Genomic DNA, 57,671 nt, shown 5'->3' on the forward strand with positions numbered 1-57,671 from the left:
TTGGCCGGTGTAACCGGCTTGACCAGCACCCCGTCGAGCCCCGCATCAAAACAACGCTCAAGGTGCTCGTTATCGCTGAAGCCCGCGACAGCTACAAGCGGACAATGGGCACGCTGCAACACCTGCTCCAACTCACGAAAGGCGCCCGCCAGCGGCTCGATTTCACTGTTTGGCAAGTCGCAATCGATCAATACCATATCGACCCGTCGCACATTGAATAGCGTCAACCCTTGGGCGCCATCAACCGCCAGCAACACCCTACAACCCAGCGCTTGCAGGTGTGCAGGCAGTGTCTGTTGGCCGGTCACAGGCGCCTGCACCACCAACACGTGTACACCGTTACCCTCCACTTGGGCCTGCGCCGCTTCAGCCTGGGGTATATCCAGGGTCTTGGCCCACTCGACAGACAGTTTGACTTCAACCTCAGTACCCACGCCTTGGGTGCTGTTGAGGGTCAGCTCACCCGACATCAGCCTCACGAGGCGACGGCAAATCACCAGGCCAAGCCCGCTACCACCGGTACGTTTGTAAGAGTGCTTGGCCCGTGCATAGGGCCGAAACAGGCTGGCCTGCGCCTGCTGTGACAAGCCAATGCCGCTGTCGATGATGCGGATCAGCACGTGCGGCACAGGAACCTCTGGCCATTCAACCACCTTGAGCTGCACCTCCACCCCGCCTACCTCAGTGAACTTGACCGCATTGGAGATCAGGTTGCGCAGCACCTGACTCAAGCGCATGCCCTCCAGCATCAAGGGGCCGCTGGGGCGTTCACCACTCAATGTCAGCAACAGGCCTTTTTCTTCGGCGCCGGCGCGATACTCCTCCACCACCTGCTGGACTAAGGCCCAGAGGTCCACAGGCTCCAGGGTCAGGGTCAGTTCCCCGGCCTCCATCCTGGAAATGTCCAGCACGTCATCCACCAGCCGCAGCAAGGTATTGGCGCCGCTGTTGGCCAATTGAGTGAAGTGGCGCTGCTGTTCGTCCAGCGGTGTGTGCTCCAACAACTCGATAGCCGCCAGCACCGCGTTCATCGGCGAACGCACTTCATGGCTGACCACCGCCAAAAACATCGCCTTTTCCCGCTCGCTCTGCACGGCCTGGCGGCGCTGACGACGGCTTTGCCAGGCGAACGCGATCAACAGCAGCACCACCGACAGCAACAGCCACAACTCACCCTGGAAATGCTCGGCGATGTCCTTGATCGTCGGAATGTCCAGGTTCATGTCATCGAACCAGGCGTCATAGATCGCTTTGCGCTCATCGTTGCTGATGGACCCCAGCACTTTTTCCAGGATCGACAACAGGATCGCGTCGCTGTCACGCACCGCCATGCTCACGCCGGTGTGCAATTGCGGCACCACCCCGGATACTTGCAACACCCCCTGATACTGCCGGGAAAGATAGGGGATCAGTAACCATTCAGAGGCGATGGCGGCATCCGCCCGACCGTCCTTGACCATCGCCATGATGTCGACAGCGTTCTGGCCGGAGATCACCGTTATGCCGGGGACTTTCTGCTGCAAAAACGCCTGATACCCCTCGCGCCCCAACATCACCAGGCGTTTGCCGGCAAGTTGTTCCAGGTCCACGAATGGCTGTTGGCCAAAGCGGCTGACGAGGATGGTGGAACTGGTGTTGTAGGGCGTCGTATAGCGCATGCCCAGGTCCTTGACCGGATCGTCGTCGCGGCGCCGGGTTGGCAAGATATCCACCTCGCCGCTGATCAGCATGTCCTTGCGGGCGCTACGATTGCCGGTGACCACCGACTGAAAATGCAGGCCCGTACGCGCCGCAATCAAACCCAGGTACTTGGCCGATAGCCCACGCAACTGGCCGTCGCTGATGTACTCGAAGGGCAGCAGGTTGTCGAACACACCGACACGCAGCACGGGGTTGGCGGCGATCCAGTCACGCTCTTGCTGGGTCAAGGTCATCGACGGCGGGTCGGCCTGCGCATCGGCCAGGCCCGCGCTTGCCAGCAGCAACCACCCCAGCAGCAGGCGCAACCGTACAACCTTCATTGTTGCGTCATCGGCGGCGGCGCGACCATGGCCAGCATGTCCAGCGGGGTCTCCTCGCTCACGGCACGCCAGTGCTGAACCAACGCCTGAAGCGTGTGCACGTAAACCGGGTTGCCCCAGCCCTCCTCTGCCCGCAACAGGTTCTCCATGTGCGCGGCCGCCTGGGCCAGGGCCGGCCATTCGATGATCAGTGCCGCGCCGTGTAACCGATGGGCAACATGGATGGCCGAAGGGCGATCACAGAGCGCCATCGCCCTGAGCAGGCTCCCCAGGTCGGCCGCCATCTCACGGTTGATAGCGGCCTGATCAAGTGTCGGGGCCATCAAGCTGGCACGCGGTGCCGCCAACGTGACGCCGCACCACTGCTCGATCACGTCACTCAACTGCCCCAGACGTATGGGCTTGCTCAACGCCCCATCCATGCCCGCCGCCAGGCAGCGTTGAAGGTGCTGCTCGCCGGTCAAGGCGGAAATGGCAATGATCGGGCAGCGCGCTCGCCCCCATTGCTGTTCGAGCGCCCGCAGTTCGCAGACCAGGCTGTAGCCGTCCTGATCCGGCAGGTCGCAGTCCATCAATACCAACGCGTAAGCGCGCTCAGCGAACCGCACGCGGGCCTGGGCCGCATCGGCGGCAATCACTGGCACACAACCAAACCCGCTGATTTGCGCCCGCAGCACTTCCTGGTTGGCCAGGGTGTCTTCCACCACCAGCAGCTGCAAACCATCGGTGACATGCAAAGGCATTGGGGCTGGGGCTCGCGTCGGTTCAGCGGCCTCAGGGGCAAGGGTTGCGGGCAAGTACAGGTTGATACACGTCCCCACTCCCGGCTCGCTGCGCAGGGTCAGCGAGCCTTGCATCAAATCGACCAATTGCCGACATATCATCAGCCCCAGGCCGCTGCCTCCCGCACGCTTGTAGGACTGACTCGCCTGGGCATAAGGCCGGAACAAAGAGGCCTGCACCGCTTCGCCCATACCGATGCCGGTGTCGCGGACTTCAACCTGCAACTGATGCTTACCGTCCAGCAAGTCTTCCAGGCGCAGGGTGATGTCAACAGCGCCGGTATCGGTGAACTTGATGGCGTTAGACAACAGGTTATGAAACACCTGCGTCAGCCGCGAACGGTCAAGCCAAAACGACGGCAGGGGTGTCTGCACGCTCACATTCAGACTCAAGTGTTTTTCCCCCGCACGCAGGCGATGCAAGCCCACTACGCCATGCACCAGCGCGATGACATCCGTCGCCTCAAGTGTCAGACGTAACGCCTTGGCCCCTGAATCCGGCCGGTGCAGCACATCATCGAGCAAGCGCACCAGCATATTGGCGCCGCTGTTGGCCAAGTGCGCGAAGTGGCGCTGCTGGTCATTGAGTCGGGTGTGCCACAGCAGCTCCATGGCCGCCAGCACGGCGTTCATTGGCGAGCGTATTTCGTGACCCATCACCGCCAGGAACATGGTTTTTTCCTGCTCGTTCCGCTCGGCCTGCCGCTGCTGGCGGTAACCGCGATAGACCAGCACACACAAGCCAATCAACGCCAACATGCCCAGGATCAAAAGATGCAAGTAATGGCTGGCGATGTCCCACAGGGTCGGCGCATCTACCTCCAGGTCCCGGTACCAATGCTCGTACATCGCATTCTGTTGTGAGGGGCTGATCGAGCCTAGGGCTTTGCCAATGATCGAGGCCAGCATGGCGTTATCGGTGCGCACCGCCATGTTCACATCCAACATGCTGCTGCCCACCACGCCAGAAATTTCCAGCACGCCCTGAAACTGTCGATACAAATAGGGCATCAAGAAGGCTTCGGAGGCCACGACTGCATCGGCACCACCGTCCCGGAGGGTGTTCAGCATGGCCAAGGCCTGGGGGCTTTTGATCAGAGTGGCTCGGGGTGCCCTTTTTCTGAGCAACTGCTCGTAATACTCCACATCGGGGATCACGACCGTTTTATCTTGTAGCTGGTCAAGGTCAAAAATATCGGCGTCGTCGACACGGGTCACGATGATCGGCACGGTAGTGTCGTAGACCAGCGCGGTAAGATCCTCGATAGGCGGCTCGTCACGAAAGCGAAAGTGCGAAGACAGCAGGTCTACCTGGCCATCCAACAGCATGCGCTCACGTGCAGCCCGGGTCTTGACCGGCACATAGGTGAATTCAAGCCCCGTGGCATCGCGCACATATTGCAGGTACTGCACCGGCCGCCCTTGCAGCACGCCATTACTCATGTACTCGAAGGGGACCAGGTTTTCCATCACCCCCACTCGAAGGACCGGATGCTGCGCTATCCACAGCCGCTCCTGCTCCGTCAGCTCAACCGGCGCCGCACAGGCAAGCGCGGCATCCAGCATCAGCAACATGAATAAGAGGGCACCCGGTCGCCATCGCCTCATGGTGAGCCGATGATTTTATTGAGCTTGAACAGTTCATTGTTCGAGGTGACCCCCAATTTGCGAAACGCTGAGGTTTTCTGGGTGCTGATGGTCTTGATGCTGCGATTGAATTTTTCTGCGATTTCACTCACGGTCATGCCCGCCAGATAGCAGCGGATCACCTCCTGCTCACGGCTGGTCAGCTCGGCCTGGACCAGGGCATCCGAGGCTTCGCTGGGGTCTTTGCGCGTCTCGCTGGTGACGGTTTCCGCCAGGCGATACGTCATGTCGGTGCTCAGGTACACCGCGCCGGAGACCACCTTGCGAATGGCCTTGACCACTTGCGTCATGTCCTCGCCCTTGCCAACAAAGCCACGGGCACCGACCCGCATGGCCAGGGCCACGGTAGCCGGGTCATGATGGGCGGACAACACCAGGATCTGGCAACTGGGAAACTTGACCCGCAAGGCGCGGATCAGCGATACGCCATCCATCTCGTCGGGGCTCAGGGAGAAATCCAGCAGCAGCAGGTCAGCCGGAGCGCTGACCAGGCCGGCGAGCAAGTCGCGGCTTTTTTCATAAATGCCAACCACGTCAAAGTTGGCCTCGGCCGCCAAGGTGTTGGCGAGCCCATGCCGAACAACAGCGTGGTCGTCCAATAGAGCAATGCGTACAGGTTTCATCGTATTCGAACCCACTTGGCCCCGCTTAGGTGGCGCGGTCAAACAACAGGGACAGCTATTACGGCACTTCAAGGAGTATATGCAACAACCGCCAAAGGGCACGCCCGCCTACCGCTGTTTTTGCGCGCGTCGGCGTGGCCTGCGTTTAGCGTTAAACACTCTCGATGATGTGCTTGATCCGAAACAGCTCGTTGTTGGACATCACGCCCAACTTGCGAAAAGCCGAGGCCTTTTGCGAACTGATGGTCTTGATACTGCGGCTGAATTTTTCAGCAATTTCGGTGATGGTCATGCCCGACAGGTAACAGCGGATCACCTCTTGCTCCCGCGCAGACAAGCTGACAAAACGCATCGCGTCATCGCGTGATTGCTCCTCACCGTCATAGTTGACCGCCGTGGCTTCGGCCACCCGATAGGCCATGTCAGCACTCAGGTAGACAGCGCCCGAGGCCACCAGCCGCACTGCGCTGATCAATTGGCTCATGTCTTCACCCTTGCCGATAAACCCACGGGCACCGACGCGCAGGGCAAGAATCACCGTGGCCGCGTCATGGTGAGTGGAAAACACCAGGATTCGGCAGCCCGGGTACTTTACCCGCAGAGCACGGATCAGCAGGATGCCATCCAGCTCATGAGGGCCGAGCACAAAATCGAGCAACAACACCTCGGCCGGGTGTGTCAGCAGGCCGGCCATCAACTCACGACTGCGAGCGTAGACCCCCACCACTTCAAAATCAGGTTCCTGTACCAACCGATTGACCAAACCATGCCGCACGATTGCATGATCATCCAGCAAAGCAATTTGTAGGCGTTTCATAAATGACGGAACACTCTGTATAGCGTGCAAAAAAATGGACAACAGCGCTGCCTCACTCTGAATAAGTTAAGGTCCTCTCAGACTCATCCATTTCATCAATTACATCCGTGCAACTGAACATCACACGCCACACGCTCACTCCCTATAACTTAACGCGCACAGGCTCACCATCGCAGTTAAAAAATGCGCCAATTCTTCACAATAACAACGGTATAAAACTTAATAGATCTGCGAAAAACTTAATATAAGAAAACTCCTAAAAACCAAGAGCTGACCTACACACATCAAGTTCCAATACTTACCTGCCCGCCAAACTTTACAGCCTCAGCCGTTCTTTTCCCGCTCAATCACAAAGTTCAAGAAGGCGTCTATTTCCATCGGGCGCGCCAGCGCATAGCCCTGCCCTACCCGGCAACCCAGGCGGTGCAGCAGGGGGATCGTGGACTCGTCCTCGATCCCCTCCGCCACCAGGCTCAGGTTAAGCAGACCTGCCCAGTTCACAATGCCTGCGATCACCTTGCGTGACGAGGCGTGCTGCTCGACACCGCGCACAAACGAGCCGTCGATTTTCATTTCATCAAACGACAGGTTCGCCAACAGCTTGAAAGTGGCTGCGCCGCTGCCGAAGTCATCCAGCGAAACCTGAAAACCCTTGGCGCGAATAGTCGTCAATGACGCCGAAAGATGCAGCTCATCCGGCTCCTGCACATCTTCGGTCAGTTCGACTTTCAGCAAGCGGCTCGGCAGATCTGCCTGGCGCATGCGCAAGGCCAGGCGCTCGGCAAAATTGGGGGTGCACAGGGTCTTGGCCGACGCATTCACCGCGATAGGGATCGTAATGTTTTCGCGCTTTAACGCTAGCATCACGCGCAGAGTCCACATCTCCACCAGGCTGAACAGCAACAGGTCCAGGCCGAGACGGTTGACCAGCGGCATCAACACCGCAGGCGGAATTTCACCAAAGCGCGGGTGCTTCCAGCGCACCAACGCCTCAGCGCCGACGATGCGCCGGCTCAGCAACTCGAACTGTGGCTGAAAGACAAAGCGCAATCCCTCGCCGGTGGTCAGGGCGTTGATGACTTCATCCTCAGCCAGCGACTCAAACGTCATGGCCTGCAGCTTGGGGTCCGGTTGAGCGAGGGTCAGCAGCACCGTGCGCAAGGCATCGCCCAGCTCCAGCGGGCCACCGTCACGCAAGATCTGCACGCTGATTCCCGCCGACTGCGCCAGGCGCGAATGGGATTCCAGTGCGCTGATGGCTACGCCGCCCATGTGCTTGACCCACAACTGCTTAGCGGGCGCTTCGCACGCCGGTGTAACTGTTGCTTCGATCAAATTTTCCTGCACATTCAGGGTGGTTTCGCCGGTCCAGAAAATACTCGGAAACTGCATTAACGTACCCGCGTCATGCAGTGCTTTGAGCACACTTGGCAACATCAAGCCATCGCCACACTCGGAGCGGATTTCGCACACGATGATGTCCACGCGGTGCGCGCTTAACCACGCCTGCAGCGCCTCCAGCGAGGCGACCGTGGCCAGCGGCGTGACCCCCATGCCACCCAACGCAGAGGCGAGGCGCAAGACACACGCAGGGTCGGTTGCCAACGTGATCACGCGCAGGGCGCTGAACTCGTTAGGCACGGCGGCATTTAAGATCATGACAAAGAATTTCCCGAGATTGTTTCAGCGAAAAAGCTTATCAGTGCCTAAAAAGAAGCAAATAGGAATGGGACTAAAAGCATAAAACTGAGGCGGTGGCGGGTCCCGCGAAAAGCGTGCAATAGCTCACATCAGGATTAATTGGATTCCAGCAACGGTCTGCCCGAGCGCTGTTTTATTTGCACATCCACCCGATCCATGACGCGCGCCAGAATCGATCGGTCCGGAACACCGGAGGCAATAAAGCCGCAGCGTTGCGCCGTGACTGGATTATCGGGAAACGCTTGCAGGGTCACGCCCTGATAAATCAATGAGTGTCTGACACACGCGTACTCCTCAAGCATTTGCTTAAACTGTGCGCCCGCCGCGTGCACGGTTTCTTCATTGATCACCAACAGATCAAATACATCCCTTGCGTTATCCAATAACGTAATCAACACCTTGAGGGAATCGACAGGCACAACGCGGTGGTATCCCAAATGGCCAAGGTCTTTTTCAATACTCATTCGCCGGGTGGCATCGCTATCTACCAACGCGATCCGCAAACGTGGATTGGACATAAAAGCCCTCCTGATTGACATCAAATATTGCTGCGCGAGTTCAACTGGGTCGCCAGCCAGGCCAACGCGCGCGCAGCGTTCATGGGACGAGCACAGAGATAGCCCTGGGCCTCGTTGCATCCCAGCTTCAGTAATCCCTGGCGCTGGTTTTCGTTCTCGACGCCCTCCACCACCACTCGCATGCCCAGTGCCTCGCCCAGTGCCAATGTGCTACTGACCACGGCACGGTTGCGCGCACTGCTTTGAAGATCGCGGGTAAATGCGGCGTCCAGTTTGATTTCGGTAAACGGCAACTGGCACAGGCGCTCCAGCGAGGAATAGCCGGTGCCGAAGTCATCAATCGACAGGCCGGCACCCATCATGCGCAGTCGTATCAGGGTGTCGAGCACGGCGGGAGAAACTTCCAGCAGGCCGCATTCAGTGATTTCAAACGTCAGACGACACGCAGCAATGGCGTGGGATTGGAGTGAATCGCAAAGACGCGGCAATAATGAGCCACGACCGAGCTGGTCGGACTCCAGGTTGAATGCCAGCGATAAGACCTGCTGCTGCTCTGCCGACTGCTGCAAGAACTCAAGGCCTTGTTGCAACAGCGCGAAGAACAGTTCATCCAATGCGCCAACTTGAGCGAGCAGCGGCAAAAAATCTGCCGGATACAACAGGCCGTACTGTGGATGTTGCCAACGCGCCAGCACTTCAAAACCGCGCACGTGCCCCGTGCTCAAATTGAACTTGGGCTGGAAGAACGCCTTGAACTCATGCCTTGAAAAACCCCCAGCCACGCAGGCCTTGCTCAAGAACCCAGACCGGCTGCTTCGGCGCGCCTGCTTTGTCGGCGCGCCAATCCTCTCCAAGTAGCGGCTGAGCATAGGCGCAATGGCGCTTGCTGGCACCGGGAAGTCCACATAACCCAATACACTGATGCCCAACAGGCCTGCCATGCGATCAATTGCATCGTGCAGGTCCGTGCCATGGGCGCTGAACATAATGAGCGCTTTAGCCAAGTGGCCACGGCCGAGCACTTCGATGGCCCTCAAGCCGTGTGCGCCCTCGTCCTTCAAGTTGCACAAGGCGATATCGACAGGCCCGGTACGCTCGAGCAACTCAACGGCCGCCACGACATCGGCAACGGCGGCCACCTCTTCACACCCGACCTCCCGGAACACCTGGGTGGCAACAAGCCGCTTGAACGGGTGTTCTTCGATGACCAGAACACGAATAGGTAGGAAGGACATGGCAGAGCACACATAAGTGGGGATGTGCGAATTATCGGCAGACCTTCAGCCGGCGTATTTAGGAACGCTCCTAGAAAGGGCCAGAAATATGTAAGGTAGAACATCTGCCCCAGCAGCCATTACCTTGCCAGTATTTACGCCAACTGATTCTGAGCTAGCCTTAACGCGCTGAGTCCTTTATGCGGTGAACTCATGGATACGCTAACGAAAGCCGAAATCGAAACGGCCCTGTCCGCTCGCCTTCCCAAGTGCGCGGTCAAGTGCGCACTCAACGCGGACGGCAGCCTTTCAGTCACTGTAACGGCGCACGGTATGGACCAATTCACCATCGCCAACATCAACCGCGCCCACTACCACGGTGTTTCGGGGATCAACCGGCTTGTGCGGGAAATACGTGAAGAAATGGTCATCGCCAGACAGTCTTTCTGGCTGTCATCGGTGGGGTAACAGATATGCCAGACGCTACTGACGCAACGCTGCAACCGGTCAACATTCAATACCTGCATGACACGCTGTTCGGTGTGAACACGCTCGCCAGCGAATGCATGGGGCAACTTGTGCGCACTGCGCCCGGCGTGCAGTTGCGGCTTGCACCGCCATGGCCAAAGCTATTGCCGAAGGCCCACTGGATTAGCTTTGAATGGAATGGTCAGGCCTATCGTGGCGTGGTGCAGGAGGCTGAATCCTTGACCAACGGCGACTTGCTGATGGACATCGAACCGCAGCCGTAAACGCGCACACTTGGCAGCATTAGGCGCGTTCACCGACCATCGCCCGTTGGTGAAAATGCGGCAGCCATTTCAATGCATGAAGAGACGCGGCCAACTGCACCTGCTCACGAGAACCCATAAAGCGTTCCTTGCGACTGAACACACTCAGTGCCCCGCCGTTTCGATAGGCCCAGGCAAAACAGACAGTGCCTGGGGGAATGCCATCAATTCCATCCGGCCCCAGCAGGCCAGTGGTGGCGACCGCCACATCAGCGGGGCTGTCGCGCAGCGCGCCTTGGGCCATTTCCTGGGCGACCTCACAGCTGGTGAGATTGAAGGTATCGATGGTATAGCGACGCACGTTCAACAGCCGCTGTTTCGCTTCTGGCGAATACACCACGTACCCGCTTTCGATCCACGAGCCACTGCCGTCGACCTGCGAAAGCAAGGTGATGATCTTGCCTGCGGTACACGACTCGGCCGTCGTGATGACCAACTGATGGTGCTTGAGGTATTCAACGATAGAAGCAGCGACCGACATGCTGAGTGCTCCTGCGCAAGAGGGATTTGCTCATTGATTTTTGTCAAAAAAAACGATTTGTAAAAAAGAATTTCGAAATTCTGCTGGGGTCTACAGAGGAACATCCCCCAGGAGACAGCACCATGAAGTTCGCGAAATTCTGCCAAAAACTCTCCAACCAGGCGGGCAGCTCAAAAACCTTTCTGACAGCCGTCAGCTTGATTGCTGTTTGGGCGCTCACCGGGCCTTACTTTCATTACAACGACACCTGGCAGTTAATCATCAATACCTCCACCACCATCATCACCTTCCTGATGGTGTTCCTGATCCAGAATACCCAGAACCGTGACAACGATATTCTTCATCTGAAACTGGACGAGCTGATTCGTGCCACTAAAGAAGCTCACAATGCGGCGTTAAGCCTGGATAAGCTTGGGTCGCGTGAGTTGCAAAAATTGCGCGAGCAATACAGCAAGCTGGGGCAACCCAATGCGGCCGATGAAATCAGGCAGGAGACAGATTCTCCAAGCGGCCCAATCTGAGCCCCACGCCGGTCAGCGTACCTTGCACCGTCTATCAGGTTGCAAGGTACTCGGCCAATGTCGCGGCACAGGCCTGCACCGCCCCATCCACAATCAATTCATAACCATGGGTATTTTCCGTTGGAATGGCCAGGCAGCCGGCGCGGGCGCAGGTCCCGTTACTCATGACCGCACTGGCATCCGAAGCGAAATCCACCAACAGCGCATATTGGGGGCTGTAGCCGCAGCGCTCTGCGGCAGCCGCCAGGTCGTTGACCACCCCCCGGGTGTAATAGCCTTTCTGGTCCCCCGTATTGATGATCGGGTCGACGGCCAGGCGCGTGCCGTATTCCTGCATGACCGGCCCCACCTCCACCGCGATGGTGGTGTCGCCGGGTAGCGTCGACGCGGCATACATTGCCCCGGCATTGCACTCCTCTTCGAGGGTGGTGAATACCAGATAGACATCCCTGGCCAACGCCTCCCGGCGCGAAGCCAGCAGCTGGGCTGTATGCAGAACGGCAGCAATCGGGGCGCGGTCATCCAGAAAATGCGCGGCAATGGCATCGCCCACTTGGAAGGGCTCACGCCAATGCCGGCTCAGCACCACACGGCTTCCTGGCCGAATGCCGTGCTCGCCTAATGCCTGGGCAGTGCATCGCGTGATCACATGAACGTCGTTCCAGTGCACATCGCCCGAGAGCACATCAGCCCCTTGTGCCGTATTACTGGTGGCGTGCATCGAGCCAAAGGACAGCACGCCAGGAAGGATGCGTGCGTCCCCCAGGATATCCACCGGGCACACGCCAAAGTTGACCGGGTTGGCCCCACCCAGCGCCGTCACCCGCAACGTGCCATCCGCCTCGACGCGTTTAACCACCATGGCGATTTCATCCATATGTGCCATGACTTTAACCGCACCGGCAGGCTCGGCATCGCTGTGCTTGCCCTTGATCAAACCCACCACATTACCCGCCTGATCGACCCAGGCCTCATCGCACAACGGCGTCAGGCTTTCCAGGCAAATGGCGCGCACCTCGTCTTCCTGACCGCCCGGCCCGCGTGCCCGGAGCAATTGGGTAAGCAGCGTCGACGCTGGATTTTCAGTCTTGTGCATGGGATGAACACCTCACTGGCAGGTAAGCAATTGCGCTGTCAGCGCCTCTATAAAAAACGACCTGATGAATGAGTGAGTGTTCAACTCAAAGCATTTTGAACGCCCCGTACGCGCGTCTTTCCAACGAGAACAGGATCAAACCTGGCTTTGATCATCGCGCATGAACACACCGGCAACAGGAGGCAGCCGACCATGACTGACAACCCCATCCATCAAGTGACCCAATCCCTGGCCGCAGCAGTGACGCTGGCCCTGCTCAGCGCCTGCGCTGGCAACAACTCACCCTCGAATGTCGAGGCCCCCGGAAAACCCACAACACCCTCGACCCGAACACTGGAAGCCGGCGCCGCCCTGCTTCAATCACGCCCGCCGATTGACGCACTGAACGCCTACCTGGACGGCTTTCACTTCTACAACGGCCATCCCGATGTACAAATGGAAGCCCATCACTACTGCGCAATCCTCAATGAAGAGGTCATCCAGTGCGTGATCTACGACGGCAACCGCAAGGATGCGAAGTTGATGGGCGTGGAGTACATCATCAGCGAGGCGCAGTTCAACACGTTGCCCGCGCCTGAAAAGGCGCTGTGGCACAGCCATGTGCATGAAGTGAAGTCAGGGCAACTGGTCGCGCCGGGAATTCCTGAGGTGGCGGAACATGCGCTGATGGAGAAGCTGGTGCACACCTACGGCAAGACCTGGCACACCTGGCATACCGATCTGGATAAACGCCTCCCGTTAGGCGTGCCTCAGCTGATGATGGGCTTTACCGCCGACGGCCAGGCTGACCCGCGCATGGTCGCCGAGCGAGATAAACGCCTGGGCATCGACAGTGCCGACAAGAAAAAGACGCGCGCCGATATCCCCGCGCCGCCCATCGCCCCTGGGGCGGACGCGTGGCGCCAGGGCACGGTTATCCAGATCGCCGACCCGACCCTGAAGGCCCATCAACATTGACACCGCCATTCAGTCATTTGGATTGAACGATCATTTGCGGGCCTTTCTCTACCCAAGACCAGCCAAAGGAGGATGTCATGATGATTGATACCGCAACCGGAATGAGGCCTGGCGAGCGATACGCCGTGGAAAACCTGGAGCGCACACCGAACTTCAGCGGTTTTTTCCTGGACGGAAAGTACTACCTGGGCCCTGAACTGATGACGGCTGTCGGATGGCTTGAGGGCCAGACGTTTATTTATGATGAGCTCGACGCCACAGGCGAACCGGTGTTTCCCAACCGCGTCGCTGGCACCGTCGAAAACCTGACCCTGATACTGACTGACGGTACCCGCCTTCAACTGCACCCGGTGCCCGTCCACGTGCCCGAGGATTCGCCTGGCGTCATGCAGGCCAAGGGGAAACTGCACGGCAAGACCGTGGTGATCACCGGCGCCTCCAGTGGCATTGGTCGCGCGGCTGCTCACGCCTTTGCCGAGCAAAGTACCCGCTTGGTGTTGGCGGCCCGAGATGAAAAAGCCTTGGAAGAGGTCGTCGAGGAATGCGCTGCGCGTGGCGCCGAGGCCATCGCCGTTAAAACCGATGTAACCCAGGGCGACCAGATGCGCGCCCTTGCCGAACAAGCGGCGGCCTTCGGCAATGGCCGCATCGATATCTGGATCAACAACGCCGGAGTAGGCGCCGTCGGCAGTTTCGAGGACACGCCCCTGGAAGCCCACGAACAGGTGCTGCAAACCGACCTGCTCGGGTACCTGCGCGGCGCCCACGTGGTGTGGCCCTATTTCAAAGCCCAGCACCGCGGCACTCTGATCAACACCTTGTCGCTGGGCAGTTGGGTAGCCCAGCCCTATGCCGTCGCCTACTCCGCCAGTAAATACGGCCTGCGCGGCCTGACTGAGGCACTGCGCGGCGAGCTGACTGACTACCCGGATATTCATGTGTGCGACATCTATCCCGCCGTGATGGACACACCGGGCTTTCGCGATGGCGGCAATTTTACCGGCCACGAGTTGACGCCACCGCCACCGGTCTACGACCCACATAAAGTCGCGCAAGCGATGGTGGCCTGTGCGCTGCAACCGAGGGACAGCACCACGGTAGGCAGCGCTGCCACCGTGGCCCGCGTCGCGCATTTTTTGCTGCCTGGCTTTTCGCGGCTATCCGGCTGGCTTACCCGCCTCGGCCTGGAGCGCAGCCAGCGCGCCGCGACCTCTACGGGCAACCTCTACGCCCCGGCAAGCGGCGAACGTCGTGTCGAAGGCGGCTGGCGGCAAACCCACCGTACGCCCTATGGGATGGTTGCAATAGGCGCAGCGCTGCTAGTGGGCGGCGTTGTCGTTGCGCGCAAATATTCAGCTCGTCACAAATGAAAACGGGGCACATCCCGAATACCAGCCAGTCAAGCACAACTCCTCTGTGGGAGCGGGCTTGCTCGCGAAAGCGGTGGATCAGTCACATCAATGTTCGACGTCTTCGCGAGCAAGCCCGCTCCCACATTTGATCTTCGTTGTTCCCATTACATGAGGTAACCCAGCATGTCTTACGATTACCAAGGTACTGCCAGTGTCATCACTGCCTCGCGCCATCTTGGAACACCCTCAGATGAACGCCTTAACGAGCCCAAAAACATCCAAATGACCAGCAGCGGCAAGCCGACCATCGCGCGCCTGGACTTTGACACGCCAATGGATTGGCCTGGCAATCCCAACTTTATCACCGTCAATTTGCCCGACGGATCCTCCGTCAGCGGTGTCATCGCCGAACTGCAACGCCCGGCCGATGGGCCTGGATGGGTCACCTTTACGGTAGATGATTAGTCTTCATCCATGCCTTGCGCCCAGTCATCGAATTGTCGGACAACTTATTTGAATTATTTTTGACGTCAAATATCTGTAGTTCATGAGTATCAAGGAGGCCTCATGAAACACAACGACCTATTCACTATCGAGTACCAGCTGCATGGCGAGCCCAAGTCCTTCATCGTGCGCGCGCCGCGCATGGACAATGCCGAGGCTTGGCATTGGGCCAGTTGTGACGCTGGTGTGGCGGTCATCCCCAAATTTGGGCAACACACGTTCAAGCGTGTGTCCAAACCGATGGCGGAGAAATACGGCATTACCCAGGTGCGCTGGAGTGGCGCGGCACAGATTCAATGGGCGGAGGGCCTCAGAGGATGAACAGTCAGACTCTTGGTTATACAACTACAAACAGGCGGGACGACGAAGTCGTGCGAAATGCCGAGATGTTTTTCGAAGCGGATCGATTGGATGCGTTGGCGTACGAGATCATTGAGTCCTACAGCGGCGATGCTCAGACGTGGGCGCGCTTTACCGAGGCGAAGAAACGTGCGGATGCGCAGCGTACGGTGGCCTATCGAGAGTGGATGCGAATTCATCGTTCCAAGCGCAAATAACGTCAGCCTGTGGGAGCTGGCTTGCCTGCGATAGCGGCCTGACAACCAATCAGGATGTCAGGCCGAGTGTATATCCCCTCGCGTTCACGCCCCTGACTCAGGGTCTGTTGAAGGCCCTCCAGGAGCGACACCGCCTTGCCTCTGTGCCTGTTGCCCGCCTGCCGGTGCCTGCGACTTATCGTTTCGCTTAGCCGCCGGCGGGCGCACCTTGCGCTCAGAAGGATTCGGTTCGTGGTGCTTCGAGGCTTCGCTCATACTGCCCTCCTCAATCACTGATCAAAGTATCGGCTTGCCACCCGTCACGCCGTAGCGTTCGCCGGAGATGTAGCTGCCTTCATCCGACGCCAGCAGCACGTAGATCGGTGCCACTTCCACTGGCTGGCCTGGGCGTCCCAATGGGGTGTTGCCGCCAAAGTTTTTCACCATGTCCGGCGTCATCGTCGAGACGATCAACGGCGTCCAGATAGGCCCGGGGGCCACGCTGTTGACGCGAATCCCGCGCTCGCCGAGCATCTGCGCCAGGCCGGCGGTGAAGTTGGCAATCGCGCCTTTGGTGGCTGCATAGGGCAACAGGCTGGGGTTGGGCATATCGGAGTTGACCGAGCTGGTGTTGATGATCGAACTGCCCTCGGCCATATGAGGCAGCGCGGCCTTGCAGATGCGAAACATCGCGGTGATGTTGACGTTGAAGGTTTTCACCCAGTCCTCGTCGGGGATGTCTTCCAGCGATTGATAGGTCATCTGGAACGCTGCGTTGTTGACCAGCACATCGATGCGGCCGAACTTCTCCACGGTGTCGTTGACGATGGCCGTGCACTGCGCCGCATCGCCCAGGTCGCCGGGCAGTAACAGGCATTGACGACCCGCCGCCTCGACCCAGCGTGCGGTCTCCTTGGCGTCTTCATGTTCATCCAGATACGACACCGCCACGTCCGCGCCTTCACGTGCGAAGGCAATGGCCACGGCCCGTCCGATGCCGCTGTCGGCCCCGGTGACCAAGGCGATTTTATTGGCGAGCCGGCCCGAGCCTTGGTATGACTGCTCACCGCAATCGGGCATCGGGTCCATCTTGCGCTGCTCACCGGGTACGGGCTGTTGCTGGGCGTTGAAGGGTGGTTTTGGGTAGCTGTTCATCAGAACGTCTCCTGGGTGGGTTTCTCTTTGCGAGGGTTCGCCAGGAAGCGAAGTTCAGACGGATTTTCAGAAAATCGGATAACCGTGCAACCGCGATGGCCACTCGTCAGTTTGATTAAACCTTCCGCAGGTTGCGTGCCTCAACCGGCAGTAAGTGGTCCGTCGAATGACCGGGGGGCTTCAAGGCTTTTTTTGTTGGCAGCAGGTTTTCAGCTATATTTCACTGTCGGTTCAGCCCTCGCCCTCGTTGTTCAAGTTCTTCCCTCTACACCCGTCTTCCTGTGCGCCGTTATCCAAGGTTGGTATTTATGAAGTCTGCCCCCCCGCGGTCCCCCAACGTTCCGCAACGCAAAGATCTGACCCCCAGCAACTTGAATTTCCCGGTGGTGGGTATTGGCGCGTCGGCGGGCGGGCTGCAAGCCGTGAAAGCGTTCTTCGAGCACATGCCCAGAGACTGCGGCATGGCCTTTGTGGTGATCCTGCATCTTTCGCCCGACCATCAAAGTGTGGCGGGCAAGATCATTCAGGAAACGACCCGCATGCCGGTGTCGCAGGTCAATGACGCCACGCCCATCGAAAAGAATCACGTGTACGTCATCTCGCCAGCACAGCTCTTGAAGATGAATGATGGCTACCTCGCGGTCTCACCTTCCGTGCGCGAAGGTGGACCGCACATTGCCATCGACCTGTTTTTTCGCGACCTGGCAGACACCCATAAAGAACGCGCGTTTTGCCTGATCCTGTCTGGTACCGGCTCAGACGGTGCGGTGGGGCTGTCGCGGATCAAAGAGCAAGGCGGTATCACCCTGGTACAGGCGCCGGAAGACGCCGAGTACGATGGCATGCCGCTGGCGGCCATCGAAACCCAGATGGTCGACCTGGTGCTGCCGGTGGTGGAAATGCCGCAAAAGCTGCTGGAACTGTGGCGCAATGCCCAGTCGATTGTGCTGCCCACCGCCAACGATCCTGAGATCAAGACCATCCCACCCAGCTCCGAACGCGATGCCGCCGTGGCCGAGCAGCTGTTGCTGGATATTCTGATCCAGTTGCGCGCCAGTACCGGGCATGACTTCAAGCATTACAAACGCGCCACGGTGTTGCGTCGTATCGAGCGGCGCTTGCAGGTCACGGCTCAACCCGACCTGGCCACCTATTACAACTTCCTCCAGGCCAACCCGGACGAAACCAAGGCGTTGCTGGGCGACATGCTGATTGGCGTGACCAACTTCTTCCGCGACCGCGAGGCCTTCGAAGCCCTTGAGCGAGACGTGATCCCCAACCTGGTGAAGTCACTGGAAGACAGCGTGCCGCACCGTGAGGAGGTGCGTATCTGGTCGGCAGGATGCTCCACCGGCGAAGAGGCCTACAGCCTGGCGATGCTGGTGGCCGAGCAACTGGCGCTGGATGCCAGCGGCGCGAAGATGCAGGTGTTTGCCACCGATATTGACGAGCGCGCCATTACCCATGGCCGCAACGGCGTGTACCCCGAAGCGATCATCACCGACGTGCCGCCTCAACGATTGCGCCAGTACTTTGCCAAGGAGAAGAACCAGCACTACCGGGTGCGCAAGGAAATTCGCGAAAAGGTACTGTTCGCCAAACACAGCCTGTTGGCCGACCCACCGTTTTCGCAGATCGACCTGATCGTGTGCCGCAACCTGTTGATCTACCTGGATCGCGAAGTGCAACGCGACATCCTGCAAATGTTCCACTTCGCGTTGCGCCCCGGAGGCTACCTGTTCCTCGGCTCCTCGGAGTCGGCCGACGGCTGCCTGGACCTGTTTGTACCGGTGGACAAGCGCAACCGCATTTTCAGAGTGCGTGCCGGCTCGTCCGCCGTGCGTCGCGCCCCGACCATGCCGCGAGGCGGCTATCTGCGCCCGAGCGCCACGACGCTGGCGATTGAAACCAAGGCGCCCAGCAAGGTCTCGTTCGCAGACATCCATCTGCGCGCCCTGGAAAAAGCCGCGCCGCCCAGCGTCATCGTGAATATGCAGGCCGATATCCTGCACATGAGCGAAGGCGCAGGTCGATTCCTGCGCTACGTGGCCGGCGAGGTGACGCACAACCTGCTGACGTTGGTACATCCCGATTTACGCCTCGATATCCGCACCACCTTGTTTCAGGTCCAGCAATCGAATAGCCCGGTGTCTTCGCGCAAGATCCGCATCCAACGCGAGCAAGGCCCCTTCCTGGTGGACATCAGCGCCCGCCCCTACCGCGATGAAGCGACCGAAAACGACTACGTGCTGGTGATCTTCCAGGAAACCGCCGTCGACCCACAGCTGCCCGACATCGACACCGTCAGCCAGGCCGAAAACGCGATCATGAGCAACCTGGAGCGCGAGCTGCAACGCACCAAGTTGCACCTGCAGGACACCATCGAACAGGCGGAAGTCTCCAGCGAGGAACTCAAGGCCTCCAACGAAGAAATGCAGGCGGTCAACGAAGAACTGCGCTCGGCCACCGAGGAGTTGGAAACCAGCAAGGAAGAGTTGCAGTCGATCAACGAAGAATTGCTGACCGTCAATTTCGAGCTCAAGACCAAGGTGGAAGAGACGGACAAGGTCAACGATTACCTGACCAACCTGATCGCGTCCACCGACATCGCCACGGTATTCGTCGACCGCAACATGCGCATTCGCTGGTTCACGCCACGGGCCACGGATATTTTCAGTATGTTGCCGGTGGACACCGGACGCTCATTGCTGGACATCACCCACCGCCTCAATTACCCGCAAATGACCGAAGACGCTACCACCGTGTTTGAGTCCCTGAGCATGATCGAGCGGGAAATCAGCAGCAACGACGACCGCTGGTACATTGCGCGGTTGCTGCCTTACCGCTCCAGTGAAGACCACATTGATGGCACCGTGCTGACCTTCATTGATATCACCAAGCGGCGTCAGGCCGAAGAGGAACTGCGCCTGGGCGAGGAGCGCATGCGTCTGGTTGCCGAGAGCACCCACGACTTTGCCATCATCATCCTCGATGACCACGGCGCCATCACCGACTGGAACACCGGTGCCGAACTGATCTTCGGCTACACCAAGGACGAGGTGCTGGGCGCTTACTACGACCTGATTTTCTCCCCGGAAGACCGCTCCGCTGGCGTGCCGGAGAGCGAACTGCGCACCGCCCGCGAACATGGGCGTGGCGAAGATGAACGCTGGCATGTGCGCAAGGATGGCAGCCGTTTCTATTGCAGTGGCGAGGTGACGCAGCTCAAGAGCGACAGCTTGCGCGGCTACGTCAAGATTGCCCGCGACCTTACCGGCCACAAACGCACCCAGGACGAACAGAATCAGCGCTTGAAGGAAACCCAGACCAAAAGCCATCTCAAGGATGAGTTCTTCGCGGTGATGTCCCACGAACTCAAGCATCCGTTGAACCTGATCCAGCTGAACGCCGAACTGTTGCGGCGCTTGCCAGCCACCAAGGTCGCGGGCCCGGCCATCAAGGCGGTCAATACCATCTGCGAAGCGGTGTCCAGCCAGGCGCGGATCATTGACGACCTGCTGGATGTCGCCCGGGTTCGCACGGGCAAACTGAAGCTGAAAAAGCAACCGATCGACCTGATTCGTACCCTCAAGGACATTCACAGCGTGGTGCTTGCCGACGGTCATCGTCGCCAGGTCAGCCTTCAGACACCTTCGGTGCCGGGCCCGTTGATCGTTGACGTAGACCCCACGCGCATCGAGCAAGTGATCTGGAACCTGGTCAACAACGCCCTGAAATTCACCCCCGAAGACGGCCAGGTGCAGTTGGTGGTCAGCCGCTCGGACGGGCGCGCGCAACTGGACGTCATCGACAGCGGCGCGGGCCTGGCCCAAGAAAGCCTGGAAGAAATCTTCGACATGTTCGGGCAAGCGGAAAACCAGCACCAGACTCACCAGCGCGAAGGCCTGGGGATTGGCTTGTCGTTGGTGCGGCAGCTGGTGGAGGCCCACGGCGGTTCGGTGAGCGTGCATTCGCGAGGGTTGGGCTTCGGTTGCACCTTTTCGATCTGGTTGCCGCTGTGCGAACAGCAGGATCATCTGCTGGATAGCGGCGCTACCCACAACGAAGATCAGCGCCTCAATGGCCTCAAGGTTTTACTGGTCGATGATTCAGCCGAAGTCCTTGAGGTGCTGAACATGCTGCTGGAAATGGAAGGCGCCCAAGTGAGCGCCTTCAGCGACCCGTTAAGCGCACTTGAAACAGCCCGGGATGCCCAGTACGACGTGATTATTTCGGACATCGGCATGCCTAAAATGAATGGCCATGAGCTGATGCAGAAGCTGCGCAAAGTAAGCCACCTTCGACAGGCTCCCGCCATCGCCTTAACGGGCTATGGCGCTGGCAATGACCAGAAAAAGGCGACTGAATCGGGCTTTAATGCGCATGTCAGCAAACCCGTGGGCCATGACTCGTTGATCTCCTTGATCGAAAAACTGTGCCGCTCACGCCGTTAGGGTTTGGGCTGACGGTCAAGGGTAGATGAACTGAGAGAAGCGCACGGACGCCCCTGTGGGTCGCGACACCTGGGTATCCACGCTGCCCACCGTGTCGCTGCGCAAGGTCAGGTGCAACACGGCCTGGCCGGCGCTGTCACTCAGCATCCAGACGCTTACACCCTCCCCGGCCGCCCTGGCCTTGAGCGGCTGCGGCTGGAGCATCTCGATATTGAAACCGCGCAGCAGCTCACCGCTCAACTCGACCTCCAGGGGTTCTTGGGCCTTGCCTTGCACATGAATCACCAGCCCATCGGAGGCGCCATTGCGCAAAAAGCGTTGGTACTCCACGCGCAACTGCCCATCGGCACTGCGCACTTCGCGGGTGCTCAGCGGCCCGCTGGAAAACAGGCCCGCCAGGCTCAGCCCCATCAGCACCAGCAGCGCGTACCAACCCACCCTTTCAAAGCGCCAGACCTTGCGCTGCAAGGCCATATCTTCCGGTACCGGGTAGTTGCGGCTCTGTAAGTCGTCGGGGTCTGGGTTGTTCATAGCGCGGCCCGGACTCAGCCCTTGCTGTGCTCGGGAGAAGACGGCCCCTTGGTGACACCCCTTGGGCCGGCAATCGCCCATATCGCGGCGCCCAGGAACGGCAGTACCACGACGACAGCACTCCAGCCTGCCTTGCTGGCCGATGCGTTATCGCTGCGCCAGATGCTGTTGATGATCCACGCGTCGAGCAGTACGAGGATCACTGCCAGGCCTATCCAGAAGTAAGTGGTTTGCATGATGCACCTCCAGGTTATGTAACTTTTGGTGCGCAGGCGCAGGCAGGGTTCATTATTTTTAAGGGCCTACCGTTGGACTCATCGACACTAAGCAAGCAACAACTGCAGTCCCTGGTGGCCATCTACGATCAAGCTTTGAATCAAGGCTTGATAGTGTTGCGCGGTACTGGGTTCTTGGAGATCGAAACATGCAGACCAAGTGATGCACGTTTGGTCTTGCCCCGTCAAAGCCACCAAACGTACCGTTGCCACATAGTTGTCCAGAGGCAGTGGCGCTTCCTCAAAGCGGTAGGACAGCGTTAAGGTGCGATCATCGACTGATAACAAGCGCTCTCTCACAACCGCTCCATCAGACAGCGTCAACGTGCGCATACTCCCAACAGCCCCATCGGACTCACCGTCCTCGAGGCTGCTTTCGACAATCGCAGGGTGCCATTGCTGGATCTCACCAAACTTCTTCACCACGCTCCAGGCGCGTTGTGCATCGCTGTTCAAAACAGCGGAGAATTCAACCATTGGCATCGTATAACCCTTTGAATAGACAGCCCGGCGATCCCGGCATCAGGCGTGCCGGGATCGGTTGATGCTTACGCGTCGAACTGGTGATACACCTTGGCAATCACCTTCCAGACACCCTCAATTTTGATCAGTGTCAGGTAGTCGTTGTAATCGGCGCCAATCGCATCGTTTTCCATATCGACACGTACTACTGCGGTGCTCGGCGTGATTGCCAATACGTCAAGGCGAGTGGTGATTTGGGGTGCACCGCCGTTCTTCGCAACGAAATCAAACAGGTTGTTGATCGGGCCGCCGAGCAACTCGCCATTGGTGAACCCATACATCACTGCGTCTTGATGGAAGGCTTGTGCAACGCTTTGAGCATTACCGGTACGCAGACCTTCCACGTACTGATTGGCTGTGGCGATGACAGCGTCGTACTCGTGGGTGGGTACTGCCTTGATATTCTTCGACATGCTTGTTTTTCCTTTTATGGGGGATGAGATGCCACACCGCTCGCCTGACATAGCCGGGGGGTCTTGCTGAATGAGTCAATGACCGCCGCCCGCTACCAATCCTGGCGCGTCGGCGAGATGATCAAGTCATTGACGGTGACGTTTTCCGGCTGGTTGAGCGCGTAAATCACTGCACGGGCGACATCGTCAGGCCCAATTGCAATCCGGTTCAGCGCCTGGGCAGCCTTGCGCCCCTGCGGATCACTGACCTTGTCCGCCCACCCTGTATTGATGACGCCAGGGCTGATCGTGTTAACGCGAATACCGTGCTGCACGCCGAGTTCTTTGCGCATGGACTCGGTCATGGCCTGGACGAAAAACTTGGTCGCACTGTAGACACCCGCAGACGGCCCTACCTGATGCCCTGCAACAGAGTCCATATTGAGAATCTGCCCGGACTTCTGTTCCAACATGAACGGCAATACTGCAGCCGTCATGTTGAGGTAACCCTTGATGTTCACATCGATCATCTTTTTCCAATCCTGCACGGCCAGATCAACCCAACGGGAAAAAAGCATCAGGCCAGCGTTGTTCACCAGAATGTCGATGGCGCCGTATGTTTCACGGGCAAACCTGGCAAGTGCCTGGGTTTGATCCGGTTGAGTCACATCAGTAGTAAACGCGACCACCTCACTTGCGGCCTCGCGCAGGTCAGCGACGAAAGACTCCAACGCCTCTTCATCAAGGGCGGCGGCAACCACACGCGCACCTTGCGCTACCAGCGCCCGGGTGGTTGCCGCGCCGATGCCTGAGGATGCGCCCGTGACGATGGCTACCTTGTTTTGCAGGTAATTCATGTTCCATACCTTTTTGCAATGAATGCTATTGCGACGCCTGCACCTTAATTAGCGCGGGACCTTGCTATTGAGGCGTCAGCGGTTGGCCAATCGATGTAACCTTTTGCCCCCCCGCCGTAGTAACTCTCGCGTGGAGCGATGGTCAGCTCAATACCGCGACGCAGACGCTCGACGAGGTCGGGGTTGGAAATGAACAAGCGACCAAATGCAACCGCATCGATCCGGCCCTGCGCGCGGCGTTCGATTGCCATCGCCAGGTCATAGTTGTTATTGCCTATGAATGGCCCTTCAAACTGGGCACTCAATGCATCCAGGTCCACACCTTCGGGCACTGTGCGGGAGGTCGCCGTGGCGCCTTCAACAAAATGCAGGTACGCCAGGTTCAATTGATTGAGCTGCTGGATCAGGTAGCCATAAGTCGCCATGACATTGCTGTCAGGAGGCGTATTACCGGCATCAGGGGTCACCGGTGAAAGGCGAATACCGACACGGTCGTTACCCCATATCGAAACCACGGCTTCAGTGACTTCCAAGGTCAGTCGCACCCGGTTCTCAATGGAGCCACCGTATTGATCGGTGCGTTTGTTAGTGGAATCCCGCAGGAATTGATCGAGCAGATAGCTGTTGGCCGAATGCACTTCTACGCCATCAAAACCGGCTCGCTTGGCGTTCTCGGCGGCCCGCTTGTATTGCTCGATGATCCCTGGGATCTCCGAGGTTTGCAGCGCACGAGGCGTCGATACCTCGACAAAGCCATTTTCGGTGTAGGTGCTACCTTCAGCCTTGATCGCCGAAGGCGCTACGGGGGCATCGCCGTTGGGTTGCAACTCGACACTGGAAAAACGTCCCACGTGCCACAACTGACTGACAATTTTGCCGCCCGCCGCGTGCACTGCATCGGTGACCTTTTTCCAGCCGTCCACCTGTTCTTGCGACCAGATTCCCGGAGTCATGGCATAGCCACGTCCTTGGGCAGAAATGTTCGTCGCTTCGGCAATGATCAAGCCGGCGCTGGCACGTTGAGCGTAGTAAGTGGCGTGCATTTCATTTGGCACACCGTCGTCGGCCATCCGGCTACGTGTGACGGGCGCCATGACTATCCGGTTAGCCAATTGCAGCGCCCCCAGATGCATGGGAGAAAAAAGGTCGGTATCCGTGGTGATATCGGTCATAAAGCCTCTTTATAAATTAGACCGGTCGTCTAGTAAAGTGGTAAAAAAAAACGCCTCTATGCCAGCAGGCGCTTACTCGTGTTCAGCGCTGTTTCGAAAGCAGCCGTTGTGTTTCGCACCTTCACTAACAGTGAAGCCCCAAGCCACAGTTGATACAACGATTCAGCCAATGTTTCGGCGTTCTGGGTCGATGTGATGGACCCATCAGCCATCCCCTGTTCAACACACCGGGTGATCCTCTGGATAATCAGTGCGGTGCCCTCTTCAAGTACGCTGCGCATGTCATCCGAAAGGTCGCACACTTCTGCGCCGAGTTTCACCACCAGGCATTTCTCCTCGGGATGATCGAACGCCTGTGTCTTCGCCCAATAATCCAGGTAGCCAATCAACCGCTCGGCGCCAGTCCCTTGCGCTGCCATGACGATGTCTACCCGACCGATATACTCTTGGAAATACTCTTCCAGTAGTGCCTGGCCGAACTCCTCCTTGGAGCGGAAGTAGTGATAAAACGAGCCCTTGGGCACGCCCGCCGTCGTCAATACTTCCATAAGACCGACGGCGGTATAGCCCTTGTGGGTCATCAGTGTCTTCGCTACATCGATGATGTGCTGTCGCATGTCCAGATTAGATTTTTTCATAATGACGAGAGCCTATCCAAAACTAGACCGGTCGTCTACAAAACATTAGCAATACCTGACGAATGACCCCCTGCGTTCTCGCCTATCGTTGCTCCTGCAAACGACTAGGCCCGTGCGGCTGGATAATCCGTTGAAGGTCTGAGCTCGACCTTTTCCCACTTGGCGATGACTAACGGCGCAATGGCATTGCCCAACACGTTCAACGTAGTGGTACCACTGTCGATGATCCTGAAAATGCCAGCGATCAACGCGACGCCTTCCAGTGGAAGACCTGCTGAGGCCAATGTCGCTGACAAGATGATGATGGCGAAACCTGGCACCCCTGCTGCGCCCTTGGAAGTCAGCACCATGGTCACCACCAACAGGATCTGCTGGGATAACGACAGGTCGATGCCATGGAGTTGCGCGACAAAGATCGTCGCCACCCCAAGAAAAATCGACGCACCATCGAGGTTGAACGCATACCCCACCGGCACCACGAAGCTGACGATCCGACGCGGCACGCCGTAACTTTCCATCTTTGTCATCAACTGCGGCATCACTGCGGCTGAGGCGGCACTTGAGAACGCGAGCATCAACTCATCGCGCAAGTACCCGATCAACTTGAAAATGTTTTCGCCTATCAAGTAACAGATACCGCCAAGTACCACCAACGCAAAAACAATCAGCGCCAGGTACACAACACCAATCAACTTGAGCAATGGCAACAAGGAAGCGAAACCAAACGTCGCCACGGTCGCGCCGATCATGCCGAACACACCCACAGGCGCATAAGCCATAACCATGGAGACAACCTTGAACATCGCATCGCAAACACTTTGAAGCAGTGCGATGACCGGTGCGTTTTTCTCTTTCGGCAAGGCGTTCAATGCCAAGCCGAACAGCACGGCAAAAAACAACACCGACAGCAATTTCCCCTCGGACATCGCAGCCAATACGTTATCGGGCACGATGTTCTGCAATATTACCAGCGCTCCTTTGGGCGGCTCCAGCGTGATGGATGCGGCACCGTGCGAAACACCGGAAATATCGGTACCTGTTCCCGGTTCGAAGAGATTTGCGAAACACAAGCCTATGACGACGGCCAGCGCGGTAATCGCAAAGAAATAACCGAGCGAGCGCACCCCCATGCGGCCAAATGACTTGCTGTCTGGGCCACCGGCAATGCCCAGAATCATGCAGCAGAACACGATTGGCACAACGACCATCTTCATCATCTTGATAAAGATGTCACCAAGCGGTTTCAGAACCTGCACGCTGACCCATGCCTGATAGTGCGGATGGGTATTGAAGTACCAACCGACAAGCACGCCAAGCAACAGCCCGGCAACGATTTGCCACATCAAGGGAATACGTTTCATGTCTAGCCTTCTTGTTGGTATGTAAGGTCTGCGTTATCAGCAGTTGCTAGAGTCATGAGCTTGCAGCTCACGTGAGCCCCCATGGCACAGCTCAGCTGTGCCATGGGTGTTCTTATTTCGCGAAGAGCTGGCCCATATCCTTGAACGCCTTGAATTCAAGGGCATTGCCGCAAGGATCAAACAGGAACATGGTGGCTTGCTCGCCAACCTGACCTTTGAAACGAATGTACGGTTCGATCACAAATTCGGTACCAAACGACTTCAGTCGCTCGGCCAGCGCTTCCCATTGCTCCCAACCCAGAATGATGCCGAAGTGCGGAACAGGAACATCGTGACCATCGACCGGATTGCTATGAACACTTTCTTGAGAGGCGGTTTTGGGATGCTCGTGAATCACCAGTTGATGACCATAGAAATTGAAATCGACCCATTGAGTGCTGGACCGCCCTTCTTCTAAACCAAAAACCTCACCGTAGAAGGTCCGTGTTGAAGCCAGGTCGTAAACAGGTATTGCGAGGTGGAATGGCGAGAGGCTCATCAGATCTCCAGTGCTTTTTTTGTGGGCTTGGCGAACATTCCCCCGTCATTGCCTCGCTTGGCTCAGCCGTTGCCGGGGATGGAAAACATCGTAGGACGGAAAACCCAACATAAAAATCAATATATATTTCTTAGAAACACAATTAATATTTATGAATGATCAAAGAACTCAAGACACTCATCGCTGTTGCACGGGAAGGCACTTTTGCCGCTGCCGGCAACAGAATCGGCCTGACCCAGGCCGCTGTGAGCGCGCAAATCCAGCGCCTCGAAGCTGAACTGGGCGTCGAAATTTTCGACAGAAAAGGACGCTCTGCGCATCTCAATAGAATGGGCCACCAAGTACTCTTGCAAGCTCAGGAGCTGCTCAATCTTTACGACAACCTGGGTTCCTCGACGATGGGACAACCCACCAACGAGCGGGTGACTATCGGCGCAATCGCGTCGGTGCAACGCTCATATTTGCCCGAATCGCTGGCCAGGTTTCACCAGCAATGCCCGCAATGTCGCACGCGAATCATTCCAGGGCTGTCGATGGAGTTGGTCAACCTCGTCGACGCTGGCGAGATCGACATGGCCACCATCATTCGCCCACCCTTCTCGCTTCAGAGTGACCTGCACTGGACGACGCTGGCGCGGGAGCCCTACCGGCTAATAGTACCGAGCGAAGTGCCGGGTGAAGACTGGTCGGCGCTCCTGTCCAGCCATCCTTTCATTCGCTATGACCGCTCATCGTTCGGCGGCCGGCAGGTTGATCGATTTGTGCGGCAAATGCATTTCGCGCTGCATGAGGTGTGCGAACTGGATGAGCTGGAAGCCATCCTCCAGTTGGTTAAAAAGGGCGTGGGCGTCGCATTGGTGCCGCAAACGTGCAGAGATCCGGAGTGGCCTATGGGTGTTCGAGCACTCGATCTGGGCATACACACCTTTCATCGTGATATCGGGCTCATACACCGTTCTCGCCAAAGCCTCACCGAACCGGTGCGGATACTGGCTGACTTGATCTCTGACCAGTTCAAGCGAGGCCTGATCTAACCAAGCGCTCGCTAGTGGTCGCCACCCGACCACGCCGATAGCTCGAGAACAGAACGTCTAGAAACGAGACGAGATGAAACGTATCAGCCTCACAAAAAACACATTTTATGCATAAATGCATTTTTATCCTTGACCGAGAGAGCCGAGTCTTTTAAATTCAAATAACTGTATATAAATACAGTATTTTGAATCCCTTCATGGACGAGGCTTACTATGAAAAGCACCCCTTCGAAATTTGGCAAAACACCCCATCAACCCAGCCTGTGGACCCGCGCCGATGCGCTCAAAGTCCATGCGGACGACCCCACCACCACCCAGCCGCTGGTCAGTGCGAACTTCCCGGTATTGAGTGACGAGGTTTTTATCTGGGACACCATGCCGCTGCGTGACATCGACGGCAACATCACCTCCGTCGACGGCTGGTCGGTGATCTTCACCCTCACTGCGGATCGCCACCCGAACGACCCTCAATACCTCGATCAGAATGGCAACTACGACGTCATCCGCGACTGGAACGATCGCCATGGCCGGGCAAAGATGTACTACTGGTTCTCCCGCACCGGCAAAGACTGGAAACTCGGCGGCCGGGTAATGGCTGAAGGGGTTTCGCCCACCGTGCGCGAATGGGCTGGCACACCGATCCTGCTGAACGAACAAGGCGAAGTGGACCTGTACTACACCGCCGTCACGCCCGGCGCGACCATCGTCAAGGTGCGTGGCCGCGTGGTGACCACCGAGCACGGCGTCAGCCTGGTGGGCTTCGAGAAGGTCAAGCCGCTGTTCGAGGCGGACGGCAAGATGTACCAGACCGAAGCGCAAAACGCCTTCTGGGGCTTTCGCGATCCATGGCCATTCCGCGACCCGAAAGACGGCAAGCTGTACATGCTGTTCGAAGGCAACGTGGCCGGCGAGCGCGGTTCGCACAAGGTCGGTAAAGCCGAAATCGGCGACGTGCCACCCGGCTATGAAGAGGTCGGCAACTCGCGCTTCCAGACCGCCTGCGTCGGGATCGCCGTGGCCCGCGACGAAGACGGCGACGACTGGGAAATGCTGCCACCGCTGCTGACCGCGATCGGCGTCAACGACCAGACCGAACGCCCGCACTTCGTGTTCCAGGACGGCAAGTACTACCTGTTCACCATCAGCCACACCTTCACCTACGCCGACGGTGTAACCGGCCCGGACGGGGTGTACGGTTTCGTCGCCGATTCGCTGTTCGGCCCGTATGTGCCGTTGAACGGCTCTGGCCTGGTACTGGGCAACCCGTCCTCCCAACCGTTCCAGACCTACTCGCACTGCGTCATGCCCAACGGCCTGGTGACCTCCTTCATCGACAGCGTACCGACCGACGACACCGGCACGCAGATCCGTATCGGCGGCACCGAGGCACCGACGGTGGGTATCAAGATCAAAGGGCTGCAAACGTTCGTAGTCGCCGAGTATGACTACGGCTACATCCCGCCGATGCTCGACGTCACGCTCAAGTAAACGGAGGCTGTAAGGCAACGGGTTTGAATTCGATGACAAACCCGTAGTGGATAGCATCGAGATATCCCGTCTGATGCAACTTACCCCACCTCACTGGCTACAAGGATGTAGCCAGTGAGGTGGGGTGCGCGCTGTGCCCGTTGAAGGCCAGCGCCTCAAAGCCAGTCGTAGACGTCGATGCCGCTGAGAATGAGCGGGTGATTCATGAGGCTTAAGTCGATCAATTTCCAACGTTTTTGAAAGTGAATTGTTCTAAAAAGAAAACAATGAATTTTAATATATGGCCTTTTTATGAACAGTCCAAAGCTTTATCGTGTGAATCCTTCCTGCAATGCACGCACCTTTGACTAGTGAGAATCAAGACATGCCATTGATCAAAATCGACCTTATAGATGGGCGTTCTGATGACCAAGTAAAAACCTTGCTCGACGCTGCCCACTGCGCAGTCGTGGAGGCATTTCAAGTACCCGAAGGGGATCGGTATCAAATCGTCAACGAACATCGCCCAAGTAGATTGATTGTCAAAGATACAGGGCTCGGTATCGATCGAACGGACAATGTAGTGGTGATCACTGTGATCAGTCGTCCTAGGACTGAGGAATCCAAAGTCTTGTTCTATCAGTTGCTAGCGAAAGGCCTGCGGGAGAAATGTGGAATTGCCGCCTCCGAACTGGTGGTTTCAATAGTAACCAATACAGATGCGGACTGGAGCTTTGGTTATGGACGGGCACAATTTCTAACCGGGGAGCTTTGAGGCACTCAGTGGAGTCTGGCTCCGAGTTGGGCCCCAAAGGAGTATCCCACACGGCAATCCCGCGGTGCCCTTGATACCGCCTTGCGGATATTTTCTGCTATGCGCTCGCGCAGGGGCGCCTATGCTTCGCCTGGAAACCACCGTGACTCAGGATTATCGGTGCCAAATGTGACATCCACCCAAAGCGCAACGAGGCGGTTTGGAAAACCGAATCAAAGGTGTAATGCGGGCGTGGACTCGCGAACGCCATGGACAGAAGGAACCCGGACACGCAGCGCAATCAGCAACGCAGCCAGCAGCATCAGCATCGCTGCCGCTATGAATACGCCAGCGCTGCCACCGAGGCTGAACACTGCTCCGCCAGCGGCGGCGCCCGTGGCGATGGCGGACTGCACAGATGCCACCACCATGCCCCCGGCGCTTTCCGCCTGATCAGGTACCGCGCTGGCGACCCAGTTCGACCACGCTACCGGCACACCGCCGAAGGCCAAGCCCCATATTGCCAGCAGTACTGCCTGCATCGGCAACGAGGGTGGCAACAGCACCAACGCCAGTGCTGCAACCCCGACCAGCGCAGGCATTAACACCAGAGTGGCCAGCGGGTGGTGCTCCAGCAGCCTGCCAGCCAACAGCGTGCCGAAGAAGTTCGCCACACCGAACCCCAGCAACATCAGCGACAGCCCTTGCGGGCCGATGCCGGTAGTGCCTTCCAGGAATGGCCGAACATAGGTGAACATCGCAAAGTGACCGCTATGCACCAGCACACAACCGAACATCCCCATGGCGATGCCCGGGCGCTGCAACACTTCGAAAACGGTGCGCAGACGTGTCGGCCGGCGCGGCGCGAGGCGCGGCAAAGTCAATGACTGAAAAGCCAGGGTCACCATGCCTACCGCCGCCGCTGCAAAGAACGCACTGCGCCAGCCGTATAGCCCACCCAGATAGCTGCCCAGCGGCACGGCAACAACCGTCCCGATAGCAATCCCGCTGAAAATGATCGAAAGCGCCCGAGGCAACAAAGCACTCGGCACCAGGCGCATCGCCACCGCCGCAGCCATGCTCCAGAACCCGCCTAGGGCAATCCCCAGCAAGATGCGCATCAACAACAGCACCGCGACGACCAGAAGATTGGAGGCAACCATCAGCGTTGAAAACCCCAGCAACACCCAACGTCGGTCGATACCGCGGGTCAGGCCTGGCGCCAACAAACCGGCGAACAGCGCTACCACTGCTGTCACCGTTACCGCCTGGCCAGCCAGTGCTTCGGACACTCCCAGATCAGTCGCCATCAGTGTTAACAAACTGGCCGGAAGGTACTCAGCGGTCAGTAATCCGAACACCCCCATTGCCAGCGAGAAGACCGCCATCCACGCGGGGGCCGCAGGCTCCGCCTCCGAGAAGGCGCCGGGATGGCGGTTGGATACGGCATTACATATACAGTCAGTCATTGCAGGGATCTCCAGTCTTCATTTCAAGCCGCAGTCTAGGCGCCGGAAACTGGATGATCTATGATCAAAAACCTCTACTTTTTGACTAAAACACCTGAACAATGTCTGCAAAACAGTTTGCTCTTTCCTCGGATCTCATCAACGAGCTGTTGCGCGGTATGCGCCTGCGTGGCGTCGAATACCGGCGTATACAAGCCAGTCCGAGTTTCGGTTTGGGCTTCGCTGAAAAACCTGGGCATGCCTGGTTCCATTTCATGGCGGTCGGCAATGCGGTGCTGCGAATGGCGGACGGCACCACCTACGCGCTGTCTGCCGGCAACGCCGTGTTCATCTCCCATGGCGCCGCCCATCAACTGTCTTCCCATGCGGACGCACCTGTTCAGGACATCGACGGTCTAGACAGCGTCCCCCTCGGTGACACCGTGAGCGCGGTGCACACCGCAACCGATGCCAGCCCAACGCCGAGCACTATTTTGTTCAGTGGTTGCATGGAGTTTGAACTGGGCAGTATCCATGGCCTTGGCAAACTGATGCCGGGCCTGATGTTGATTGATGCCGGCGGCCAGCGCTACCCTGGACTGGTGCCTATCCTGACCACCATGGAACGCGAGGTCAGCGCCGCACGTGTGGGCTTCGCCGGTATCCTCGCGCGGTTGGCCGACGTGGTGGCCGCCATGGTCGTTCGCGGCTGGGTGGAGTGCGCTTGCGGTAATGCCTCTGGCCTGGTCGCCGCCTTGCGCGATCCACGCTTGGCAGGTGCACTGCTAGCGCTCCATCAACAACCGGGCCGCGACTGGACCGTTGCGCAATTGGCAGCGCAATGCAACACCTCACGCTCGGCCTTCGCGGACCGCTTCCAGGTGACGATTGGCATGACACCGCTGCGCTATGTCACCGAACTGCGAATGCGGCTCGCAAGCCAGTGGCTGACCCTCGAAAGGCTGCCGATCGAAGAGGTAGCACAGCGCTTGGGCTATACATCCCAAGCCGCTTTCAGTCGCGCATTCAAGCGTATTACGGGCAAGACACCGGGGTTAAGTCGCAAGGTGAGGCAGCCCGCTGTTACTTGAAGCTGAGCGCACGTAGTCGACGGTCTGTGCCTCTGAATCATTTAACGCCCGTTACGTCGAGGAATGGGTCACGGCAGTGCACAACCGACTAAAGGACTGTCAAGTATGACAGTAGACGCCTGCAACGCCTCATCTGAGAATGAACGCCACGCGGCGAGAATCCCCAGCCTCTGATACTGGGCCAGCACGTTTGCCGCCAGCACTCGATGAGGGGCTCAGTCATGGAGATCACTGAATGCCGTGCCGCAGACAACGTCATCTTGACACTAAAGCAGCCGATGAACGCGCGACGCACACGCCTGCTGTGCGGTTATCTGCGCCAGATCAATCCGCCGGCCGAGTATTTGATCCTGGTCGAGGAATGGACGGCGCAAGCCCATTACGTGCAGTTCAACCAAATTACAGGGTGCGTGCGTATGACCAAAAAACTGCGGCCACGCCCGGCCTGAGCATCCGCTCATGAACGTGCGTTCACGTAGCATCAGCGTAACGCTGGTGATCGGCGTGTTCACCACCATGGGGTGGTGCAGGCGGAACGCGGCCTCATTAAACCCTCGCAGACCTCAGCTGTTGATTGACCTCCACAGCAGCGGCGTGCCCAGCATTCGGCTGGAAATCAACAGCACTTGGCTGCTTCCATCGCAGGGGGGATATCTATGCCCAACGCTTTTCCTAATTGCTGCAACGCCTCACCCGGTACATTCGAAATACAAATGACACTGTCAACGGTGCGTGTCGAGCGGGTGGCGTGTCATCGGCTCATGCGTGGCACGCGCGGGTTGGATGTGCACAATAGCTGCTGACGAAGGACGGCATGTGACGGAGCTTAGGGCGTATCAGGTGGCGCGCGTCGGCATCAGCGCGTAGTCTTTTCCCACCGCTCCCAAGGCCGCACTTGCCCCCAGGTTAACCATGGCAGGCCGGACCCAAACCGTACGCTCCTCCAACCGCCGGATATGCCCACGGCGCAAATGCGCCCGTGGCGCGGCGTGAACCCCACCGCCTGCGGTCGCTCTCCCCCCGAGGAGCCTCGATCTGCAGGACCCGGTAGCTGAAGAAAGGTTGCTTCCCCTTCGCCACGCGTTTTTTATTTAACATTTTCGGTGCAGTGATCTCGGGCACCGTCACATTTGTCAGACCACTGTCCTGATCGGTGGTGTAGAGCTGGACGCGGCTTTGACCGGGGGAGTTATCGAACTGCAGGTGTCGATAGCCCCCGCTGCCGGTGGCATTGATGGGTAGGTCTTGGGCTTCCCAGCCGTCGGGGTGATGCATCAAAAAAAATTTTCTATCATCAACAAAATGGCCAAACCACTGCAGATACCAATAACAAAGCATATCAGCGGCCATGTTTGATCCACGAACCCGAACTTGGGGTTATCGCGCCAATCGCGCGCCCATGCGTCATCTGGGTCAATCGCATTCATTGCCTCAATTTCAGGCGGCCAGCAAGGAATACGACTCGTAGTCATCGCTAGCCAGCGACCAAGTGCAATGTAACTGTATGGGAGAGAAAAGACCAAAGAGATCCAAGGCCAACGCGCACATCCCGCAAACGTTCGCAAAACCGAAAAAAAGAAGCCTTCTTTTCTGTCATGAATAGGCAAGCAAATCGACGCATCAACATACGCCTGTGCCGCACCATCGTCACATTCCATATAGCGCCGAATGAACTCCCACAACTGCAGCACATTCTCCCGCCCACCCGCCAGCACATAGCCAAGTGAAAATGTTTGCAACACAGTATTACCATCCTCAGATAAAACATGCGCCCTCAAGTCGTAGGATTTACCAGCCGGCTGCGTCGTCGCCTCCCCAACAAAAACAAAAACGCTATCCCAAGACGCCGTCAGCACACTCCCATTCTGACAAAATATATGAAGCTGCCTTGTCCTTCTATTTAAACGCATAGGATAATGAGTCCATCTAAAACACTCACTTCGGACAAGCCAGCGTATCCCAATCGCTATGACCAGTAATAGAGGAAAAAAATCAACCATAACACCCAACTGATCCAGTTCTCATCATCACCGATCGGAGGCCATAAGAAATATACCGCCCAATAAAAATAAATAGCTGTAGGAAATAATGCCAGCGCGCCCACCAAACCCAGCCAGACATTAAAGCCTTTACCTGCATACCAGCGATCCACCACCTCTAGGTAAGTAGAATTAAGTTTGATTACTGACAAAAAATTATTCGGATCTACATCTATGGAGCGTGACACATCCAACTTCTTTTTACGCTCCTCATCGTGCAACGGACGATTTACTGGATAGCGCAGCTTGCCAAATTCGAGACCTGTATAATCCATATCAACTCCTTAACGCTACTTGCAACTCAGCCATCTGCACTTCGTTACTTGAATAGCGAAAACCAACAAGCTTTCCGAATCTGCGGCTCGCGCTTCAGCGACGGCTTCGCACTCGGCGGTTTTGGCGTCGAACTGCGCCAGCACTGCGTCCGCTTCATTCATGTCAAGTTGATCAAACAGCTTAAGCGCCTGCTCACCGGCACGCTGTCTATGCAGCTCATCCAACGGGGAATGCCCTATCAAACCTCGGAGCGCTCCTGATGACCGGCAGCCGGCCGCCATCCCTTACGCTCAGGCATAGGCGTTTCGCTTCGTTCTTTCAGGGTATTGGCCCGTAGGTTGGCGCCAATAATCGGACCGAAGTCTTCCGCGGTCGTAAGCTTGGGAATGGGTTTGCCAGGTTGGCCGGCTTCTTGGATCTCTTTGGGCCAACGTGGCGCCCAACACAGCAGTAAAGAAATCCAATGACACAGGGCATGCAGCACGATCAGGGGCGAGAGTAAGGTGCCCGTGATCAACGCGGTAATCTTTCCACCGTTGCGCCAGAAACCGGACATGAAACGAAGGGTTGCTCGAATCGGCTCGATTGGGGTGGGTCTCAGAGTGAGCAACCTTTTCGGCTTGGGAACGGCTTGTGGACCCTCCTCCATATACCGGCGGATGAACTCCCAGAAACCAACCAGTTCCTGATTACCGTGCATAGGCCGCCCTAACATGAGCAATTCATCGTAACCAGCCCCGGAATGATCGGAAAGGAAGCCTAAGATCAAAAAACCGCTGGCCCCGATAAAATCAGGATCCTCTGGATTGATCACTGGGACCACTGCGCCCCACGGCAACGTGACGAGCCCTCCTGCGTAATCTGGGCGATTCACATAGACCTGCCGAGTTTTGCGATTGAAACGCGCGATTAAATGTCGCTGAGTAAACAACTCGACACGAATCCATTTCCAAGTGTGTTTCCAAAGAAGGTAATTCATCACGAACCAAAGACTGATAATTGAGACACCAAAAAACCACCCATCAAGACCTACAGATTTTTCAGTATTAAAGTCTGAAACAAGAACACCTATGACCGTCCAAACAAAGCCATAAAACATGTAAGAGTTCAGCCCAATGGATAATGCCAGGAAGGCGAATGCAATCAGCCCTCGCTTCTCCTCTTGGAAAGCTGCGCGCACATCAATGTAATTTTCACCAAACTCATATAATGAGCCCGCATCAGTAGGGACATCACTAGCTGACTCATAAACCCCCCATAGTTTTGCATTTTCATCCAAGCGCGTCGCAATCGACGAAGCTACCCCTTCGCTTGTGGCGGCGTCCTTTTTCCAATGCTCTCGCGCTTCTGGATCTTCTGTTTTTACAGACCACATCATACGCTCAAATAAAAACATCATTCACCAACCATACTAGTGAAGGCAGACTCCAAACCTACAACTTCTTCAGCCTGGCCCTTAAACCCTTTAGTTTTTTTACTTTTCCGAAATACGGACTTTTCACACCACGCTTCAATAGCCGCTGGCTCAAATAACCATATTGCCCCACCAATAATCAATGCGATCCAAGCAAGTCGAGCTAATCCCGCCCGCATCACAAGTAGCGCTCGCTCCGCCGCCAAACGCGCCGCTACCACCTCAAGGACCTTAAGGAGTTCCAAAGTAATAGCATTACCGGTTCTAGCTATTAACATTCGTAAATACGGACCACTTCCAGATATCGCAATTCCTAGAGAAAGAAATGCAACTCCGAATGTGGCAGCTCCTTTAACACCGTATGCGAACGCTAACGAAAACCGCTTTTTGTGAATTTGATCGACAGCAGTGCTCACATCTAGCGAACCACCAATCACACCACCAATCGCGCCCAAAAAACCACCGTACAACTTCAATCCACCGCCCCAACTGGCCGCTATTCTTCCCGTTGCCGTGGCAGCCCCATATTTCTTACTGGTCCACTCCGCCCCGGTATGCATCAAATCCAGCGCGACGGCGGTGGTCGCCAGTGCTGCCGCGACAAATTCCGCCTTCTGCTTGTTGCCATCCGGCATCGCCTGGGCCTTGTTGTAGAGCTGAAACGCTTCGTACAGTCCCACAATCACCCCGATCCGCAAGGCATAAAAGTTGCCCACCTTGCCGGACTCCAACTCTGCCTGAACCGAAGCGCGCACCCGCACCTGCAACTCCGCACGCACCCGGTCAATGCTCTTTGGTGTCTTGGCCTCGGCCAGTTCCTCCAGGCGCAACTGCGGTGCCAATTTGCCCAGGCGCCAACTCACGGCGGTGGTCAGTACATGGGCCATGGCCTTATCAACACTATTTGGTGAACCGTAGGTGAATACGCCTTTGGCCAACTGCGCGTACCAGCCCATCAGAACGCCCATCTGCGAACGGGCCAGCCAGTCCATGGGCGCGAGTTTTTCGCCATCGGCCAGGACTTTGTTGGCTTTTTCGAAGGTATTGATGATGCTTTTACCGCGCTTGATTTCCTTGATCGCGATGGCAGCAATGTCCTTGAGCGGCAGACTGGCGAACAGTGATTTACTTTCGGTCAAACCGACCCGTGTGTGTTCGATGAGGTCCTGCTGATTCAAGGCATAAACGCGCCAGAACAGGTTGCCTTCGGCGATTTGCGTGTCTTCCCACCACTGCGCCAGCAGGGCTTGGCCCGGTGGGCACGCTTCCATGCCCAAGGTGCACAGCGCGGCCTGGATCGCGAACGCCCAGCCACATCGCAGGTCCTGTGGGTCATAGGCGTACAAGGCGTTAAGCAGGTAGGTGCTCTGCAAGACGATTAAATGCTCTGCGGCTCGCGCTTCAGCGACGGCTTCGCACTCGGCGGTTTTGGCGTCGAACTGCGCCAGTACTGAGTCCGCCTCATTCATGTCAAGTTGATCAAACAGCTTAAGCGCCTGCTCACCGGCACGTTGTTTGCGCTGGGCGATCGTCTCCTCGCCTATTTGCTGACGAGTCATAGCCTTGCCTGTCTCGCGCATGCTTTCACGCGCCGCGACGCCAGGATCGGGGTAACGCTGTTGGGCCTCTGCGCGGACTTTTACCATCTCCGCATACAGTTCGACTTCAGTCATTCTCAGACTGGCGCGGTTGCGTGCTCGGACGATGTAGTCTTCACGCGCTTCCTTGTTGGTGTCCGGAAACAGGCCTTGCAATGTGTCTTCGGTATGACTGGTGTAGGCCCAATCATCGATGCTTTCATCGGCTTTTTTAATCCGGTGTTCACGGATTCCCTCGCGTACATCCTTGAGCCGCAACGCAACCTGAACACGCCAGTGATTGGTGGCGCCGTCCTGCTCTTCATTCAGCCAGGGCTCCGCCCCTTCGAGCGCCGCATTACGCCAGGCGTTCAGCTCCTGGGTCACACCGATCGCATCACGTAGCACCAGGGCAGCGCCTTGGTCTCGCTCCAGCGCATCCCGCAATGCTACAAGACGGATATGTGATGAGATCAGACGCCCACTGTCCAATGCATCCGATGGACACAGTGGTGGATAGGCCTGTTGACTCAGTGCATTGAGCAGGGCCGGAGAACGTGCGGCCAACTGCGTCGGCGCAGCGTCCTGAGTCGCCGCCGTAGCGGTGATGCCCAACGCTTTATATTCCAGTACCCATTGGGCCAAGGCCTGCGGCTCAAGGCTGAAGGGTTGGTGACGGTTGCCGTTAACCCAGTCCGCAGGGCTGAAGTACTGCATTTTCTCTTCGTTTGAAAATGCCGCCGCGGACTGTTCGTACTCATCCAGCTTGGCTTTGGACAAGGGGTCAGGCGTGTACAGCCAATAGGTGTTGTTGACCTCTTCCGGCTTTTCAATACTGACCGCCGAGGTCGAGGGCGCGTTAGCATCTCGGGAGCAACTGAACGTCAGGCTTGGGGCGGGTGGGTAGAGCGGGGCGAATTGATAGAGCCGCGCATCGTCAGTGACAAAATACGACTGCCAGGACTTCAGGCCGTTACGCTCGACCAGCACATACAGGTAACTCTTGCGCAGCATCCGCGCACTGAAGCGCACTTGGGGGAAGTCAAACGACTCGCCCAGCGCCACCACCGCGACCTTGTCCAACAACATCGGGCTGTCGCTACAAAAAGCCGAATGCCTCAGCGGGAAAATCAGCAACCCCTGCTTGTTGCAAAAATTGCACTTGCCAGGCCTACACGGCACCATTGAGTTTTGACTCGCGTTGATTATTGGATTGCTCATAGCAAGATCATCCAATGAGTGGCCTGACCGATACTTGGGTAATGCGCCTGTATCCGCACGCACCTGAAGTTTTTCGCCAGGAAAGTGGCCACCTTGGATTTGCTCACTATCGCCCCCTCTAATCCATTCAAAAAAGCTCGCAACTGGCACATTGAAGGGCTGGAGAAACTAGCCTGCATGAGCGTGCTCCATTTCATGTTTGAGACGTAGAAGTTCATCGCCACTCACCGACCCCATCGCCTCCCCAAAGGTAGATCCCACTTTTCGAGCGTCCTCCAGTACCTGACGAATTCGAGAGTGCTGGTCAAAACTGCGATGCAACCAAACTCCGAAAACTGCGTAAGTGGCTTGCTCCACTTGTCCCTTGAAGCCTTGTTCAACCGCGCGCCGGACTAAAAGAGTTATTTGTGTGATCCAGTCAGGCTCATAGGCACAACCCAACGTCCGGAGCATATGAACTGCCGAGTTCACCACTTCAATCTGCTTTAATGCTGACCACTGTTCGGCATTAGCCAGGAACGGTGCTCGACTTATTGGTGCAAGTGAGGGATATACCGTTTGCTGCAGCTGCGCCCCTTCATCCAAATAGATCCACTGCTCGACACCGCTCTCGAGTTGCATCAACTGCGGCTTATCGAAGACAACAGGAAGTTGTGCCATCACTCGAGGATCATAGAACCGCAGTCGGGCCGTACCGCTGCCGTGGAGCAGCTTGAGCTTTGAACTCAGCAGGCTGGCCAACGGCTGGGGGGACAGCGAGGAAGATAGCCATCCAGCCACCTGCCGTAGGCGACAGTCAGAAGTCATCGTTTGCTGTATTGCTAGGTCAACGCTAGCGTCCAACAAATCATCGTGACGCCCTTCTAATCTCACCAGTACCGGTGCTTTTTGAGGTTGCTCAGCAAAGTCGGAATGTTTCAAATACGCCATATTGTCTTGCGCCCGCTCCCGCACAACTTGATCCAATGCATGAGGACGCGCCATATCCAGCAATACGTAGGTGTTGGGGTATGAAGCCACCTTGTTAAACAGCAGGTCCTTGATCCCGCTGATCTCTGTTTCGTTCACAGAGGCCTCCCTTTCCCTAAACAACAGATGCACCCGACATGTCCGCTTCGCTATTTTTGAACTCGCAACCCGTGAACCGCCCTTTGTTCAACACTGCTGGATTAGGAGCACCATTCTTCGGGCCCGTTAAGGCGTGCCGCTGCGCCTTGAACGTCACCGTCCCCGGCGCATGAATCTCAATGTTGCCCCCCACCAGCCGAACGGTCGCGCCCTGCACACTCAACAGCACCTGCTCTTTGCCCTGTACAAGCCCGTTGCCCTGGGTGCTGACCAGGCGAATGTTCTGTTGTGCCGCCATGCGGATCTTGTCGCTCTGCGCTTGCACGCTGACCGCGCCGCTGGCGGCGTGCAGGGCGATGCCGGTGTTCGCAATGGGGCGACTGTCGCCCCCTGCGCCACGGGTAAACAGCATCAGGCCTTGAGCCGCGAGAAAGGCGGTGTGGCCTTGGGCGGTGAAGTTGATGTCCGCGCCGGCGTTGAGTAGGCATTGAGTACCCGTCGCCCAGATCTGGTGCTTGGGGGTCAAACTGAGCACGCCCGCTTGGCCATAGAGCGCGAGCAGCGGCTTGCTCCACGCCGCCACTTGCCCCTCGCCACCGCCAATGCCCGTGCCTGACGCGGTTCCCTGTTGTGTCGCCTTCAGACTTTCCTGGCTGTTCTGCAGGGCTTCACTGGTGGGCAACTGCTTGCCGTCGCTGGCTAGCCCGGCCTTCTGCTGTCTGGCGTTGTCGGCCAATTGATCCACTTGGCCTTGGGCTTTTTCCAGCTCGGCCAACAGACCCTTGGCCTGCATTTGCTGGTCAGCCGGCTCCGTCGTCAGCAATAGCCCGGTACCGGCACGCAATGCACCTTGGGCCTGGGTGTGCAGTTCGACGCCATAGCCTCGGTCAGCCAGGCGTTGGTTGTCTTTGTTCTGTTTGAGGTGCCCTAACGTCAGACCACTGTCTTGATCGGTGGTGTAGAGCTGGACGCGGCTTTGCCCTGGGGTGTCGTCGAACTGCAGGTGTCGATAGCCGCCGCTGCCGGTGGCGCTGGTGGACAGGTCCTGGGTTTTCCAGCCACTGAGTACCCCGGCGTGTTGGTTGCCGGGAAACCACGCCGGTGCGTTGCCGGTACTGCCGGAGGCACCGCCTGCGATCTGGTTATGCGCCGCTTCGGCCTGGCCCCGGCCGTTGTACAGCGAGCCGATGACCACGGGGCGGTCGATCTGCCCTTCGAGGAACTCCACCAGCACCTCCTGCCCGACCCGGGGCACCCAGGCACTCCCCCAATTGCCACCGGCCTGGGTCGCGGCCACGCGCACCCAAGTGCCAACACGGGCGTCTGCCGGCGCATTGTCGGTCGCACGAGGATGGGGGCGATGGCTGGATGAGCGTTCACCGCGCTGCCAGTGGAATTGCACCTTGATGCGTTGGTCGCGATCGGTCATCACGGGGCCTCCGTCGCCGATCACAATGGCGCTCTGCGCACCGTGGACGGTTGGGATGGGATGCAGGCGGCGTCCGTGACCGTCTTGGGTTTGCGGTCGATAAGGGTGACTGGCGGGGATGAGTGTGAAGTGGTTGCAATACACCGCCTCCGGCTGGTCGGGCACAGGCCCCAGCCCTGCCAGTACCGCCGCTTGCAGCTGAGCATCCAGGTTATTGCGGGCCTGATGGTGCACCCGTATGCACAGCATGGGTTCGTCCGCCTGCACGCTGTCGTGGTTACTCAGGCATAGAGTGGCCCCTGGTGCCAAACGTCGCCATGTCCCCAGGCTGTGCACTTGGCGACGCGCAACCTGCTGAGCATTCAGGTGCTGGCGTGCACGCTGCTCACCCTGGGCTGTGTCCGTCCAGGCATAAGGGCCGGCGGTGTCCTGGTCCACACATCCACTGATGCCGGTGTCGCCCTGAGCGTGTCCTGACAACAATGAATTGCTGCGGTAGTCCCAGCTTTGGCGCTGTACCTGCCCCACCATCCAGCGGTGCTCTTCCGCCCATTGCTGAACACTGTCCTCTGCCTCGGTGGCGTCGCTGCGATGAAAGCGCACGGATACCGGCGCATTCGGCGCCAGTTTGCGGTTGCTGTCGGTCAGCACCAAGGTATGACTGCCCAAGTTCGGGGCCTGGGCATCACCCAGATGCTCAAAGTGATAGGCAATGCCCTCCTCCGCCAGCAGCCGCTGCACAAACGCCAGGTCACTTTCCTGGTATTGAGTCGTCAGGCTGCGCTTGCGGTACACGCCCGGATCCTCCAGGGCCCAGCGCCACTGCGGCTGAATCACGCCCTTGCTATAGAAACCGAAAATTTGCTCGAAAATCTCCATCACGGTCAGGTCATGAAAGGCGTAGCTGTCTTGCCGGTGTCGCAACAGGCTCAACCATGGCTCGATCCGTAACTGATAACGGGCCAACCCACCATTGCTGCCGACGCGTGTGCATTGGCTGACATGCCCGTGAAAAGGCCGCAAGTCCGTGCGCGAGTCAGCACACTGCAACTGCACCAACACCGGTGCGCCGACCAGTTGTTCAATGGGCAAACGCCCGTCCGCGGACAAGGCACTCAGTTGCAAGCAGTACCCTTGCTGGTCTAGCGCCTCCCAGCCGTCGAGGTATTCGGCGACCAGCGTGTCTGCGCCCAAGGGGGTGTGCAGTTGCAAAAGGCGCTGCTGTTGCGTCAATGCGGTAGAGAACGTCACAGGTCATCCTTCCCGGCGGTGTTCATTTGATCTGGTAGGTAAAGCCGCGCTTATTAGCGCCGACTTTGATTCGCGACAAGGTCTGCCTATCGGCCATTCGTGCCAGGACGGCGTCGGCGATTTCAGGCAGCAGGCTGCCATTGATGATCTGGTCAACGGCACGGGCGCCGATGTCGACTTCAGTGCAACGCACCAGCAGTGACTCCACCAGCGCATCGTCGTAATGAAACTCGGCCTGGTGATTGGCTTCGACACGGCGACCAACGCGGTCCAGCTTCAAACGGATAATCGCGGCCAGCGAGTCATCATTGATCGGGTAGTAAGGCACAACGTCCATGCGGCCGAGAAAGGCCGGCTTGAAGGTCTTGTATAGCGTGGGGCGGATCAGCTCCGACAACTGTTTGACACCCGGCAGTTCATCGGGCGTTTTGTTGAGGCACGCCTGCATGATCAACGACGAGGCGGTATTGCTGGTAAGGATGATCAATGTGTTACGAAAGTCGATTTCACGCCCTTCGGCGTCGTCCAGCACACCTTTATCAAACACTTGGTAGAACAGCTCCAACACATCCGGATGGGCCTTTTCCACTTCATCCAGCAGCACCACGCTGTAGGGCGCGCGCCGCACGGCTTCAGTCAATTGCCCGCCTTCGCCGTAACCGACATAGCCAGGGGGCGAGCCTTTGAGGCCTGAGACGCTGTGGGCTTCCTGGTATTCGCTCATGTTGAAGGTGATCAGCTTGCGCTCACCGCCGTACAACGCATCGGCCAGAGCCAGGGCGGTTTCCGTCTTGCCAACGCCGGAAGGTCCGACGAACAGAAATACGCCCTTGGGCTTGTCCGGGTCCTCAAGATAAGCGCGGGCAGTGCGCACTCGCTGTGCGATAGAGGCCAAGGCATGGGGCTGACCGATGACCCGGGCCTGCAGCACATCACCCAAGGTGCGAACCGTACGAATTTCATCTTTGACCATTTTGCCCAAGGGTATGCCAGTCCACGCGGACACCACTTGGGCAATGACATTGGCGTCAACTTGCAACGGCAGTAAGGGGGTCTCCCCTTGCACCTTGGCCAAGGCGTCCATCGCTCGGGCTAATTCCAAGCGCTGCGGTGGCATGGGAGCTTTTTTACGCGCTGCCGTCAACGCATTGGCCGACGGCATTCCCTCCTCCAACTCGCCACGCAGTTGCGCAATACGTTGGACCAACACTGACTCTTGCTGCCACAGCGTAGTGGCCTCATCTAACTGTTGAGTCAGTGTCGCGGAGTGGGCTTGCAGTTCGTTCAAGTGTTTTTCGTGCTGACCGCCACTGGCGAGTTCTCGGCTCAATGCCTGCCGCTGGACCTCCAGTTGCTCTAGCTGTTTTTGAAGGTCAGCAATCATTGCGGGCCGAACACCTTGGCTCAAGGCAACTCGTGAACAGGCCGTGTCCAACACGCTGACGGCCTTGTCCGGCAGTTGCCGGGCGCTGATATAGCGGTGCGACAAGCGCACTGCCTCAGTGACCGCCTCATCCAGCACGCGGACGTTGAAGTGTTGCTCCATCAGGGGCACCAACGCCCGTAACATAGCCGCTGCTACCGACTCGGACGGCTCATCGACCTTGACCATCTGGAAACGACGGGTCAGAGCGGCGTCTTTTTCAAAGTATTTTTTGTACTCAGACCACGTGGTAGCCGCCAAGGTACGCAGCTCACCTCGCGCCAGGGCCGGCTTGAGCAAGTTGGCGGCATCGTTCTGCCCGGCGGTGCCGCCGGCGCCGATCAGCGTGTGGGCTTCATCGATAAACAGAATGATGGGGATCGGGTGCTTTTTTACTTCCTCAATCACGTTCTTCAGGCGCAGCTCAAACTCGCCTTTCACGCTGGCGCCAGCCTGTAACAAGCCCATGTCCAAGGCCAACAACTCAACACCCACCAATGCGCTGGGCACATCCTCGGAGACGATGGCGTGCGCCAATCCTTCGGCAACCGCCGTTTTGCCGACGCCAGCTTCACCGGTGAGGATCGGGTTGTTTTGCCGGCGGCGCATGAGGATGTCGATCACCTGGCGAATTTCCATCTCGCGCCCGATCACCGGATCCAGATGGCCGTCACGGGCGCGCTGCGTCAGGCTGGTAGTGAACTGATCCAGAGCGGGTGTTTTTACCTGTACAGTGACACCTTCATCGGCACCGGGTATGCAGGCCACATCGCTGACGTGATCCAACTCCTGAGAGCCTTCTGTGAAGCGGTCAAAATGAGCCTTGAGGTCCTCTGGCGACAACTTCGCCAGAATGGTAGAGCTGCGGGTCGCCCTTTGCGCCAAGGCCGGTTGGGTCAGCAATGCCAACAGCAGATGACCGCTGCGAATAGCGCCGTCCTGTGCCTCAAGAGAAGCAATCAGCCATGCACTCTCCAGCCATACCGGCAGTTGTGTCGAGAACACTGGGGTGCGCGTACTGCCGTCGCGTAACGTGTCCAACTCCTTGCTGAGTTCCGATTCCAGTGTCTCCTGGCTCAAGCCACTGCGCTTCATGATGACTGAGACGTCACTGTGGCGCTGCTCCAGCAAGGCCAACAGCAGGTGTTCAACCTCCACCTCAAAATGCCCACGCGCCCGGCAACGGCTGACGGCCTGTTCGGCGGCTTGACGGCACGTGGAGTTCAGTTTGGAGATCAGTGTTTTCAGTGAAGTGCTCATCCTGCGTCCTTGAGAAAAGTCGTGGTCAAACCGCCAGCGTTGATCCAGGGGTTAATGCAATGTGGTGATGCGGTAACGGACGTCGGTCCGATTCATGGATTGGTGCTCGGTAACCAGAAAAGCATCCCAGCCCAGTCGCCTGCTGCCCGATGGCGACAGGGCTACCCCACCCACCTGGTCAGCCTGCAATATCAGGCGAACCTCAAACTCCAGGCTGCTGCCCGCCATCAACGTCAGCCATGTTGCCAGCGCCTTCGCGCCGTTCGCACCGGGCAAAAAGTCATCAAACGTTTCGCGCAGCAGCGGCCCGATCCATAAGCGCACGCGTAAATCACGCTGCCAGACCCGGCCACCGACCAACGCATTACGCCCCAACGTCAAGCCAGGGGCGCCGAGGTGGGAACGCTGACTCACCGGCACCGAATGCCAGCCGCCGACAAACTGTTCGATTAGTACAGGCACCTGAAAATATTCGCTGAGCACGCGCTGTAAATAAGCCGCCGACAACGGACGATGACCTATGGCACCGCTGTAGAACCCGAACGCCTGGTCGCAGACACCGCCCGACGCCGGATCATTGGAAAGGGAGCGTTGAGTCAACCCGGACAGCGCTTGGGTCAGCGGCAAAAAACGCCCCTGACGGTCCAATTCGTATTGCAAGGCGAGCCGATACTTCTTCCAGGCGCCGTAGAACAACGCCGTGGCGCGATTGCTGAAGATGTCCAGAAACGCTCGCGCTGCCCGATCACGATGGACGGCCTCCCGCTCCCCCAGGCGTTCGGTGTAGGACAACGGTAAAGCCCCCTGCCCGCCCAACAAGCCAAAGAACGCCGGCGTGAGTGACACCGAATCCAGATGACCCTGAAAATACGCCTGCCAACGCTCCACCCGTTCCAGCCCCTGCTCGGGGAGATCCGCCAACATCTCCATCCGTTCAATTTCACTGGCGGGAAACCCCAAGGTCAGGGTGTTATGAAATTGCAGACGCTTACCCACTACCTCGCCGGGGCGCTCACCCTGGCCAATAAACAGATGTTCCAACACCCGAACCGCCTGGAAAAACTCATAGCGGTAAGGGTGTTCGACCATCTGCGCAATCACACCAGTATCGAGTCGCCGCTTCGGGGTTGGCATCGAAGGACCTCCTCACCGCTGTGTTTGGATATCAGCACCAACTGCGTGAAGCTATTGGCGTGGACGTAAAGCCCAAAGAAGTGATCTACCACCTGGGCAAAGATATGAAGGCCGATACCGACAAAGCTCTCCTCATCAATCACCAGGCGTATTTCAGTGCCCCGCGCCACGCTGGCGAAGTATTTGCCTGGCAACCAGGCGGTAGCCGGGCGATGGCTCAACTCGTGAATACCTTCGATTTGCCGGGCCGTCGTGGCTGAGCGTTGCAAGTCGTACAGTTTGAGCATCTCGCGCAAGGCGGCGGCTCCGCCCTCAACCAGCGACAAGTGATTGAGCGACAGATGGGAAATCAAGCGCCATTGCGCTCCGCGATCACAAGCAAAACGCACCGCCGCTGTTGGCTTTCGCAACAACGAAATACGCTGCGCTAGGGATCCACCGGGCATTCGTAGATCGCCACTCGGCACGCCGTAAGCAAGTTGCTCAGGGAGGTTACGGTTACTGCACGTGAGCTCCAGGCTTAACGACGAACTGCCTGGTGAGATGGGGTCCATGTCGGGATCGACGATGGTCAATTGCAGTTCATGGCCAGGGCTTTTACGCGCGAGATCTTCATCACGGTGCGCTACCCAATAGAGGGCATTGCGCTCCAGACATTCGCCATGGTGCAAGGAATAAAAGGGCCGAATTTCGCTAACTGAATTACCACCCGCTGTTTCGGTGGCACGCGTCACCGATTCGATGGCATGCACCTCAAACGCAGAGGCCGCTTGCTGATCGCCAACTACGTTGTATGAAACGGCCTGGTGCGACACCAATATTGGTCGCGCGCGCTGTCGAAACAGGTTTACCACTGGCGTGCAGTGCAAGCGTATGTTGGCTGCCGACAGCCCCTCCAGCAAGCGCGAAGCGGTCGAACCTGGGAGCACGTCGCCGAGCAATAAATGCAACGTGAAGCGCCGGCCTTGGGCGCCGTTCAAATCACAATCAAAGAAGCCAAATTTCTCTGGAAATGCGAAAAACTCCGTGAGCAACCGATAGGCCGGATGCGCACGCGCCGGCCAGTCAATCAGCGCCTCGTGCTCGGCAAAACCGACACTCTTCATCGGTGACGCGGGGAGTGCCTGCCATTGCCCGCTATCACCCGATTCCAGATAGGCCTTCACGACATTCAGCGCCAGCACATCCCGCAACACCGCGCAAAACGAAGGCTCACCGTCGATAAACAAACGAACATGGTCCAGCCCCAGTGCTTGGATGCAGGCATGCGAAGACAGAAGTTCGAAGGTTATCGAGAGCTGAGCGCTGGCCTGGAGCGGCAACTGCACAGCACGGGGCGCCTGAACCAAGGGACTGAAGCGCGCCGAAGCGATCCGCAAGGGGGCCAAAATCACGTTGTAGACCGTGCGAAACCGGCACTCGACCCCGCGTACAGGGCGGGAAAGCAGCTCAGTGCCGCGCGGCAATGTCACGCATTCGGACAATGTCCCTGCACCACTCCCCAGATCGAACTCGGTAATCGAGCAAGCCGGGAACGGGCGTAAGTAGTGGGGGTACAGCACTTGCAACAATGCTTCGGTAAATTCTGGGTAATCGTCCTCGATCTTTTTCGAGATGCGTGCGCCCATCAGTGCGAACGACTGAATCATGCGCTCAACATGGGGATCTTCACTGACATCTCCGGCCAGCAGCAACCGCCCGGCGATTTTCGGATAGCGCTCAGAAAATTGGCGAGAGTAACTGCGCAAAAAAGCAAGTTCGCGCTCGTAAAACGGCAGAAGGTCGTCCATGGACATTTATTCACTCACCGCCAGGCGTCGGGTTTTACTGACGCGATACTGCAACGTACTGGGCTGCAGCAATGCATCGAAGCTGACTGGTTCGCGTGCGGGATGAACAATGAGCATGGCACTGATCGAGAAGCGTAAGCCGCCTGCCGAACGTCGGTGTTGATCCAGCGATACCCGAATGTCCTTCAAGCGCGTCTCATGCAGAGAGATGGTTTTTTCCAACGCCGTGCAGATAAAGGCACGGTCCACGGAACTGGCCAAACTGCGGCTTGAGACATCACGCAAGCCATAGGTCATCAGTGACATCTGGCAATGTGGGAACGCCTTTAAAACGTCCTCCTCAATGACCAGGCGACTGTTGAGCAAGGCCTCGACATCCAGCGCAACGGACTCCTTGAACTGCTCCAGCGTGTGCCGGGTAAATTTGCCCTGGGCAACGCTATGCGGCGCCTCATCGAAGAGCTTTTCCAGCAGGCTAAGTTCGTATCCTTTCACGCAGAAGTCTTCCTTTGACTCGGGAAATATTCACCCAAAGCCATACAGAAAATGTTCAGAAAAATAGTTCGAGGCCATGACCACGTCATGGCCCGACTTAACGCATCAATCAGACCGCGAACGACTTGTCGTTCTTGGTCAAACTCCAAGCGCCTTGAGTGTTGCCCTGCTGGCCGCCACCACTGGCTTTCTGGGTGTAACGCCATTGCACGGCGGCGTACTTCAACTTGAAGGTTTCCATAGGCTCCTGGCCCGCCACAACTTTGGGCGCGATGCTGGCTACCACGGCGTTTTTCAGATCGATCGCCAAGTACTTCACTCGTTGACCTTCACCGTCGCGCTTAAAGAACTCAATGGTGATTTCTTTGAAGGTGGTACCACTCGACGCTGCCTCATACAGCTGCGGACTGGTGACATCCATCGTCTTGGTGAACTCCATTGCATCGTGTTCGCAACGTTCGGCCGTGTTGCCACCGGTTGCAGACGCCGTTGACGATTTTGGCTGGCGGATTTCATGCACCCAGGAATCGATTTCCAACCAATCCGCGTGGTCCTTATCCAGGGACTCACCCTTCACATCCGGCTGTCCAATTTTGAGGTAGATGTCTTTCATTTACTTCGTCCTTTTTTAGGGAGGGTTGGTGTAGCAATCACTCTATGCCTTAACGCCCGCGGGCAGCTCAGCGACCAGGCGCAGAGACACCGACAGTTCGTCAAGTTGGTAATGGGGACGCAGGAACGCCACGGCGCGGAATACGCCAGGACGACCGGGCACTTCGGAGACCTGAATAGACGCTTCACGCAAGGGATATTGGGCTTTGGCCTCTTGGCTCGCGTTGTCATTGAGCAGCACGTATTGGCTGATCCAGGTGTTCAGAAAGGTTGAAACGCTGGACACCGATGCAAAGCTACCAATCTTGTCGCGCATCATCGACTTGAGGTAGTGAGCAATCCGCGACACGGCGAAGATGTACTGCAGTTGCGAGGACAGCAGCGCGTTGGCGTTTGCCGCGTCTGTGTTGTACTTACGCGGCTTTTGCAATGACTGCGCGCCAAAAAAAGCCGCGTAATCGGTGTTCTTGCAATGCACCAGGGAAATAAAGCCCAGATCGCTGAGTTCTTTTTCACGACGGTCAGTGATGGCCACTTCAGTCGGGCACTTGAGCGCCACTTCACCATCATCGGTGTTGAAGGTATGAGTCGGCAGCCCTTCCACCAGACCACCACCCTCAACACCTCGAATAGCGGCACACCATCCGAAGTTCTCAAACGCTTGCGTAAGACGCACCCCATGGGTATAAGCAGCGTTACACCATAGGTATCGGGAGTGGTCGCGACCGTCTACATCCTCAACGAACGGGAAGCTGTCAATGGTGATACCATCAATAGGGTTGTACGGTAGGCGCCCCAGGAAGCGCGGCAACGCCAAGCCCACATAGCGCGCATCTTCAGAGTCGCGCAAGGATTTCCACTTGGCGTATTCAACCGTATCAAACACCTTGGCCATATCGCGCGGGCGGCCCAGGTCGGCAAAGCTCTCCAGGCCAAGCAGTTCAGGCGCAGGCGCCGTTATGAATGGCGCGTGGGCGGCAGCCGCGACATGGGACATTTGCTCAAGGAAGTACAGGTCTTCTGGCTGACGGGTGATCGCATAGTCACCAATCAATGCACCAAACGGTGCACCACCAAAGGTGCCAAACTCTTCCTCGTAGATCTTCTTGAACAGTGAGCTTTGGTCGAACTCCAATGCAGCTTTGAAGTCGCGCATCAGCTCTTTTTTCGATGCGTTGAAGACCTTGATTTTGATCATGGCCCCGGTAGTCGACTCAGTCACCAAATGGTGCAAGCCGCGCCAGCTGGATTCGAGCTTCTGAAATTCTGCGGCATGCATGACCAGCGAAAGCTGTTCCGAGAGCATCCGATCCAGCTCGGCAATACGGGCATCGAGGCTACGGGCAAGGTTCTCCGACACTACAACAGTCCCCTGCATGACCTCAGCTACCAACTCGGCGATCAGGTCACGTGCACGGAGGTGCTCCGATTCGGACTTGGCGATCTTGCTTTGCTCAACGACCTGATCAAGCAGGCTCGCCCCTTCATTCAGCAGTGGGGCACTCACATCACTGGACGCTTTTGCGCTGTTCATGCGTCCCCCTGGGATTCACGACGAATCGTGGCCATTTGCTCGGTGTTTTTCAGTACATCGCCGAGCACATCCTCAAGGGTCTCGTTGGTCGAGATTTTGTTGCGCATATCCGCCAGCTTGCTGCGCGCCTCATGCAACTTATGCAGGGCGGGCACCTGGAGAATAAGAGCCTCTGGTCCGAAGTCTTCCAGTGACTGAAAGTTCAAAGTCACACCAAACTCACCTTCCCCCGTCAGCGCATTGGCCACCCGATAGGTCGCCCGCGGTGCCATCGCCGCCATGACCTCGTCAAAATTATCCCGATCAAGCGAAACAAACTTGCGATCCTTGGGACGGGCCAGAGGTGTTTCCGGACTGCCGGAAAAATCCCCGAGCACACCGACCACAAAGGGCAACTCCTTTTGCTCGATGGCATCGCCGATCTCAACGTCGTAGGTCAGTTGGATCCTTGGCGCCCGCACTTTTTGCAGGCGCTTTTGCACGCTTTCCTTTTTAGCCATAGCAGGCACTGCCTCAATCAAATACTTACTTAAGGAGTCACGTTCAATTCATGCCCGGCAGGCTGGAGAACGGATTGGAGTTCGACGGCGCTGGCGCAGCCTTCGCGGGTGCCGCCGCCGACTTGCGTGCCGCAGCCTTGGCTTTGGGCAGCAATGCCTTGGCGCCCAAGGTTTCGCGCAACCTCGTCGCGAGCTTTTGTGCCTCTTGGTGCACAGGGCCGTTTACGTCTTTCTCATCACGCAGCCTTCCCAACGACTGCACCGCTACGCGCAAGCCCGACACAGTCAGGATGGCGTCTGCTCGTGCGTTCGCCGCATCGCGCTGCAGAACCTCCTGTGAGGCCAGAATCGCAGCGCCATAATTTTCAGCCTCAAACTCCAGCTCAGCCTGGCGCAACCAAGGCTCTTTGCGCGTAGGCTCCATGGCGGCCGCCTCCGACAGCAACTTCCTACCCGCCTCAAAGTTTCGCGCTTGAATGCGCTCATCCGCTTTAAACATCAAGTGTTCAAATGTCGGTACGGAGTCTTGTGCAGATTGCATTGCACAGCCTGCCAACAATAAAAAAACTGCCACAATAAGAATCGCACGCACAGCTATCCCTCCAGGATGAACTTCTTAGTCCTATGCTTATCACTTCATTTATTCTCTTGCCGCCGGACGAATCATTAACCGGCGCCCGTAAGAGCTCAAACCGTATAACAACAAAAAAGCGCTTGCAAACAAATTCGTACGATTTTTTACGGAACCTTTATAAAGTGAAATTTCCCACAAAGTAAGAAAAAACATCTTACAAAATGAATCGTAAACGCCCACTTGAAAGAAATTAAAACAGACAAAACCACCCGTAATGCTTGACCAAAACGGGCAAAACTCTCAAATTGCGCTTAACTCGACTGCAACCAAGACTTAAATAGGAATTTTCCTGTGCAATGCGAATGACCCATCTGCTACGTGCGCATACAGGGAAGCTTTTATGAACGGCGACATCCCAACCAACTAGTTACACCGTACCGCCGCCCCAACTTTCTTATTTTCAAGAGCCACTTAACTAATGCAAACTCTAAGAAAATGTAAAATCCGCTTCAGCGTCTCTCGCACAAAAGTTAGGAGGATCGCCGACATCCTATGCCTAATAGGGGCCCTTCTATTAACGGGATGCTCAAGTAACGAACAACAAGTAGAGCAGACGCCCTTGGTCCCTCTGCGCATTCATGCGGCCGCTAATCTCAATCAAGGCACTCATAAAAAACCGCTGGCCCAAGTCATCAAGATCTATCACTTGCGTGCCACAGAGCGCTTTGAACAGACGCCCTTCGACAGCTTCCTGGACGACACTCAGGAGCTCAGAGCCCTGGGTTCAGACCTCGTCAACTCGCGAGAAATGTTGTTACAGCCCGAGCAGCATTACGAACTCAACGAGAAGTTGGAAAACGGTGCCGCCTACATCGGCATCGTGGCGTTTTTCCGCGAGCCCGCCGAGCGGCGTTGGCGCTTTGCGTACGACGCCAACGCTTCGGCACCCACCGGCATCACCGTGGGCGTTCATGCCTGCGCGCTGACCTCCACGCAAGGAGCGCTGATCAACACCACGGGCGCCACCGAAACCCTGGCCACCGTCAGATGCCCGAGTCACCAATGAGCGTGAGACCCCCATCCGCAGCGCCCTGCAAGGAGCTCCTCCATTGAGTCATAACGCCAAAATCCTGTGGGGCGAAGGACTATTCCTGCGCCCGCAGCTCTTTCAGCAACAAGATCGCTATCACGAGGCAAGGTTGAGCCAGATGAGTCAGTTGTTGCAGCCTTATGCCTGGGGGATTCAACAGCTGACACTCGACAAGGGGAGCCTGGCGCAAGGCACTTTGCGCGTGCTGGAAGTGTCCGCCGTGTTCCCAGGGGGCGAACTGTATTGCGCGCCGGAAGGCGCCACACTGCCAACGGCGCTCACGCTTCAGGACTTACCCCTGGGAGTGTCTGAGATCATCGTTTACCTGGCCTTGCCCCGCCTGAACCCCTACGGACGCAACCTTGCCGTCAGCGACCTGGCCACAAGCGCTGGTCGTTATGCCCAGAACAACGAGCAGACTCCGGATCTGTTCACTGATTCGGAAGAAAGCGAAATCGCTTTCCTTGCTCCCGCCGTTCGCTTGCTGACGGAAGACCAGGCACAGGACGCGTTTGAAGTTATTCCTATGGTCCGCGTGAAACGCAGCAGTAATGGCGGGTTTGAGGTGGACGACCAGTACATGCCCCCCTCCGTCAATTTGGCCGCCATGCCCGGCTTGCAGATCAAGTTACGACAGTTGCTTGAAGCCCTTGATGCCAAGGCCCAGGTCATGCAGGAAACCCACCGCGAGCCCTCGCAGAATATCGTTGAATTTCGCGCGGGAGATATCGCCTCATTCTGGTTGCTGCACACCAGCAATACGGCATGCGCCAGCCTTTCTCACCTGTTCAAGCACCCTGGCCTGCATCCCGAACGCGTGCATCAGGAACTGCTGCGCCTGGCCGGCGCCCTGCTGACATTTTCTAAAACCTATCGCCTGGCTGATTTACCGCCTTACGACCATAGTCACCCGGCACCCGGCTTCAACACCCTGTTCGCCGTGATTCACAGCTTGGTGGACACCGTGATTTCCGCGCGTTACTTCAGCATTGCGCTCACCCAAGTGAAACCGGCGTATCACCAAGGCCGCCTGGACAACGAGCGAATTGACGGCAACAGCACTCTCTACCTAGGCGTCAGCGCTGAAAAGGCTGGCGTAGAACTCGCTGAAATCGTGCCGCGCACGGTAAAAATTGGCTCGCCGGATACGGTTGAAAAGCTCGTCACCTCCTCCATGCCCGGTGTGACCTTGACCTACACCCCCGTGCCTCCGTCGGCGATCCCTGTGCGGCCGGGCATGCTGTATTTCGCCCTTGAGCCCCGTGGGGCTCTGTACGAACACATGCTGAAAAGCCAGACCGTCACGGTGTACATCCCCAACGGCCTCAGCGAATTGAAACTTGAACTGCTAGCCCTGCTGCCATGACCTATACCAACGCACCTCACATGCTTGCCCCGACAGAACCCTCTAGTAGCTACGCAAGCAACTCGCCCCAGCGCCTGATCGACCTGATGTCCGACGGCTTCTATCTGCTGCTGTTGATTCAACGCCGTCAAGTGCCTGAACACCAGCAAGCGTTCAGCGCAGCAATCAAGCACTTCTTTACCCGAATGGAGAGTGCTGCGACGGCAGCAAGTATCGCAAACGAAGACATCCACGCGGCCAAATACGCGTTCTGCGCAACGATTGACGAGCTGATTCTCTCCGCTTCCGACTGCCCGTTCCGTGACCAGTGGGAGCTCAACCCGATGCAGCTTTCGATGTTCGGTGACCAGTTAGCGGGAGACAAATTCTTCAACTACCTGGAGGACCTGCGCAGTAAGGGTGCGGTTCGCTTGCAGTCACTGGAGGTCTATCACTTGTGCCTGCTGCTGGGCTTCCAAGGCAAATATCGCCTGGAAGGATCGGAACAGCTGAGCTATCTAACGGCACGGTTGGGTGACGAATTGGCGTTTCTCAAAGGCAAACGTACCGCCTTCGCTCCCCGCTGGGCCTCGCCTGATCGTGTCGTGCACCTCCTGCGTCGACAGGTTCCGTTGTGGACACCCGCCTTAGTATTGGGGGCTGTTGGGGCAATCAGCTTTACCGCCTTCAGCATGACGCTTTCAACCGAAACGCAGCAACACATGGCCTTGCTCGACAACGTGATCCAGCTCCCCACACGCACGGCCAGCCTGACCATCACCCTACCCTGAAGGAGCTACACATGCGCTCACCGGCTGACATGGATGCCACCGACTGGTCTTCATTGCTCTCGCAGCATAACCGGCTTCTGCAGGTGCAAACGGTTCTGCCCGATGCCTTGGTGGTGGAGCGCTGGGAAGGCCTCGAAGCCATAAACGAAGAACTTGCCTTCACCCTCGACTGTATCAGCCCCTGCGCCGTGCTGGACCTAGCGCGGTTACCGGGCACGGTATTGTGTCTGCAACTCGCGCAGCTCGATGGTCAGCCGCGCAGTTGGCAAGGCACCGTGATCAGTGCAGAACAACACGACAGCGACGGTGGTATCGCACACTATCGACTGCACATCGGGACTTGGCTGAGCCTACTCAAGCCGCGCCGCAACACACGGATCTTCCAGGACCTGGATGCCCTGGAGATCGTGACGCGCATTTTTGCCGACTACCCACAAGCGCAGTGGGAGGCGCGCGTGACGCAACTGCTGCCAAGACGTGCGTTATGCACGCAATACCGTGAGACGGACTATGAGTTTGTCTGCCGGCTATTGTCCGAAGAAGGTTTGAGTTTCTACTTTGAACACGCAGCCAACGCGAAGAAGAGCGCCAGGCTGGTGATTATCGACCGCGACTACCCATGGCCGGACGGGGGAACCTTGAGCTTTTCCCGCGAAGACACGCCGCAAGCGGATGACGGTATTCGTCGGCTGAGCGAGCAGCGTCAGATCTCCAGTGATACCGCGACCACCTGCGCCTGGAACCCGGAACAACTGCTGGGGTTGAGCGGGTCCGCGGACGACGCCATCAGCGAAGGGCCCGTGGTGCCTGAACTGGAGGTGTATGAGGCAATTGCCTGCGCCATTTTTCATGCGCAGAACGAGGCACACCTGGCCGCTACCCATCTGTTAAGTGCGCGCCGTCTAAGCTGCCACGGCTACGAAGGAGACAGCGCAACACGGCCGCTGCAACTGGGTGTTCGCTACACCTTGGACCATCATCCGCAGTTGGGTGCCCTGCCCTTGGTTTGCCGGCAGATCCGACACGTCGCAACCAATAACCTCGGCCTGCCGCTTGCGCACCGAGCGGGGCAACCGGAACTGGAACAAGGTCTCTACAACAACCACTTCCTCGCGGCTGCACCCACTGTCCCGATCGTGCCAGACCGACTCCCGCGTCCCCAGGCCCCCGGTGTACAAACAGCCACCGTCGTCGGCGTACCAAAACACACCCTCACCAGCAACCGTGATCACCAGGTGCGGGTACAGTTTTTTTGGCAACGCGGTGAAAGCCCCCTACCAGGCGGCCTGCAAGACAACGCACATGCGCCCGGTAATGAAACATCGGGTACTTGGGTTCGTGTCGCCGAAGCCTTGGCCGGGGCGAACTTTGGTCAGCACTTCACACCGCGTATCGGCAGTGAAGTGCTGATCAGCTATGCGCATGCCGATATTGACCAACCGGTGGTCATTGCACAGGTGTACAACGGCGACGCCACGGCCCCCTTCAGCGCCGGAATCGACGCAGCCGCCAACCACCCCGGCACCATCAGTGGAGTACAGACCGTCGCCCTTGATGGCCAGCCCGCCAGCCATTGGCAACTGGATGACGCCCAAGGC

54 protein-coding genes (1 of these 54 running past the window's edge) are annotated in these 57,671 nt (G+C 57.5%); 19 read left to right on the plus strand and 35 right to left on the minus strand.

Features of this window, described 5'->3' with window-relative positions; genetic code table 11:
* From APH41_RS20835 to APH41_RS20865, 7 genes are all read right to left on the minus strand, one after another.
* Positions 1-2,021 (minus strand): ATP-binding protein (locus APH41_RS20835; protein WP_054921157.1); only part of this gene is annotated, 2,021 nt, incomplete at its 3' end.
* Positions 2,018-4,378 (minus strand): ATP-binding protein, encoded by a 2,361-nt coding sequence (locus tag APH41_RS20840; protein ID WP_054921159.1) that lies wholly within the window; start codon positions 4,376-4,378, stop codon positions 2,018-2,020. The genes APH41_RS20835 and APH41_RS20840, both read right to left, overlap by 4 nt.
* Before the next feature lie 29 nt (positions 4,379-4,407).
* Positions 4,408-5,073 (minus strand): response regulator transcription factor, encoded by a 666-nt coding sequence (locus APH41_RS20845; protein WP_003190442.1) that lies wholly within the window; start codon positions 5,071-5,073, stop codon positions 4,408-4,410.
* Between the two features lie 151 nt (positions 5,074-5,224).
* Positions 5,225-5,890, minus strand: coding sequence for a response regulator transcription factor (locus APH41_RS20850; RefSeq protein ID WP_032892352.1), 666 nt, complete (start codon positions 5,888-5,890; stop codon positions 5,225-5,227).
* 324 nt (positions 5,891-6,214) lie between these two features.
* The gene (locus tag APH41_RS20855) at positions 6,215-7,549 is read right to left on the minus strand and encodes an EAL domain-containing protein (protein ID WP_054895709.1); all 1,335 of its coding nucleotides are present in this window, start codon (positions 7,547-7,549) and stop codon (positions 6,215-6,217) included.
* 137 nt (positions 7,550-7,686) lie between these two features.
* Positions 7,687-8,109: a hypothetical protein gene (locus tag APH41_RS20860; RefSeq protein ID WP_032892354.1), complete on the minus strand. Its 423-nt coding sequence runs from the start codon at positions 8,107-8,109 to the stop codon at positions 7,687-7,689.
* A 20-nt stretch (positions 8,110-8,129) separates the two neighbouring features.
* Complete coding sequence (locus APH41_RS20865) at positions 8,130-9,344, minus strand: EAL domain-containing protein (RefSeq protein WP_054895710.1); 1,215 nt, start codon at positions 9,342-9,344, stop codon at positions 8,130-8,132.
* A gap of 192 nt (positions 9,345-9,536) precedes the next feature.
* On the opposite strand from APH41_RS20865, the gene APH41_RS20870 reads away from it, so the two are divergent.
* Positions 9,537-9,791 carry a hypothetical protein gene (locus tag APH41_RS20870; protein ID WP_014718023.1) on the plus strand — a complete coding sequence of 85 codons (255 nt, stop codon included), beginning with the start codon at positions 9,537-9,539 and terminating at the stop codon, positions 9,789-9,791.
* Positions 9,792-9,796: 5 nt separating this feature from the next.
* Positions 9,797-10,075, plus strand: a complete 279-nt coding sequence (locus tag APH41_RS20875; RefSeq protein WP_020303212.1) for a hypothetical protein — start codon at positions 9,797-9,799, stop codon at positions 10,073-10,075.
* Between the two features lie 19 nt (positions 10,076-10,094).
* Here APH41_RS20875 and APH41_RS20880 read toward each other — a convergent pair whose 3' ends face one another.
* The gene (locus APH41_RS20880; RefSeq protein WP_054895711.1) at positions 10,095-10,595 is read right to left on the minus strand and encodes a CinA family protein; all 501 of its coding nucleotides are present in this window, start codon (positions 10,593-10,595) and stop codon (positions 10,095-10,097) included.
* A gap of 122 nt (positions 10,596-10,717) precedes the next feature.
* Between APH41_RS20880 and APH41_RS20885 the strand changes: the two genes are divergently transcribed.
* Positions 10,718-11,116 (plus strand): low affinity iron permease family protein, encoded by a 399-nt coding sequence (locus APH41_RS20885; RefSeq protein WP_014718020.1) that lies wholly within the window; start codon positions 10,718-10,720, stop codon positions 11,114-11,116.
* 34 nt (positions 11,117-11,150) lie between these two features.
* Here APH41_RS20885 and APH41_RS20890 read toward each other — a convergent pair whose 3' ends face one another.
* Positions 11,151-12,212, minus strand: coding sequence for a M28 family peptidase (locus APH41_RS20890; RefSeq protein WP_054921162.1), 1,062 nt, complete (start codon positions 12,210-12,212; stop codon positions 11,151-11,153).
* 192 nt (positions 12,213-12,404) lie between these two features.
* Here APH41_RS20890 and APH41_RS20895 point away from each other — a divergent pair, with 192 nt between their 5' ends.
* From APH41_RS20895 to APH41_RS20915, 5 genes are all read left to right on the plus strand, one after another.
* Positions 12,405-13,169: an OBAP family protein gene (locus APH41_RS20895; protein ID WP_054921164.1), complete on the plus strand. Its 765-nt coding sequence runs from the start codon at positions 12,405-12,407 to the stop codon at positions 13,167-13,169.
* Positions 13,170-13,249: 80 nt separating this feature from the next.
* On the plus strand, positions 13,250-14,539 hold the full coding sequence (locus APH41_RS20900; protein WP_054921283.1) for an SDR family oxidoreductase: 1,290 nt from the start codon (positions 13,250-13,252) through the stop codon (positions 14,537-14,539).
* 165 nt (positions 14,540-14,704) lie between these two features.
* Positions 14,705-14,986 carry a hypothetical protein gene (locus APH41_RS20905; RefSeq protein ID WP_054921166.1) on the plus strand — a complete coding sequence of 94 codons (282 nt, stop codon included), beginning with the start codon at positions 14,705-14,707 and terminating at the stop codon, positions 14,984-14,986.
* Positions 14,987-15,088: 102 nt separating this feature from the next.
* On the plus strand, positions 15,089-15,346 hold the full coding sequence (locus tag APH41_RS20910; protein ID WP_003190423.1) for a DUF6555 family protein: 258 nt from the start codon (positions 15,089-15,091) through the stop codon (positions 15,344-15,346).
* Entirely contained in the window at positions 15,343-15,582 is a 240-nt protein-coding gene (locus APH41_RS20915) for a hypothetical protein (RefSeq protein ID WP_054921168.1), read from the plus strand. The genes APH41_RS20910 and APH41_RS20915 overlap by 4 nt, the downstream gene beginning before the upstream one ends.
* A 276-nt stretch (positions 15,583-15,858) precedes the next feature.
* Here APH41_RS20915 and APH41_RS20920 read toward each other — a convergent pair whose 3' ends face one another.
* Positions 15,859-16,716 carry an SDR family oxidoreductase gene (locus tag APH41_RS20920; protein ID WP_014718015.1) on the minus strand — a complete coding sequence of 286 codons (858 nt, stop codon included), beginning with the start codon at positions 16,714-16,716 and terminating at the stop codon, positions 15,859-15,861.
* 308 nt (positions 16,717-17,024) lie between these two features.
* On the opposite strand from APH41_RS20920, the gene APH41_RS20925 reads away from it, so the two are divergent.
* Entirely contained in the window at positions 17,025-21,170 is a 4,146-nt protein-coding gene (locus APH41_RS20925) for a CheR family methyltransferase (protein ID WP_054921170.1), read from the plus strand.
* Between the two features lie 15 nt (positions 21,171-21,185).
* On the opposite strand, the gene APH41_RS20930 is transcribed toward APH41_RS20925, so the two are convergent.
* The 9 genes from APH41_RS20930 to APH41_RS20970 all read right to left on the minus strand — a co-directional run bounded on the left by APH41_RS20930 (position 21,186) and on the right by APH41_RS20970 (position 27,456).
* Positions 21,186-21,701: a hypothetical protein gene (locus APH41_RS20930; RefSeq protein ID WP_054921173.1), complete on the minus strand. Its 516-nt coding sequence runs from the start codon at positions 21,699-21,701 to the stop codon at positions 21,186-21,188.
* A gap of 14 nt (positions 21,702-21,715) precedes the next feature.
* Positions 21,716-21,937 carry a PLDc N-terminal domain-containing protein gene (locus APH41_RS20935; RefSeq protein ID WP_003190416.1) on the minus strand — a complete coding sequence of 74 codons (222 nt, stop codon included), beginning with the start codon at positions 21,935-21,937 and terminating at the stop codon, positions 21,716-21,718.
* 87 nt (positions 21,938-22,024) lie between these two features.
* Positions 22,025-22,459: an SRPBCC family protein gene (locus APH41_RS20940; protein WP_054921175.1), complete on the minus strand. Its 435-nt coding sequence runs from the start codon at positions 22,457-22,459 to the stop codon at positions 22,025-22,027.
* A 65-nt stretch (positions 22,460-22,524) separates the two neighbouring features.
* Positions 22,525-22,911: a nuclear transport factor 2 family protein gene (locus tag APH41_RS20945; protein WP_054921177.1), complete on the minus strand. Its 387-nt coding sequence runs from the start codon at positions 22,909-22,911 to the stop codon at positions 22,525-22,527.
* 92 nt (positions 22,912-23,003) lie between these two features.
* Positions 23,004-23,747 (minus strand): SDR family oxidoreductase, encoded by a 744-nt coding sequence (locus tag APH41_RS20950; RefSeq protein WP_054921179.1) that lies wholly within the window; start codon positions 23,745-23,747, stop codon positions 23,004-23,006.
* A gap of 44 nt (positions 23,748-23,791) precedes the next feature.
* Positions 23,792-24,919 carry an alkene reductase gene (locus APH41_RS20955; RefSeq protein WP_054921184.1) on the minus strand — a complete coding sequence of 376 codons (1,128 nt, stop codon included), beginning with the start codon at positions 24,917-24,919 and terminating at the stop codon, positions 23,792-23,794.
* Between the two features lie 56 nt (positions 24,920-24,975).
* On the minus strand, positions 24,976-25,557 hold the full coding sequence (locus APH41_RS20960) for a TetR/AcrR family transcriptional regulator (protein ID WP_054921186.1): 582 nt from the start codon (positions 25,555-25,557) through the stop codon (positions 24,976-24,978).
* A 104-nt stretch (positions 25,558-25,661) separates the two neighbouring features.
* Positions 25,662-26,918, minus strand: a complete 1,257-nt coding sequence (locus APH41_RS20965; RefSeq protein WP_054921188.1) for a cation:dicarboxylate symporter family transporter — start codon at positions 26,916-26,918, stop codon at positions 25,662-25,664.
* A 112-nt stretch (positions 26,919-27,030) separates the two neighbouring features.
* Positions 27,031-27,456, minus strand: a complete 426-nt coding sequence (locus APH41_RS20970) for a VOC family protein (protein WP_014718007.1) — start codon at positions 27,454-27,456, stop codon at positions 27,031-27,033.
* 155 nt (positions 27,457-27,611) lie between these two features.
* Here APH41_RS20970 and APH41_RS20975 point away from each other — a divergent pair, with 155 nt between their 5' ends.
* From APH41_RS20975 to APH41_RS20985, 3 genes are all read left to right on the plus strand, one after another.
* The gene (locus tag APH41_RS20975) at positions 27,612-28,490 is read left to right on the plus strand and encodes a LysR family transcriptional regulator (protein WP_032892377.1); all 879 of its coding nucleotides are present in this window, start codon (positions 27,612-27,614) and stop codon (positions 28,488-28,490) included.
* Between the two features lie 213 nt (positions 28,491-28,703).
* Complete coding sequence (locus APH41_RS20980; protein ID WP_054921191.1) at positions 28,704-29,978, plus strand: glycoside hydrolase family 68 protein; 1,275 nt, start codon at positions 28,704-28,706, stop codon at positions 29,976-29,978.
* 364 nt (positions 29,979-30,342) lie between these two features.
* A complete protein-coding gene (locus APH41_RS20985; protein WP_034127089.1) occupies positions 30,343-30,732 on the plus strand; it encodes a tautomerase family protein in 390 nt (129 codons plus the stop codon).
* Between the two features lie 212 nt (positions 30,733-30,944).
* Here the strand turns inward: APH41_RS20985 and APH41_RS20990 are convergent, their stop codons facing one another.
* Positions 30,945-32,180, minus strand: coding sequence for an MFS transporter (locus tag APH41_RS20990; protein WP_054921193.1), 1,236 nt, complete (start codon positions 32,178-32,180; stop codon positions 30,945-30,947).
* A gap of 101 nt (positions 32,181-32,281) precedes the next feature.
* Between APH41_RS20990 and APH41_RS20995 the strand changes: the two genes are divergently transcribed.
* Positions 32,282-33,250 (plus strand): AraC family transcriptional regulator, encoded by a 969-nt coding sequence (locus APH41_RS20995; protein ID WP_054921195.1) that lies wholly within the window; start codon positions 32,282-32,284, stop codon positions 33,248-33,250.
* 221 nt (positions 33,251-33,471) lie between these two features.
* A complete protein-coding gene (locus APH41_RS21000) occupies positions 33,472-33,699 on the plus strand; it encodes a hypothetical protein (RefSeq protein WP_054921197.1) in 228 nt (75 codons plus the stop codon).
* Between the two features lie 457 nt (positions 33,700-34,156).
* Here APH41_RS21000 and APH41_RS21005 read toward each other — a convergent pair whose 3' ends face one another.
* The 3 genes from APH41_RS21005 to APH41_RS21015 are packed head-to-tail and all read right to left on the minus strand — an operon-like array spanning position 34,157 to position 35,564.
* Positions 34,157-34,600: a hypothetical protein gene (locus APH41_RS21005; protein WP_156359074.1), complete on the minus strand. Its 444-nt coding sequence runs from the start codon at positions 34,598-34,600 to the stop codon at positions 34,157-34,159.
* Positions 34,525-35,250, minus strand: a complete 726-nt coding sequence (locus tag APH41_RS21010; protein WP_325168233.1) for a DUF6708 domain-containing protein — start codon at positions 35,248-35,250, stop codon at positions 34,525-34,527. The genes APH41_RS21005 and APH41_RS21010 overlap by 76 nt, the downstream gene beginning before the upstream one ends.
* On the minus strand, positions 35,217-35,564 hold the full coding sequence (locus APH41_RS21015) for a hypothetical protein (protein WP_054921204.1): 348 nt from the start codon (positions 35,562-35,564) through the stop codon (positions 35,217-35,219). Before APH41_RS21015 ends, APH41_RS21010 begins: the two co-directional genes overlap by 34 nt.
* A 48-nt stretch (positions 35,565-35,612) precedes the next feature.
* Between APH41_RS21015 and APH41_RS28880 the strand changes: the two genes are divergently transcribed.
* On the plus strand, positions 35,613-35,825 hold the full coding sequence (locus APH41_RS28880) for a hypothetical protein (protein WP_139271542.1): 213 nt from the start codon (positions 35,613-35,615) through the stop codon (positions 35,823-35,825).
* On the opposite strand, the gene APH41_RS21025 is transcribed toward APH41_RS28880, so the two are convergent.
* The 12 genes from APH41_RS21025 to APH41_RS21085 all read right to left on the minus strand — a co-directional run bounded on the left by APH41_RS21025 (position 35,804) and on the right by APH41_RS21085 (position 52,865).
* The gene (locus APH41_RS21025) at positions 35,804-36,964 is read right to left on the minus strand and encodes a DUF6708 domain-containing protein (RefSeq protein ID WP_054921209.1); all 1,161 of its coding nucleotides are present in this window, start codon (positions 36,962-36,964) and stop codon (positions 35,804-35,806) included. The genes APH41_RS28880 and APH41_RS21025 overlap by 22 nt on opposite strands.
* Entirely contained in the window at positions 36,961-39,777 is a 2,817-nt protein-coding gene (locus APH41_RS21030; RefSeq protein ID WP_156359075.1) for a T6SS effector BTH_I2691 family protein, read from the minus strand. Before APH41_RS21030 ends, APH41_RS21025 begins: the two co-directional genes overlap by 4 nt.
* Positions 39,778-39,945: 168 nt before the next feature.
* Positions 39,946-40,845, minus strand: a complete 900-nt coding sequence (locus APH41_RS21040; protein WP_054921215.1) for a DUF4123 domain-containing protein — start codon at positions 40,843-40,845, stop codon at positions 39,946-39,948.
* 16 nt (positions 40,846-40,861) lie between these two features.
* Complete coding sequence (locus APH41_RS21045; protein WP_054921218.1) at positions 40,862-43,525, minus strand: type VI secretion system Vgr family protein; 2,664 nt, start codon at positions 43,523-43,525, stop codon at positions 40,862-40,864.
* Positions 43,526-43,547: 22 nt separating this feature from the next.
* Positions 43,548-46,208 (minus strand): type VI secretion system ATPase TssH, encoded by a 2,661-nt coding sequence (tssH, locus tag APH41_RS21050; RefSeq protein WP_054921220.1) that lies wholly within the window; start codon positions 46,206-46,208, stop codon positions 43,548-43,550.
* Positions 46,209-46,259: 51 nt separating this feature from the next.
* Positions 46,260-47,342 (minus strand): type VI secretion system baseplate subunit TssG, encoded by a 1,083-nt coding sequence (gene tssG, locus APH41_RS21055; protein ID WP_054921222.1) that lies wholly within the window; start codon positions 47,340-47,342, stop codon positions 46,260-46,262.
* Positions 47,306-49,132, minus strand: a complete 1,827-nt coding sequence (tssF, locus tag APH41_RS21060) for a type VI secretion system baseplate subunit TssF (RefSeq protein ID WP_054921285.1) — start codon at positions 49,130-49,132, stop codon at positions 47,306-47,308. The genes tssG and tssF overlap by 37 nt, the downstream gene beginning before the upstream one ends.
* 6 nt (positions 49,133-49,138) lie before the next feature.
* Positions 49,139-49,627: a type VI secretion system baseplate subunit TssE gene (gene tssE, locus APH41_RS21065; RefSeq protein WP_054921223.1), complete on the minus strand. Its 489-nt coding sequence runs from the start codon at positions 49,625-49,627 to the stop codon at positions 49,139-49,141.
* Between the two features lie 109 nt (positions 49,628-49,736).
* The gene (locus tag APH41_RS21070) at positions 49,737-50,240 is read right to left on the minus strand and encodes a type VI secretion system tube protein Hcp (RefSeq protein ID WP_054921225.1); all 504 of its coding nucleotides are present in this window, start codon (positions 50,238-50,240) and stop codon (positions 49,737-49,739) included.
* 42 nt (positions 50,241-50,282) lie between these two features.
* Positions 50,283-51,773 carry a type VI secretion system contractile sheath large subunit gene (tssC, locus tag APH41_RS21075; protein WP_054921228.1) on the minus strand — a complete coding sequence of 497 codons (1,491 nt, stop codon included), beginning with the start codon at positions 51,771-51,773 and terminating at the stop codon, positions 50,283-50,285.
* Positions 51,770-52,273, minus strand: coding sequence for a type VI secretion system contractile sheath small subunit (gene tssB / locus APH41_RS21080; RefSeq protein WP_054921230.1), 504 nt, complete (start codon positions 52,271-52,273; stop codon positions 51,770-51,772). Before tssB ends, tssC begins: the two co-directional genes overlap by 4 nt.
* Positions 52,274-52,316: 43 nt before the next feature.
* A complete protein-coding gene (locus APH41_RS21085; RefSeq protein ID WP_139271541.1) occupies positions 52,317-52,865 on the minus strand; it encodes a hypothetical protein in 549 nt (182 codons plus the stop codon).
* A 460-nt stretch (positions 52,866-53,325) separates the two neighbouring features.
* Between APH41_RS21085 and tssJ the strand changes: the two genes are divergently transcribed.
* The 4 genes in view from tssJ to APH41_RS21105 are tightly spaced (at most 43 nt apart) and all read left to right on the plus strand, a layout consistent with a single transcriptional unit that may run on beyond the window.
* Complete coding sequence (gene tssJ, locus APH41_RS21090) at positions 53,326-53,913, plus strand: type VI secretion system lipoprotein TssJ (RefSeq protein WP_082430484.1); 588 nt, start codon at positions 53,326-53,328, stop codon at positions 53,911-53,913.
* A 43-nt stretch (positions 53,914-53,956) separates the two neighbouring features.
* Positions 53,957-55,303: a type VI secretion system baseplate subunit TssK gene (tssK, locus tag APH41_RS21095; protein ID WP_054921237.1), complete on the plus strand. Its 1,347-nt coding sequence runs from the start codon at positions 53,957-53,959 to the stop codon at positions 55,301-55,303.
* Positions 55,300-56,073, plus strand: a complete 774-nt coding sequence (icmH, locus tag APH41_RS21100; RefSeq protein WP_054921239.1) for a type IVB secretion system protein IcmH/DotU — start codon at positions 55,300-55,302, stop codon at positions 56,071-56,073. Before tssK ends, icmH begins: the two co-directional genes overlap by 4 nt.
* A gap of 11 nt (positions 56,074-56,084) precedes the next feature.
* Positions 56,085-57,671, plus strand: partial view of a type VI secretion system Vgr family protein gene (locus tag APH41_RS21105; RefSeq protein ID WP_054921241.1) — the 5' portion only. The gene runs 1,098 nt beyond the window's last position; the window shows 1,587 of its 2,685 coding nt (coding positions 1-1,587); its start codon is at positions 56,085-56,087; its stop codon lies off the right edge, out of view.

Origin of the sequence: Pseudomonas sp. NBRC 111138 (genome assembly GCF_001320835.1) — a bacterium.
GTDB lineage: Bacteria > Pseudomonadota > Gammaproteobacteria > Pseudomonadales > Pseudomonadaceae > Aquipseudomonas > Aquipseudomonas paracarnis.

What these genes read in the sequence shown, in the direction of transcription:
- APH41_RS20840 (WP_054921159.1), bottom strand. Translation starts at nt 4,378, where the DNA reads ATGTTGCTGATGCTGGATGCCGCGCTTGCCTGTGCGGCGCCGGTTGAG.
- APH41_RS20845 (WP_003190442.1), bottom strand. Translation starts at nt 5,073, where the DNA reads ATGAAACCTGTACGCATTGCTCTATTGGACGACCACGCTGTTGTTCGG.
- APH41_RS20850 (WP_032892352.1), bottom strand. Translation starts at nt 5,890, where the DNA reads ATGAAACGCCTACAAATTGCTTTGCTGGATGATCATGCAATCGTGCGG.
- APH41_RS20855 (WP_054895709.1), bottom strand. Translation starts at nt 7,549, where the DNA reads ATGATCTTAAATGCCGCCGTGCCTAACGAGTTCAGCGCCCTGCGCGTG.
- APH41_RS20860 (WP_032892354.1), bottom strand. Translation starts at nt 8,109, where the DNA reads ATGTCCAATCCACGTTTGCGGATCGCGTTGGTAGATAGCGATGCCACC.
- APH41_RS20865 (WP_054895710.1), bottom strand. Translation starts at nt 9,344, where the DNA reads ATGTCCTTCCTACCTATTCGTGTTCTGGTCATCGAAGAACACCCGTTC.
- APH41_RS20870 (WP_014718023.1), top strand. Translation starts at nt 9,537, where the DNA reads ATGGATACGCTAACGAAAGCCGAAATCGAAACGGCCCTGTCCGCTCGC.
- APH41_RS20875 (WP_020303212.1), top strand. Translation starts at nt 9,797, where the DNA reads ATGCCAGACGCTACTGACGCAACGCTGCAACCGGTCAACATTCAATAC.
- APH41_RS20880 (WP_054895711.1), bottom strand. Translation starts at nt 10,595, where the DNA reads ATGTCGGTCGCTGCTTCTATCGTTGAATACCTCAAGCACCATCAGTTG.
- APH41_RS20885 (WP_014718020.1), top strand. Translation starts at nt 10,718, where the DNA reads ATGAAGTTCGCGAAATTCTGCCAAAAACTCTCCAACCAGGCGGGCAGC.
- APH41_RS20890 (WP_054921162.1), bottom strand. Translation starts at nt 12,212, where the DNA reads ATGCACAAGACTGAAAATCCAGCGTCGACGCTGCTTACCCAATTGCTC.
- APH41_RS20895 (WP_054921164.1), top strand. Translation starts at nt 12,405, where the DNA reads ATGACTGACAACCCCATCCATCAAGTGACCCAATCCCTGGCCGCAGCA.
- APH41_RS20900 (WP_054921283.1), top strand. Translation starts at nt 13,250, where the DNA reads ATGATTGATACCGCAACCGGAATGAGGCCTGGCGAGCGATACGCCGTG.
- APH41_RS20905 (WP_054921166.1), top strand. Translation starts at nt 14,705, where the DNA reads ATGTCTTACGATTACCAAGGTACTGCCAGTGTCATCACTGCCTCGCGC.
- APH41_RS20910 (WP_003190423.1), top strand. Translation starts at nt 15,089, where the DNA reads ATGAAACACAACGACCTATTCACTATCGAGTACCAGCTGCATGGCGAG.
- APH41_RS20915 (WP_054921168.1), top strand. Translation starts at nt 15,343, where the DNA reads ATGAACAGTCAGACTCTTGGTTATACAACTACAAACAGGCGGGACGAC.
- APH41_RS20920 (WP_014718015.1), bottom strand. Translation starts at nt 16,716, where the DNA reads ATGAACAGCTACCCAAAACCACCCTTCAACGCCCAGCAACAGCCCGTA.
- APH41_RS20925 (WP_054921170.1), top strand. Translation starts at nt 17,025, where the DNA reads ATGAAGTCTGCCCCCCCGCGGTCCCCCAACGTTCCGCAACGCAAAGAT.
- APH41_RS20930 (WP_054921173.1), bottom strand. Translation starts at nt 21,701, where the DNA reads ATGAACAACCCAGACCCCGACGACTTACAGAGCCGCAACTACCCGGTA.
- APH41_RS20935 (WP_003190416.1), bottom strand. Translation starts at nt 21,937, where the DNA reads ATGCAAACCACTTACTTCTGGATAGGCCTGGCAGTGATCCTCGTACTG.
- APH41_RS20940 (WP_054921175.1), bottom strand. Translation starts at nt 22,459, where the DNA reads ATGCCAATGGTTGAATTCTCCGCTGTTTTGAACAGCGATGCACAACGC.
- APH41_RS20945 (WP_054921177.1), bottom strand. Translation starts at nt 22,911, where the DNA reads ATGTCGAAGAATATCAAGGCAGTACCCACCCACGAGTACGACGCTGTC.
- APH41_RS20950 (WP_054921179.1), bottom strand. Translation starts at nt 23,747, where the DNA reads ATGAATTACCTGCAAAACAAGGTAGCCATCGTCACGGGCGCATCCTCA.
- APH41_RS20955 (WP_054921184.1), bottom strand. Translation starts at nt 24,919, where the DNA reads ATGACCGATATCACCACGGATACCGACCTTTTTTCTCCCATGCATCTG.
- APH41_RS20960 (WP_054921186.1), bottom strand. Translation starts at nt 25,557, where the DNA reads ATGAAAAAATCTAATCTGGACATGCGACAGCACATCATCGATGTAGCG.
- APH41_RS20965 (WP_054921188.1), bottom strand. Translation starts at nt 26,918, where the DNA reads ATGAAACGTATTCCCTTGATGTGGCAAATCGTTGCCGGGCTGTTGCTT.
- APH41_RS20970 (WP_014718007.1), bottom strand. Translation starts at nt 27,456, where the DNA reads ATGAGCCTCTCGCCATTCCACCTCGCAATACCTGTTTACGACCTGGCT.
- APH41_RS20975 (WP_032892377.1), top strand. Translation starts at nt 27,612, where the DNA reads ATGATCAAAGAACTCAAGACACTCATCGCTGTTGCACGGGAAGGCACT.
- APH41_RS20980 (WP_054921191.1), top strand. Translation starts at nt 28,704, where the DNA reads ATGAAAAGCACCCCTTCGAAATTTGGCAAAACACCCCATCAACCCAGC.
- APH41_RS20985 (WP_034127089.1), top strand. Translation starts at nt 30,343, where the DNA reads ATGCCATTGATCAAAATCGACCTTATAGATGGGCGTTCTGATGACCAA.
- APH41_RS20990 (WP_054921193.1), bottom strand. Translation starts at nt 32,180, where the DNA reads ATGACTGACTGTATATGTAATGCCGTATCCAACCGCCATCCCGGCGCC.
- APH41_RS20995 (WP_054921195.1), top strand. Translation starts at nt 32,282, where the DNA reads ATGTCTGCAAAACAGTTTGCTCTTTCCTCGGATCTCATCAACGAGCTG.
- APH41_RS21000 (WP_054921197.1), top strand. Translation starts at nt 33,472, where the DNA reads ATGGAGATCACTGAATGCCGTGCCGCAGACAACGTCATCTTGACACTA.
- APH41_RS21005 (WP_156359074.1), bottom strand. Translation starts at nt 34,600, where the DNA reads ATGGCCGCTGATATGCTTTGTTATTGGTATCTGCAGTGGTTTGGCCAT.
- APH41_RS21010 (WP_325168233.1), bottom strand. Translation starts at nt 35,250, where the DNA reads ATGGTTGATTTTTTTCCTCTATTACTGGTCATAGCGATTGGGATACGC.
- APH41_RS21015 (WP_054921204.1), bottom strand. Translation starts at nt 35,564, where the DNA reads ATGGATTATACAGGTCTCGAATTTGGCAAGCTGCGCTATCCAGTAAAT.
- APH41_RS21025 (WP_054921209.1), bottom strand. Translation starts at nt 36,964, where the DNA reads ATGATGTTTTTATTTGAGCGTATGATGTGGTCTGTAAAAACAGAAGAT.
- APH41_RS21030 (WP_156359075.1), bottom strand. Translation starts at nt 39,777, where the DNA reads ATGAGCAATCCAATAATCAACGCGAGTCAAAACTCAATGGTGCCGTGT.
- tssH (WP_054921220.1), bottom strand. Translation starts at nt 46,208, where the DNA reads ATGAGCACTTCACTGAAAACACTGATCTCCAAACTGAACTCCACGTGC.
- tssG (WP_054921222.1), bottom strand. Translation starts at nt 47,342, where the DNA reads ATGCCAACCCCGAAGCGGCGACTCGATACTGGTGTGATTGCGCAGATG.
- tssF (WP_054921285.1), bottom strand. Translation starts at nt 49,132, where the DNA reads ATGGACGACCTTCTGCCGTTTTACGAGCGCGAACTTGCTTTTTTGCGC.
- APH41_RS21070 (WP_054921225.1), bottom strand. Translation starts at nt 50,240, where the DNA reads ATGAAAGACATCTACCTCAAAATTGGACAGCCGGATGTGAAGGGTGAG.
- tssC (WP_054921228.1), bottom strand. Translation starts at nt 51,773, where the DNA reads ATGAACAGCGCAAAAGCGTCCAGTGATGTGAGTGCCCCACTGCTGAAT.
- tssB (WP_054921230.1), bottom strand. Translation starts at nt 52,273, where the DNA reads ATGGCTAAAAAGGAAAGCGTGCAAAAGCGCCTGCAAAAAGTGCGGGCG.
- tssJ (WP_082430484.1), top strand. Translation starts at nt 53,326, where the DNA reads ATGCAAACTCTAAGAAAATGTAAAATCCGCTTCAGCGTCTCTCGCACA.
- icmH (WP_054921239.1), top strand. Translation starts at nt 55,300, where the DNA reads ATGACCTATACCAACGCACCTCACATGCTTGCCCCGACAGAACCCTCT.